Genomic DNA, 56976 nt, shown 5'->3' with positions numbered 1-56976 from the left:
AAAATAAAAAAGATAATTTTACTGCTTATGCTACTCCAGAGCATAATTATCAATTTGGTGGTGCTATGATAGAAAGTGAAAAATTAAGCGAGTTACTAAAGCCAGCCAATCAGTTAAAATCACCAGAAAAAATCAAAGAAGAATTAGATAAAAAAGAAGGACACTAGAGCCTTCTTTATTTTGATGTAACCTTCCAATAATCCATTTCATCGCTATCGAAAGTACTTCGCAATTAATATAAATTACTTCATATTCACAAGTATTTGCCTATTTTTCCAGTACATTAACACACCTGAACCACGTTAATTTAAATGAAATAATAGTGTGGTCAGTATAAGAAAATCATATACCGAATAACAATGCCGAAGTGATTGTTTCAACGGCATTTATTTTTTTGCACAAAAGTGTGTGAGGATTTATAAAAAAGGGTATAGTAAGCTCCAACATTTTTTATCTTTTTACATCTTAAATTCATTTTTTATATTCAATAAAATAAAATGTTTTGGAGATAATAAAAGTCATATGTTGGTAAATTTGGATCCTTGCAACAATTCAAAAATTTAAAAGGAGAGATTGCAAATGCCCTATAACTTTACGACGCAGAATAAAGGTTTAATGTCTGTGATGAATCAAGGTGAGACATTTATTCATCAGTCACCCGTTAATGATGAACTAAGTGCTTTGATTAAGTTACTTATTTCGAAAATTAATGGCTGTGACTATTGTGTTGATCTTCATAAGAAAGAACTGAAAGATTTAGGTGTAACGCAAATGAAAATCGATGAAGTGATGAGTTATAATCATCTAGATTTATTTTCAGAGGAAGAAAGAGTGACCTTAGAATTTGCTGAAAAATTAAATGCGATTAAAGATTTTAAAAAATTCGATATTATCGAAAGGCTAAAAATATTTTATGATGAAGAGCAAATTACAGATTTAGTATTCGTGGTAAATCAAATCAATAGTTGGAATCGATTGAACATTATTAGTGAAAATTTATAGTTTTATGTCTTAAATATTTATATTATGAAAGCCACTGAACGATTAGAATCCTCGTTTAGTGGCTTAAAAAAACTGCTATTTAACGAATATCGGTCCTCCTGGTCCAACAGGGATGCCTAATAAGAACCAAATGATGACAAATGCTGTCCACACAATACTTAGCGCGATTGAATACGGCATTAAACTAGAAAGTAAAGCACCTAACTTCATGCGTTTATCGTATTTTTGCGCATAAGTTAATAATAAAGGTAAGTACGGCATCATTGGTGTAATTGGATTGGTAATCGAGTCGCCTACACGGTAAATGACTTGTGTAAATGCGGGATGAAATCCTACAATAATGAGCATTGGAACGAAAATGGGTGCTAAAATTCCCCATTTAGCAGATGCACTACCAATTAATAAATTTACTAATGCACTTAGAATAATAATTCCTAAAATTAGAACAATACCATTTTGATGTTCTAACAATTTAGCGCCTTTAACAGCAGCAATAATGCCTAAATTACTCCATTTTAAAAACGCGAGTAGCTGTGCTGCAAAAAACACAATAACGATAAATGTTCCCATTGATCCTACAGCATCGCCGAACATTTTACCTAAGTCTTTTGTATTTTTAATTTCTTTGCTTAAAATACCATAAACTAATCCAGGTACTAAAAATACGACGAGAATAATTAAACCGACACCATTTATTAATGGCGCATCGTCTAATAAGCTGCCTGTCTTAGCATTTCTTAAAAAGCTATGTTCAGGAATTGCAGTGATAATCAATAAAATGATTGTGACAACAAAACTAAAATTTGCCCATTTTAAAGCATGTGCTTCTTTGTCAGTAATATGTGAAGATGTTTCTTCATGGTCATCATGCATTAAACTATCATCATATTTTCCTAGTCTAGGAATAATGAGCTTAGTTGTAACTAACAATATCGTAGGAAGCAATACAACGACGCTCGCTGCGATAAAGTACCAGTTCATAGCAACGTTTGTTTTAATAGACTCTGAAACGATACGTGTTGCTGGATCTGTAAATGAATAGACTAAAGCATCTTGCATACCTACAACTATATTCGCTGCAAATCCTCCAACAGCGGAAGCATATGCCATCGTTAAACCAGCAATAGGGTGATAGCCAATTTTAATAAAAAGCATTGCTGCAAGCGGTGGCAAGATAATTGTCGCAGCATCACCAGCTGTACTTCCTAAAATGCCAATTAATATAATAGTCGGTAAAATTAAGAAACGTGGTGCGCGATTCACAACAGAAATCATTAACTTGTCGAAGTATCCTGTTTTCTCTGCAACACCAATGCCAATCATAACAGCAAGTACTAAACCCAATGCAGGAAATTCTGAGAAATTTTTTATGGCATCATTCATAATCATCGTAAAACCATCATGGCTTAAAATATTTTTAACATGGATAGTTTGATGTGTACCTGGATGCTTAACGGATACATTAAATAGTGAGACAAGCCATGTCAAAATTGCTAGACCTACACACATTAAAAAGAATAATATACTTGGATCTGGTAATTTATTTCCAATTTTTTCAACACTATTTAAGAAACTATTGACGATAGAACCTTTTTGTCTTTCTTTAGATGTCATCAATTATTCCTCCCCCTTTGTTAAATATTTAAAGTGTAACAAAAAATACTTTTAAAAGTAACAATTTTCAGAAAATAAAAAACTAATATTGTTAAATATTTTGAGTTATTCAATAGAAATTGTATAGCAGAGAGTAGTTAAGACTGCCTAAAGACTTATCTATTAGGTTTATGAAGCATTGAACAGTGGAAAATAAGGACTGTAAGTTTAAGATATGTTGTATAGGAGTGACTGGATGAAACGTTTGGAAAATAAAGTTGCAGTCGTAACAGGAGCAAGTACAGGTATAGGACAAGCTTCAGCAATCGCTTTAGCTCAAGAAGGTGCGTATGTATTGGCGGTAGACATAGCTGAAGCGGTATCGGAGACTGTCGATAAGGTTAAAAGTAATGGTGACAATGCGAAGGCGTATAATGTGGATATTTCAGATGAACAACAAGTGGTAGACTTTGTATCTGACATAAAGGAACAGTTTGGAAGAATCGATGTGTTGTTTAATAATGCAGGCGTTGACAATGCTGCAGGTAGAATTCATGAATACCCGTTAGATGTGTATGACAAGATTATGAATGTAGACATGCGTGGGACATTTTTAATGACGAAAATGATGTTACCTTTAATGATGGCTCAAGGTGGCTCTATTGTTAATACGTCTTCATTTTCAGGACAAGCAGCAGACTTGTATCGCTCTGGATATAATGCTGCGAAAGGCGCAGTGATTAATTTTACAAAATCAATCGCAATTGAGTATGGCCGCGATGGCATTCGAGCCAATGCAATTGCACCAGGTACAATTGAAACCCCGTTAGTAGATAAACTGACAGGTACGAGTGAAGATGATGCAGGTAAAACATTTAGAGAAAATCAAAAATGGATGACTCCGCTGGGACGTTTAGGTAAACCAGAAGAAGTTGCTAAATTAGTAGTCTTCTTAGCATCTGACGACAGTTCATTTATTACTGGTGAAACAATTCGCATTGATGGTGGTGTGATGGCTTACACATGGCCTGGCGAGATGTTAAGTGATGATTCATGGAAGCAGACATTGGAATAATTATTTAAAATCGATATCCAGTGGAAAAGAATTTGGCATGAAGTAAGCAATGTATACATATTGTTGCAATGAAAGACATATGAAATAGGGGGATATAACATGAATATTAGACATATAAGAAATGCCACGGCTGTTATTGAATATGGGGGGAAACATATTTTACTTGATCCAATGTTAAGTGATAAAGGTTCATTTGACCCATTTCCAAATTCACCGAGACAAGATCAAAAAAATCCACTTGTAGAACTACCTATGGCAATTGAAGACATTATAAATGACATCGATTTAGTAATTTTAACGCATTTGCATATTGATCATTTTGATCCGAAAGCAATTGAAGTATTGCCGAAAGATATTAAAATTTACGCACAAAATGAAGAAGATGCTAGTGAAGTAGAGAGTTATGGGTTTACAAACGTTTCTGTATTTAATGATGTGACACACATTGGAGAAATTGAGTTGATTAAAACAGATGCTCAACATGGTCATGGTGAAATTTTGAAAATGACAGGACATGTTCACGGCATGATTTTAAAACATTCTGAAGAGCCGACATTATACTTAGCAGCAGATACAGTTTGGTTTGAAGGGGTTGAAAAAGCATTAAAAACATATCAACCAGATGTTGTTGTTCTTAATGGTGGTGCAAATCAATTCTTTGAAGGTGGTCCATTAGTTATGGATGAACATGATGTGTTAAAAGTTGCTAATACATTGCCACTTGCGCAAATTGTTGTTGTGCATATGGAAGCGGTCAATCATTGGCATTTATCTCGTAAAGACTTGCATGCATTTTTAGAATCACATGAATTAACTAACAGAGTAGTTGCGCCAAATGATGGTGAATTATTAACTTTTGAAAAATAAATTATTGATATTTTAAATCTTATGGATTGAGGCTAGTTTTAACGTATTGTAGGTCGTGCATCTAATTTATCAGAATCTCGAGTTCAAACTTTAGGAGTATCTATAGAATAAGCTGTATATTGTCTATTTTAATAAGTTAAGGAGAATTTTATGTTAAATGAAAAAGAAAGTTTTAGATTATTATATCAAGCTATACGAGAGCTTGCAGATAAAATTGGAGATAATCAGCTAGAAACTAATTCCATTAGTTTATTATTATTGGACTTTGATTTTGAACATGAAGTATTTGATAAATTGTATCTAGCGATTTTAAAATATTTAAATACAGTAAGTATAGAGAATATAAATCATATTGATCTTTTGAATTTAATAGACAATACGATTCCAGAAGATCGAGAGATTAATACGTTTGTAAAAAATAAAATAATAATTGGCTTTGCTAATAATTATTTTCCTGAATTACAAATATTAGCAAATGAAATAAAATCTGATATGGCTAGTTCATTAAAACAATGATGTGTTTATATCAATTTTTAGGGCTTTGTACGAAATTGTACAAAGCTTTTTTGGTGCGCCTGACATGGGCAACAACTTGACGGTGAAAGTCCGTTACAGGCTTGGTAGTAGGAATGTCTATTGTGCATTTACAACAAAGAGTTTCTACAAGTGTGGGTTATTCTCACTAACCCAATACGTAGAGACAACATACGTAAAATATTGAACTGACGAGAACGGAATTTCTACTCAATTATTGGTAAAAATTTTCAAAATGTCTCTAAAGTCTTGAATAGGCGATGTTTAAGGAAGAAACTCGTTTGGATATATGAATTTTCATTTACAACCTTTATTGACAATGATTCTCAACTAATATAGTATATAATCAAATCGTAATAATTACGATTTGTTTTCTGCAACTTTTTTGAAGTTTTAGTTGAGGTGAAAACAGTATACGCATTTGAGTAGGTGTAGTTATACGGACAATTGCATTTACTTAATAGAGCCACATGAAGCACTTTTAAATAAGTTTGGAGTTGCATGTTGATGCAACAACCGAGTACTAAGTCATACTTTTCGTTCTGCGAATGAGTATGACTTACCTAATAGATGGGAAAATATTAGGTTCTTTTTATAAAAATTACAAGGTTTAGAGGAATACAGTTGTTTGCATTCGCACCAACTGCATATAAAGCCATGCTTTTCGCTTTTGCGGAATTAGCATGACTTACCTAATAGATAGCTATTAGGTTCATCTTCTATTAAAAATTACAAGTTTAGGGGAATACAGTTGTTTGCTTCGCAACAACTGCATAAGAGCCTCTAGTAATTAAAAATTACAGAGGCTCTAAAAATACATCTAAAGGAGTGTCGTATGAATCGGCAGGTTATAGAATTTTCTAAGTATAATCCTTCGGGGAATATGACGATACTTGTTCATTCAAAACATGATGCTAGTGAATATGCATCTATCGCCAATCAGTTAATGGCCGCAACACATGTATGTTGTGAACAGGTAGGCTTTATAGAATCAACACAAAATGATGATGGCAATAATTTTCATCTAGTTATGAGTGGTAATGAATTTTGCGGTAATGCGACGATGTCATATATACATCATTTACAGGAAAGTCATTTGCTTAAAGACCAACAGTTTAAGGTGAAGGTATCGGGATGTTCAAGTTTGGTACAATGTTCCATTCATGATCATCAATACTATGAAGTTCAAATGCCACAAGCCCATCGTGTTGTGCCAACAACAATTAACATGGGTAATCATTCATGGAAAGCAATAGAAATTATTTATGAAACATATGTACATTATGTGATTCCAGTTAATCAAGTAACAACAGAAATTCAACATTTAGTTGAAACATTTGTACGTGAACAACAATGGAATAACAAATATAAAACAGTAGGTATAATGCTTTTTGATGAACAACGTCAATTTTTACAGCCATTAATCTATATACCAGAAATCCAAAGTTTAATTTGGGAAAATAGCTGTGGTTCTGGTACAGCATCAATTGGGGTTTTTAATAATTATCAACGTAATGACGCATGCAAAGATTTTACAGTACATCAGCCAGGGGGCAGCATTTTAGTGACATCAAAGCAATGTCATCAATTGGGATATCAAACTTCAATTAAAGGACAGGTTACAACTGTAGCTACAGGAAAAGCATATATAGAATAAGGAGCCTACAATGAATAACTTTAATAATGAAATCAAATTGATATTACAACAATATTTGGAAAAATTTGAAGCGCATTACGAGCGTGTATTACAAGACGATCAATACATCGAAGCATTAGAAACATTGATGGATGACTATAGTGAATTTATTTTAAATCCTATTTATGAACAACAATTTAATGCTTGGCTTGACGTTGAAGAAAAAGAACAATTAATAAAATCACTTCAACACATTACAGCTCAATGTGTAAAACAAGTCGAGATAATTAGAGCAAGACGTCTATTAGACGGACAGGCGTCTACCACAGGTTACTTTGACAACATAGAACATTGTATTGATGAAGAGTTTGGACAATGTAGTATAGCTAGCAATGACAAATTATTGTTAGTTGGTTCAGGTGCATATCCAATGACGTTAATTCAAGTAGCAAAAGAAACAGGTGCTTCAGTTATCGGCATTGATATTGATCCACAAGCCGTTGACTTAGGACGCAGAATCGTTAATGTCTTAGCACCAAATGAAGATATAACAATTACGGATCAAAAGGTATCTGAGCTTAAAGATATCAAAGATGTGACGCATATTATTTTTAGCTCTACAATTCCGTTAAAGTATAGCATTTTAGAGGAATTATATGATTTAACTAATGAAAATGTTGTAGTAGCAATGCGTTTTGGTGATGGCATCAAAGCACTATTTAATTATCCGTCACAAGAAACAGCGGAAGATAAGTGGCAATGTGTGAATAAACACATGAGACCACAGCAAATTTTTGATATAGCACTTTATAAAAAAGCAGCTATAAAGGTAGGTATTACGGATGTCTAAATTATTAATGATAGGCACTGGTCCGGTCGCAATCCAATTAGCGAATATTTGCTATTTAAAATCAGATTATGAGATTGATATGGTTGGACGTGCCTCAACATCAGAAAAATCAAAACGCTTATATAGAGCGTATAAAAAAGAAAAGCGATTTGAAGTTAAAGTACAAAACGAGGCGCATAGACACCTAGAAGGTAAATTTGATATTAATCGCTTATATAAAGATGTAATAAATGTAAAAGGTGAATACGACACGATTGTAATGGCATGCACAGCAGATGCATACTATGACACTTTACAACAATTATCATTAGAAACATTGCAGAGTGTGAAACATGTCATTCTAATATCACCGACATTTGGCTCGCAAATGATTGTCGAACAATTTATGTCTAAATTTAATAAAGATATCGAGGTTATTTCATTTTCAACGTATCTTGGCGATACACGTATTCTCGATAAAGAAGTGCCAAACCACGTTTTGACAACTGGTGTGAAAAAGAAATTGTACATGGGATCAACACATTCAAATTCAACGATGTGTCAACATATCAATGCCCTGTCTGAGCAATTGAATATTCAATTAGAAGTCGTTGAATCGCCACTGCATGCAGAAACACGAAACAGTTCTCTATATGTACATCCTCCATTATTTATGAATGACTTTTCATTGAAAGCCATTTTCGAAGGAACGGATGTACCGGTTTATGTGTATAAGTTATTTCCTGAAGGACCGATAACGATGACACTAATCCGTGAAATGCGTTTAATGTGGAAGGAAATGATGGCTATTTTACAAGCATTTAGAGTGCCGTCAGTCAACCTGCTTCAATTTATGGTGAAAGAGAATTATCCAGTACGTCCTGAAACTTTGGATGAAGGTGATATTGAGCATTTCGAAATCTTGCCAGATATTTTACAAGAGTATCTGCTTTATGTAAGATATACCGCAATCCTCATTGATCCATTTTCACAGCCGGATGAACAAGGACACTACTTTGATTTTTCAGCGGTACCATTTAAGCAAGTCTATAAAAATGAACAGGATGTTGTTCAAATTCCAAGAATGCCAAGTGAAGACTACTACAGAACAGCGATGATTCAGCATATTGGGAAAATGCTAGGTATCAAAACGCCAATGATTGATCAGTTCCTAACACGCTATGAAGCAAGTTGTCAGGCATACAAAGATATGCATCAAGATCAACAATTATCTTCTCAATTTAATACAAACTTATTTGAAGAGGATAAGGCGCTCGTCACAAAATTTTTGGAAATCAATAGAACGCTTTCATACTAAGGGTTTGAAGTTTTATAAAAGAAAAAAATTATTGAATTATGTTTGACATTTACATAAAAATAAGCGAATAATTGAGAAAAATAATCATTACGATTTGATTAAGTAATGCAACTTATCAATTTAGAAAGAGGAAAAACGAATGAGAAAACTAACTAAAATGAGTGCGATGTTACTTGCATCAGGGATAATTTTAACTGGCTGTGGTGGTAATAAAGGCTTAGAAGAAAAGAAAGAGAATAAGCAATTAACGTATACAACAGTTAAAGATATCGGGGATATGAATCCGCATGTTTATGGTGGATCTATGTCTGCTGAAAGTATGATTTATGAACCACTTGTACGTAACACGAAAGATGGTATCAAACCGTTACTAGCTAAAAAATGGGATATTTCTGAAGATGGGAAGACATATACATTCCATTTAAGAGATGATGTGAAATTCCATGATGGAACACCATTTGATGCTGATGCAGTTAAGAAAAATATTGATGCGGTTCAACAAAATAAAAAATTGCATTCTTGGTTAAAGATTTCAACATTGATTGACAATGTAAAAGTTAAAGATAAGTACACGGTTGAATTGAGTTTGAAAGAAGCATATCAACCAGCATTAGCTGAACTAGCGATGCCTCGTCCTTATGTATTTGTGTCTCCAAAAGACTTTAAAAACGGTACAACGAAAGATGGCGTTAAAAAGTTCGATGGTACAGGTCCATTTAAATTAGGTGAACATAAAAAAGACGAGTCTGCAGACTTTAACAAAAACGATCAATATTGGGGCGAAAAATCTAAGCTTAATAAAGTACAAGCTAAAGTGATGCCTGCGGGTGAAACAGCATTCCTATCTATGAAAAAAGGTGAAACAAACTTTGCCTTTACTGACGATAGAGGTACAGATAGCTTAGACAAAGACTCTTTAAAACAATTGAAAGATACAGGTGACTATCAAGTTAAGCGTAGTCAACCAATGAATACGAAAATGTTAGTTGTCAATTCTGGTAAAAAAGATAACGCTGTCAGTGACAAAACAGTCAGACAAGCGATTGGTCATATGGTAAACAGAGATAAAATTGCCAAAGAAATTTTAGATGGCCAAGAAAAACCAGCAACTCAATTATTTGCGAAAAATGTAACAGATATTAATTTTGATATGCCAACACGTAAGTATGACCTTAAAAAAGCAGAATCATTATTAGATGAAGCTGGTTGGAAGAAAGGTAAAGACAGCGATGTTCGTCAAAAAGATGGTAAAAACCTTGAAATGGCAATGTACTATGACAAAGGTTCTTCAAGTCAAAAAGAACAAGCTGAATACTTACAAGCAGAATTTAAGAAAATGGGTATTAAACTAAACATCAATGGCGAAACATCAGATAAAATTGCTGAACGTCGTACTTCTGGAGATTATGACTTAATGTTCAACCAAACTTGGGGATTATTGTACGATCCACAAAGTACGATTGCAGCATTTAAAGCGAAAAACGGTTATGAAAGTGCAACATCAGGAATTGAGAACAAAGATAAAATATACAACAGCATTGATGACGCATTTAAAATCCAAAATGGTAAAGAACGTTCAGACGCTTATAAAAACATCTTGAAACAAATTGATGATGAAGGTATCTTTATCCCTATTTCTCACGGTAGCATGACAGTTGTTGCACCGAAAGATTTAGAAAAAGTATCATTCACACAATCACAGTATGAATTACCATTCAATGAAATGCAGTATAAATAAAGGAGCAATTAGATGTTCAAATTTATCTTAAAACGTATTGCGCTCATGTTTCCATTAGTGATTGTAGTAAGTTTTATGACATTTCTATTGACGTATATTACAAATGAAAATCCAGCTGTGACAATTTTACATGCACAAGGGACACCAAATGTAACACCAGAGTTGATTGCCGAAACGAATGAAAAGTATGGTTTCAATGACCCATTATTAATTCAATATAAAAACTGGTTAATTGAAGCGATGCAGTTTAACTTTGGCACTAGCTACATTACAGGTGACCCTGTTGCTGAACGCATTGGCCCAGCATTTATGAATACATTGAAATTAACAATAATTTCAAGTGTTATGGTAATGATTACATCGATTATATTAGGTGTAGTTAGTGCATTAAAAAGAGGAAAGTTCACTGATCGTGCGATACGTTCAGTGGCTTTCTTTCTAACTGCATTACCATCATATTGGATAGCTTCAATACTTATAATTTACGTATCAGTGAAGTTAAACATATTGCCGACTTCTGGATTAACAGGTTCAGAAAGTTACATATTGCCAGTGATTGTTATTACGATTGCTTATGCTGGTATTTACTTTAGAAATGTTAGACGTTCAATGGTGGAACAATTAAATGAAGACTATGTACTTTATTTAAGAGCTAGTGGTGTGAAATCAATCACATTAATGCTACATGTATTGCGTAATGCTTTACAAGTTGCGGTATCAATCTTTTGTATGTCTATACCAATGATTATGGGTGGACTTGTAGTTATCGAGTATATATTTGCTTGGCCTGGTCTAGGTCAATTAAGTTTAAAAGCTATACTAGAACACGACTTCCCAGTTATTCAAGCATATGTATTAATTGTAGCGGTATTATTTATCGTATTTAATACATTGGCAGATATCATTAATGCGCTATTAAATCCAAGATTAAGGGAGGGCGCACGATGATTATATTAAAACGTTTATTACAAGATAAGGGTGCAGTAATCGCATTAGGCATTATTGTATTATATGTATTTTTAGGATTAGCAGCACCACTTGTGACATTTTATGATCCTAACCATATCGATACGGCAAACAAATTTGCTGGCATGAGTTTTCAACATTTATTAGGCACAGACCATTTAGGTAGAGATATTTTAACAAGACTTATTTATGCGATTAGACCAAGTTTGTTATATGTTTTTGTAGCATTATTTGTTTCTGTGTTTATCGGATCTATTTTAGGATTCTTATCAGGATATTTCCAAGGGTTTGTTGATGCAATCATTATGCGTGCGTGTGATGTTATGTTAGCATTCCCAAGTTATGTTGTAACGTTAGCATTAATTGCATTGTTTGGTATGGGTGCTGAAAATATTATTATGGCATTTATATTGACGCGTTGGGCATGGTTCTGCCGTGTTATTCGTACAAGTGTTATGCAATATACGGCTTCAGACCACGTGAAATTTGCTAAAACAATTGGCATGAATGATATGAAAATTATACATAAACATATTATGCCGTTAACGTTAGCGGATATTGCTATTATCTCTAGTAGCTCGATGTGTTCAATGATCTTGCAAATATCTGGCTTTTCATTTTTAGGATTAGGTGTCAAAGCGCCTACTGCAGAGTGGGGCATGATGCTTAATGAAGCCAGAAAAGTAATGTTTACGCATCCTGAAATGATGTTTGCACCTGGTATTGCCATAGTCATTATCGTGATGGCATTTAATTTCTTATCGGATTCATTACAAGTTGCCATTGATCCCCGCATCTCTTCTAAAGAGAAACTTCGTTCTGTGAAGAAAGGAGTGGTGCAATAATGACTTTGTTAACAGTTAAACATTTGACGATTACAGACACATGGACAGATCAACCGCTAGTTAAAGATGTTCATTTTACAGTAACTAAAGGTGAAACACTTGGTGTTATAGGTGAAAGTGGTAGCGGTAAATCAATCACTTGTAAGTCGATTATTGGTTTGAATCCCGAACGACTCGGGGTGACAGGTGAAATTATCTTTGATGGTACACCAATGTTGTCACTATCCGAATCGCAACTGAAAAAGTACCGTGGTAAAGATATTGCGATGGTGATGCAGCAAGGTAGTCGTGCATTTGATCCATCGACAACAGTAGGTAAACAAATGTTTGAGACTATGAAAGTACATACGTCGTTGTCTACTCAAGAGATTGAAAAGACATTAATTGAATATATGGATTATTTAAGTTTGAAAGATCCTAAACGTATTTTAAAATCATATCCTTATATGTTGTCTGGTGGTATGTTACAGCGATTAATGATTGCTTTAGCGTTAGCTTTGAAACCAAAGTTAATCATTGCTGATGAACCAACAACTGCATTAGATACAATTACACAATATGACGTTTTAGAAGCATTTATAGATATAAAGAAACATTTTGACTGTGCAATGATTTTCATTTCGCATGATTTAACAGTTATTAACAAAATTGCAGACCGTGTCGTTGTGATGAAAAATGGTCAGCTTATTGAACAAGGGACACGTGAATCAGTCTTACACCATCCAGAACATGTTTATACGAAGTATTTACTATCAACGAAGAAGAAAATTAATGATCATTTTAAACATGTGATGAGGGGTGATGTATGTGATTAAAGTTACAGATGTTGAAAAATCATATCAAAGTGCACATGTATTTAAGCGCCGTCGAACACCAATCGTCAAAGGTGTATCATTCGAATGTCCAATAGGGGCAACGATAGCAATCATCGGAGAAAGTGGTAGTGGTAAATCGACTTTAAGCCGTATGATATTAGGTATTGAAAAACCAGACAAAGGTCGCGTGACATTAAATGATCAACCTATGTATAAGAAGAAAGTGAGACGTCATCAAATTGGTGCAGTGTTTCAAGATTATACATCATCATTACATCCATTTCAGACAGTTAGAGAAATCTTATTTGAAGTGATGTGTCAATGTGATGGTCAGCCTAAAGATGTAATGGAAGTTCAAGCTATCACATTGTTAGAAGAAGTCGGGCTATCGAAAGCATATATGGATAAATATCCTAATATGTTATCAGGTGGTGAGGCGCAACGTGTTGCGATTGCACGTGCTATTTGTATTAATCCTAAATATATTTTGTTTGATGAAGCTATTAGTTCGCTCGACATGTCTATTCAAACACAAATACTAGATTTATTGATTCATTTACGAGAAACGCGCCAGCTGAGCTATATTTTTATTACACATGATATTCAAGCTGCAACGTATTTATGTGATCAGTTAATTATTTTTAAAAATGGAAAAATCGAAGAGCGAATTTCAACAAGTGCATTGCATAAAAGTGACAATGCTTATACAAGAGAATTAATAGAAAAACAACTATCATTCTAAGGAGTGAGATAATGAAAGGTGCAATGGCTTGGCCTTTTTTGAGATTATATATATTAACATTGATGTTCTTTAGTGCCAATGCAATCTTAAACGTATTTATACCGTTACGAGGGCATGATTTAGGTGCAACGAATACTGTTATTGGTATCGTTATGGGTGCATATATGTTAACAGCAATGGTGTTTCGACCATGGGCAGGACAAATTATTGCTCGCGTCGGTCCCATTAAAGTATTACGAATTATATTAATAATTAATGCTATTGCTTTAATTATTTATGGCTTTACAGGGTTGGAAGGTTACTTCGTAGCTCGTGTGATGCAAGGTGTATGTACGGCATTCTTCTCAATGTCGTTGCAGTTAGGTATTATTGATGCGTTACCAGAAGAACATCGTTCAGAAGGTGTATCATTGTACTCACTATTTTCAACGATTCCAAACTTGATTGGTCCATTAGTTGCCGTAGGTATTTGGAATGCGAATAATATTTCATTATTCGCGATTGTGATTATCTTTATTGCGTTAACAACAACATTTTTTGGATATCGTGTTACCTTTGCTGAACAAGAACCGGATACTTCCGATAAAATTGAAAAAATGCCGTTCAATGCTGTTACAGTATTCGCGCAATTTTTCAAAAACAAAGAGTTGTTGAACAGCGGTATTATTATGATTGTTGCATCGATTGTATTTGGTGCAGTTAGTACATTTGTACCGTTATATACAGTGAGTTTAGGATTTGCGAATGCAGGTATCTTTTTAACAATACAAGCAATTGCAGTTGTTGCAGCAAGATTTTACTTGAGAAAATATATTCCATCTGATGGTATGTGGCATCCTAAATATATGGTATCAGTCTTATCACTACTAGTTATCGCGTCATTTGTAGTGGCATTTGGTCCGCAAGTTGGTGCAATCATTTTTTATAGTAGTGCGATACTAATAGGAATGACACAAGCAATGGTATATCCAACATTAACATCTTATTTGAGTTTCGTCTTACCAAAAGTAGGTCGCAATATGTTGCTAGGTTTATTTATTGCTTGCGCAGATTTAGGGATTTCACTAGGTGGCGCATTGATGGGACCTATTTCAGACTTAGTAGGATTTAAATGGATGTATTTAATCTGTGGTATGTTAGTCATTGTGATTATGATTATGAGTTTCTTGAAAAAGCCAACACCACGTCCAGCGAGTAGTCTTTAATGAAAAAGTTTAAAGCATATTAAGTTAATGAATATTTTATTTTAAAAAGATATATTGGGTATGATGCTTCGTGTGCTTCATGCTAGGACACGAAACATTTTATATGGCTCGTTTATAGAACGACAATATATCTAAAGAAAGCACACTTAGAAGTTAGTTATGACACTGACTTTTAAGTGTGCTTTTTGATGTGTATGGATAATGGATAATACTCTGGAAAATTTTACATGAAAATATGCAAAACGAGAATGACTGCTAATTGATAAAAGTAGCTCACCATAAAGTTACGGTTGGATTTTAAATACAATAAAGTCGTACTACTTGCTAGTATCAATGCTGGAATGAATTCCCACCATGTATTAATGTATGGATAATAGTACAGTGTTTCAAGGATAACGGATAATACTATTGTAATCTTTAAAGGTATTAATCTGCTTAATTCTTGAATTAAAATATGACGGAAAATAAGTTGGCAAATCAAAATATTTAATATAATGATTAAAGAAAATATAGCTATTAAACTGATGGAACCATACCCTTTAATTAGCGAATAAATGTCAAAGGCAGTAAAGGAATCTACATTTAGTGCGAAAATATCGAAATGATTTAAAAGTGAAAATAGTACGACACTTAGTGTAAATGATATAAGAATATGCCATTTATATTTAGCGCTGGCAACGATTTGCGAACGTATCATTGGAATAAACGCATCTTCATGCATCAGACGAAAAATAGCTAATGAAAGAATAACTGCGAGTAAATAGCTAATGTTCATTGAAATAGGAAAAGAGAAACCCCATGGGGCTTGTTGAGTGAATACAGCTACTAACCCAAAAGTTAAAAAGACGATAATGATTGGCAAGATGTTAACCAAAAATATATAAAGAAAAATAAATCCAATATCACGTTTGAAAAAACGCGATTGTTCGGTAGCGTATTCTTCTTCTATGTAATGTTTTTTTGTATGTGACATAGTATACCTCATAAAGAATTTTATTATATTGATACTTTAGCACATATTACTTTGTATTGTATGTTCTATACATTAAAATTTAAAGGAAATATATGATAATTTCATTCAAAATAATGAAGCGCTTCCATTGTAATTTGTTTTGTAAGGTGTATCATTATGATGAATTGAAATTTTGGGGGAGGTATTGTAATGACGTTTCTTACAGTCATGCAATTTATAGTTAATATTATTGTTGTAGGATTTTTACTTACAGTCATTGTAATCGGGCTTATTTGGTTGATAAAAGATAAAAGGCAATCGCAACATAGTGTTTTAAGAAATTATCCGTTATTAGCACGTATAAGATATATATCAGAAAAAATAGGACCAGAATTACGACAGTATTTATTTTCTGGTGATAACGAAGGGAAGCCTTTTTCACGTAACGATTATAAAAATATCGTTTTAGCTGGGAAATATAATTCACGTATGACAAGTTTTGGTACTACAAGAGATTATCAGGACGGCTTTTACATACAAAACACGATGTTTCCAATACAACGTAACGAAATATCTGTGGATAACACAACATTGATATCTACATTTATTTATAAAATTGCGAATGAGCGTCTGTTTAGTCGCGAAGAATATCGAGCACCGACTAAGATTGATCCCTATTATTTAAGTGATGAACATGCGATAAAACTAGGTGAGAATTTGGCACATCCTTTTATTTTAAAACGTATTGTAGGCCAATCTGGTATGAGTTATGGTGCTTTAGGTAAAAATGCAATTACGGCTTTATCAAAAGGTTTGGCTAAAGCGGGTACATGGATGAATACAGGTGAAGGTGGTTTATCGGAATATCATTTAAAAGGTAATGGTGATATCATTTTCCAAATTGGACCTGGCTTGTTTGGTGTTCGTGATAAAGAAGGTAATTTTAGTGAAGATTTATTTAGTAAAGTAGCACAGTCCTCTAATGTTCGAGCATTTGAATTAAAATTGGCACAAGGCGCAAAAACTCGTGGCGGTCATATGGAAGCAGAAAAAGTGAATGAAGAAATTGCTGCAATACGTAATGTCGAACCATATAAAACAATTAATTCACCGAACCGTTATGAGTTCATTCACAATGCTGAAGATTTAATTCGCTTTGTTGATAAAATACAAGAATTAGGTCAAAAACCTGTAGGATTCAAAATTGTTGTTAGTAAAGTATCAGAAATAGAAACGCTTGTACGCACAATGGTTGAATTAGATAAGTATCCAAGCTTTATTACAATTGATGGCGGTGAAGGTGGTACAGGGGCAACGTTCCAAGAACTACAAGATGGTGTTGGATTACCATTATTTACAGCGTTACCAATTGTGTCAGGCATGCTAGAGAAATATGGTATTCGAGATAAAGTGAAATTGGCCGCATCAGGTAAGCTAGTGACGCCAGATAAAATTGCGATTGCACTAGGTTTAGGTGCAGATTTTGTAAATATCGCACGTGGGATGATGATTAGTGTCGGTTGTATAATGAGTCAACAATGTCACATGAATACGTGTCCAGTTGGTGTTGCAACAACAGATGCTAAAAAAGAAAAAGCATTAATTGTAGGTGAAAAACAATATCGTGTAACTAATTATGTGACAAGTTTGCATGAAGGCTTATTCAATATTGCAGCGGCAGTTGGTGTATCAAGTCCAACAGAAATTACAGCAGACCATATTATTTATCGAAAAGTTGACGGTCAGTTGCAAACAATACATGATTATAAATTAAAATTGATTAGTTAAATTGTATATCCAGAATCATCAGAAGAAACGGATGCTAGATTTATTGAAAACCTAACTCCGAGTACGTTGAGTTTTTTAATATTAATACCCTCAGAATGAGATTAAGGTTTGTAGCCTTAGTCTTTTCTGAGGGTATTTTATGTTATAAACTATTTGTCATCCATTTTGTCTTTTTCTTTTAAACCGCTATGCTTTAACTGTTTTTCAACTTTTTCAAAGCTAAGATATTTATTATCTTTACTATCTTTAGATGATACACCAAAACGTTTGTTTAATTCTTTCATATCAACTTCTTTATAATTAATGTCTAAATGTTCAATTGCTTTTTTGTCTTTATAGTCGACTTTATATTTAGCACCTTTAAGGTCTTTGAAGATATCTTCAGTTTTTGCGAATAACTTTTTAGCTTCATCTTTGCTTATGCCAAGATCATCGTACTTAATTGTGTTTATTGTAGACTGTTTTAAAACTTTATCGTCTTTATAAGTGATTGACGTAAGTACGTGTTTACCATTTACGTCACCTTCATAGGTCTTTGTTTGTTCCTTACTACAAGCTGATAATGCAATGATACATATTAATACTACTACAATTAATGAACTTAATTTTTTCAAAGTCAGTCGCCTTCTTTCAGTATTTGATTATAAATGAATTATAACATTTAGAAAAAAATGATGTTATTCAAAAATTTAAATTTTGCAATTTTTTTTGGAAATACGAGAGTTTTCAAGCGGATTTCTCACAAATTTTTTAAAATTATTAAGCCTGAAATCGTTAAAGAGGTAGGGAACGTAGTATAGACCACTGTTGATTTCATCCTTAGCATTATTGCCAGTATACTAAAAGAAAAGGACAAATGATTTTTTACAATTGCATCTAGAGGTTAAGATTACGACGAATGTGTCGGTGATATTGACGTACTTAAGTACGTACGCTACAATTAGATTAACAGAAGACAAAGGAGGGTTTATATGATTATCACTAGCCCTACAGAAGCGAGAAAAGATTTTTATCAATTACTAAAAAATGTTAATAATAATCACGAACCAATTTATATTAGTGGCAATAATGCCGAAAATAATGCTGTGATTATAGGTTTAGATGATTGGAAAAGTATACAAGAAACAATATATCTTGAATCTACTGGTACAATGGACAAAGTAAGAGATAGAGAAAAAGATAATAGTGGTACAACAAATATAGATGATATTGATTGGGATAATCTTTAATGAGCAATTATACGGTTAAGATTAAAAATTCGGCGAAATCAGATTTAAAGAAAATAAAACATTCTTATTTAAAAAAGCCATTTTTAGAAATTGTTGAGACTTTAAAAAATGATCCGTATAAAATAACACAATCCTTTGAAAAATTAGAGCCTAAATATTTAGAGCGATATTCAAGAAGAATTAACCATCAGCACAGGGTCGTCTATACTGTAGATGATCGAAATAAAGAAGTATTAATATTATCGGCGTGGTCACATTATGATTAATGTATATTCAACATCTGAATAAGTTTAATGGTAAGTTAAATAAAGAAACTAGTATTTAAGTGTAGAGAAAATAGCGGCATTAATGCGTTGTTATCTCTACACTTTTTAGTTTTTTAATAGCGCAGGACTCAACAGATTGAAATTAATAACAATAAAAGAATAACGTATTATAATAAACTACTTTAAACTGTGACTTTTTCTGAATATTAATTTTTAAAATATAGCGCATGAAAACGTTAAAGCGGTAGGCAGTATTTTTCAGAAAGTTAGTGATACAATGTTTATAAGAAGAAATACAGGAGGATGAATAACATGAATCAGTCAGTCAAATTACTTAAACATTTAACAGATGTTAACGGCATTGCTGGATATGAAATGCAAGTTAAAGAAGCAATGCATAATTATATAGAACCGATTAGTGATCAAATTATTGAAGATAATTTAGGAGGCATTTTTGGAAAGAAAATTGCTGAGAATGGCCAATATTCAATTATGATTTCTGGTCATATGGATGAAGTTGGTTTTATAGTAACTAAAATTGATAAACATGGTTTCATTTCATTTACGCCAGTTGGTGGATGGTGGAACCAAGTTATGTTATCGCAAAAAGTAACCATTACAACAGATTCAGGTAAAGAAATTAGAGGTATTATCGGTTCTAAACCGCCACATGTTTTATCACCAGAAGAGCGTAAAAAGCCAATGGAAATTAAAAAAATGTTTATTGATATTGGTGTGAGTAGTAAAGAAGAAGCAGCAGAAGCTGGTGTTGAAGTAGGAAATATGGTGACGCCGTACAGTGAATTTGAAGTGCTAGCAAATGATAAATATTTGACTGCAAAAGCATTTGATAATCGTTATGGTTGTGCCTTAGCAGTTGATGTATTAAAACGTTTAAAAGATGAAGCGATTGGAATTAATTTATACAGTGGTGCAACAGTGCAAGAAGAGGTTGGTCTACGTGGTGCGAAAGTTGCAGCGAATACTATCAAGCCTGATCTGGCGATAGCTGTAGATGTAGGTATAGCATATGATACGCCAGGTATGTCTGGGCAAACAAGTGAAAGTAAACTAGGCGGTGGTCCAGTCGTTATTATGATGGATGCTATGAGCATTGCACATCAAGGTTTTCGTAAACATATTAAAGATGTAGCTAAAAAGCATAATATCGAAGTACAATGGGATACTACACCGGGTGGAGGTACAGATGCGGGAAGTATTCATGTCGCAAATGAAGGTATTCCAACAATAACAATAGGTGTTGCGTTGCGATACATGCATTCTAATGTATCAGTACTCAATCTAGATGATTATGAAAATTCTGTTCGTCTTGTAACTGAAATTGTTCGTTCTTTAAACGATGAAGCCTATAAAAAATTGATGTGGTAATCTAATCCACAAATTATAAAGAATCCTTTTAATATGGTAGGTTGTTAAACAATTGTCTAACTTTAATTCTTAGTCATTAGACAGTATCCATGTTAATAGGATTTTTTGTTTTTAATTTAAATGCTGAAAATCAATTATGCCTAAATTTTGATATAACAAGAAAATGATTTTTTCTTAAATTTAATTGCACTAAAAACCAAAAAAACGGGAATACTATACCTGATATGTTACATGAGGAGCGGTGCAAATGTTGTTAGAAATTAAAGATTTAGTGTATAAAGCGAGCGATAGAATCATACTAGATCATATCAGTCTAAAAGTAGATAAAGGTGAGAGTATTGCCATTATCGGTCCATCAGGTAGTGGTAAAAGTACATTTCAAAAGCAAATATGTAATTTGATTAGTCCAACTAGTGGAAAACTATATTTTAAAGGTAAACCCTATAATGATTATGACCCGGAAGAATTGCGTCAACAAATCAGTTATCTGATGCAGCAAAGTGACTTGTTTGGTGAAACGATTGAAGATAACATGATATTCCCATCTCTTGCACGTAATGATAAATTTGATAGAAAACGCGCGAAGCAATTAATTAAAGATGTCGGTTTGGGACATTATCAATTAAGTTCGGAAGTGGAAAATATGTCGGGTGGTGAGCGACAAAGAATTGCTATAGCGCGCCAATTGATGTATACACCGGATATTCTTTTATTAGATGAATCGACCAGTGCATTAGACGTTCATAATAAAGAAAAAATAGAAAATATCATTTTTAAGTTAGTGGAACAAGGTGTTGCTATCATGTGGATTACCCATAGTGATGATCAAAGTATGAGACATTTTCAAAAACGCATAACGATTGTTGATGGCAAAATTTCTAAGATTGAGGAGTTGAATCAACATGAGTAATACGGCACTTGGCTTGACGGCATTGCTTTTAGTCATTCCGATTATCATTTCATATAAAGAAGGTTTACATATTATTAAAGATTTAATTGTTGCGACACTACGGGCAGTTGTGCAATTAATCATTTTGGGGTTTTTGCTGCATTATATTTTTAAAATAAACGATAAATGGCTGCTTATTTTATGTGTATTGGTCATTATTATTAATGCATCATGGAATACGATTAGTCGAGCATCACCAGTGATGCATCATGTGTTTTGGATATCATTTCTAGCTATCTTCATTGGAACAGCATTACCACTTGCAGGTACTGTAGCTACAGGGGCAATTCATTTTACCGCAAATGAGGTTATACCGATTGGAGGTATGCTAGCAAATAATGGTCTAATTGCGATTAATCTGGCGTATCAAAATTTAGACCGCGCATTCGTGCAAGATGGAACTAACATTGAATCTAAATTATCACTTGCAGCAGCGCCGAAATTAGCATCTAAAGGTGCTATTCGAGAAAGTATACGTTTAGCGATTGTACCAACCATTGATTCAGTCAAAACATATGGGCTTGTGTCGATTCCGGGTATGATGACTGGTTTAATTATTGGTGGCGTACCGCCATTACAAGCTATAAAATTTCAATTATTAGTTGTGTTTATTCATACAACAGCGACAATTATGTCAGCTTTAATTGCGACATATTTAAGTTACGGTCAATTTTTCAATGCTAGACATCAATTAATTGCGCGAACTACCGATGTTAAAAGCGAATAATTTAAGATAGTCACTATGGTTACTTAGTTTATAGTTACGCATATAAAAAAGTGGAATTACGCATACATCTTAAGTTGGCATATTAACGTGCTAATTTAAGATACATGCGTTTTTTATTGTTCTATTTGTTAGGAAATTAAAAACTGTGTCTTAACACTTTGAGATGTTTGTTTTAATTTTGCAAATACTGAAAAATAATTTCATTCTTTTTTCAATATATCACAGAAAATAGTTGCCAAATATTATATAATAGAACGGTTATAAGTAAATTTGTGTTGTACACATTTATTAATAAATCGTTATTCTATGGGAAATGAATATCGTGAAATTTGTTCGAAAGGAGTTTTATAAATGTCTGTTATGCGATTATTCACATTCATTTTAAGTATTTTTATAGTAGGAATGGTTGAAATGATGGTTGCAGGAATCATGAACTTAATGAGTCATGACCTACATGTATCAGAAGCGGTCATTGGTCAATTAGTGACGATGTATGCTTTGACATTTGCGATATGTGGACCAATCTTAGTTAAATTAACAAATCGCTTTTCTACAAGACCGGTATTGTTATGGACGTTACTTATATTTATTATCGGAAACGGTATTATTGCTGTTGCACCTAATTTCTCAATATTAGTTATCGGTAGAATCATTTCGTCTGCAGCGGCTGCATTGATTATTGTTAAGGTACTAGCTATTACTGCGATGCTAACCGCGCCTAAAAATCGTGGCAAAATGATTGGACTTGTTTATACAGGTTTTAGTGGTGCAAATGTCTTTGGTGTACCTATTGGAACTGTCATTGGTGATTTAGTAGGTTGGAGATATACATTTTTATTCTTAATTATTGTCAGTATCATCGTAGGTTTATTGATGATGATTTATTTACCGAAAGATCAAGAATTAAATCGTGGTCCTGTGAATCATGAAGCACCATCTCATGAAAATCATGTCACTTCAAAAATATTAAGACCTGCAGAAGTAGCAAAATATTTAATCATTACGTTCTTAGTCTTGATTGCTAATTCAGTCACATTTGTCTTTATTAATCCCCTTATTTTATCTAATGGTCATGATATGTCATTTGTGTCTTTAGCACTTCTTGTAAACGGAATTGCTGGTGTCATTGGAACATCGTTAGGTGGAATATTCTCTGACAAAATTACAAGTAAACGTTGGTTGATGATATCAGTATCAATTTTTATTGTCATGATGTTAGTGATGAATATTATTCTTCCAGGAACGGGCTTATTGTTAGTAGGACTGTTTATTTGGAATATTATGCAATGGAGTACAAATCCAGCTGTTCAAAGTGGTGTAATTCAACATGTTGAAGGTGATACAAGCCAAGTCATGAGTTGGAACATGTCGAGTTTAAATGCCGGTATAGGTGTTGGTGGTATTATTGGTGGTTTAGTTATGGCGCACGTTTCGGTTCAAGCTATCACGTATACGAGCGCGATTATTGGCGCATTAGGTTTAATTGTTGTTTTCACATTAAAAAATAATCATTATGCTAAAACATATAAATCATAATAATAAAACATAATTAAAAGCACGCCTGCTATCAAATTCAGGTGTGCTTTTTTAAATGCGATAAAGTTATTGATATGTGCGATAGTAGCGACGTTCATTATGATATTTTGGCCAAGGCATTTTACCTGTTTTAGCAAAATTGGCTAAATCGTTTTGCATTTGTCGACTTAAAAATTTAAGATGATCAGTGATTGGATATTGATGTGCTGATAAAATTTGTAAGTTTCCGAACCAAAATATCATATCAAGAATATGGTACGCACTGCGATAGTGTTCGCTTGAAGTATCATGCCAGGCAAATTCTGCAAACCATGATTGTACATTTGAATCTTGAATATTGAGTTGTTGCAAAAATTGTTCCATCGGCTGTTTGAAATAGCAATGTGTAATCGCTAAAGATTGTTGCTTAGCCGTCTGAACATCTTCGTATTTTAAAGGAATATCATTTAATTCCATAATATCGATAAAGCGTTGCGGCGATAATTTCTTTTGTTCACTAGTAATATAAATATCGCCTTCATCCTTCGTATAGCATGCCAATATAGGTTTGGATGTTGGAAAATGATGTTTCATATGATCCGTTTTGATAGGTGCATATATTAAATCTAGGCCTTTAGAAGGTCCGCGAGATTGCTTGAGTTTAGACATTAACATCAAAATATCATCTGTAGTTAGCGTTGTTACGTCATCTGTATCTAAATAATCGACCATCATTTTTTGAAAATGCTTAGCTTTGTTGCGTGCATTTTCTAAGGTGTCTAAACGTAATGCACCACTTAGTAGAATAACTTTATGGAAATAAGGTTCAATGTCAGGTAGTTTCATTAAAGTTAAAATGCTCATACTACCCGCAGACTGACCCATCAAAGTAACATTATTAGGGTTTCCGCCAAAGGATTCGATAAATAGATGAACCCACTTTATAACATTTATTTGATCTGAAATGCCATTGTTCGAATTGAATTCACTATTAAAATAGGACCAATCTAAGTAACCTAACGCACCTAAACGATAGTTGCATGTGATAACGATGACATCATTATTTTTTACTAAATGCGCTGGTTGATAGAGTTCAGCAGAACCATGCCCATTTTCAAAACTTCCGCCATAAAAATAAATGATGACCGGCTTATTATTTTTATCATTATGTTGCTTCCAAATATTAAGATATAGACAATCTTCATTTTCAGTAAAGTTTGTTTGTTGCGAGGAGAAAAAATCTTCTAATTTATTATCAGGTTGAGGTGGGATAGGCTTAATAGTTTTAGCATCGATTGGCTCATGCCACTGTGTTTTTAACGTAGAATGTTTAAAGCGATGGTTATTAATTGGTGGCTCAGCATATGGAATGCCTAAGAAGATATCTAGGCCATCTTGTGTGATACCATGAATCTGACCACCTGCAGTACTTATCTTCATATTTATTAACCTCCTTATCATCCCCAAATTAATCATACCACGGTAAAGAAGTGATGGGTGACACCTCTAACAAGACAATTTTGTGACTGAATCAGATAAGCATGCTATCCGTATTAAATCAAACTATCTTGAGCATTATATGATGCTCTTCGATAGTGCCATTTCATGACAATACCAGTCTCACTATCTTGTTATGTTATTTATATCCCATTTTCAAAATAAAAAACCAACCAAGATTATTGAAATCAATGGTTGGTGAATATTTGTGCGAGCTTTGAAATCATATTTGAAAATTTAATTAGATGAATTGGCTTCTTTATCTAGTGCTTCGGTCATCTTCGTGTTGATCCGTTTTGCGCGACGGAAATAAACACTTTCAAATGAACTTGTTGTACCAATGTAATAGAAAATAAGTGCCACGATTATGATAACGATAAAGTCATAAGGATAATGAATAAAGTTCAATCCTTTAAATTCTTTACTACCTATAAATGACAGTAATGAGAGAACGATTAAATATACAATAATCCATAAACTACCGCCAATTTGCTTCTTCGTATTACGCCAATTCATTCGATATTCATAGAAAAAGTAGATTGGTAAGCCGAGTATAATGATTAAAATAACTTCTGCTGTCGTTGGCCACATTGCCCAATATATAGCTAAAGATGCTAATACAAAAGATAATGGTGCCATTACTTTTAATATTTTGGCTCTGAATGGACGTGTCATAGTTGGACCCATTTTACGTAAAGCAATTACTGTCGTTGGTCCAGTTAAATAGGCAACTAAGGTCGCAGTAGAAATAACGGCTGCTAATGTACCCCAATCTCTAAATAATGTAACCATAACCATGCTAATAATGGCATTGAAGATAATTGCTACACGAGGAATATGATATTTTTCGTTCATTTTTCCAAGAAATTTAGGTATATGTCCATTTTTCTCCATTGCGCGTAAAACACGTCCTGTAACTGCAACAAATGATACGCCAGTTCCAAAAGGTGAAACAACTGCTTCAATATATAATAAAATTGCTAACCAATTAATGCCTAATAATATAGCTAAGTCAGCAAACGGTGAGTTGAAATTGATACCACTCCATCCGCTATGTTGTAACATTGATTGAGGCATAGAAGTAATAAATGTACTTTGGAGAATAATGTATAGTACTGCGCTTAGTGATAATGAAATAGCAATGCCTCGTGCGATATTCTTTTCAGGATTTTTAATTTCTGACCCCATATTGATAATCGTTTGGAATGAATTAAATGAGAAAATAATCCCTGATGCTGTTGTTGCAGCAAAAATAGGTGCGCTACCATAAGGCATAAATGTACTTGCTGAATGCCCGTAGTTAGAGGTGTCAAAACCAGACAACATCAACATAATAATCGTTAACGTTGGAACACCTAACTTAAATACGGAAATTAAACTTGTAAATGATGTTAACAGTTTAACTGACCAATAGTTTAATAATGAAAAAATAATAATGATGAGATACACAGCTAGTAAACCGTATGTGCTTATAGAGCCGTTTTCCATTAAGTGTGCCATTGGCTTTGCCCAATGCCAAGGCCATGAACTCATATATTGTACTGCTGAAACAGCTTCAATTGGTATAATTGTAACAAGTGATACCCAATTGGCCCACGCAGCAATAAAGCCTAATAATGAGCCGTGTGTATATTGTGCATAGTTACTCATACCCCCAGATTGTGGGAACATTGTACCTATTTCAATATAGTTATAAGCTATGGTTCCGATAACTAGAAATCCAATAACCCATGAAATAATTGCAGCTGGACCGGCTATTGAAGATGCTTCCCAGGCACCGAATAACCAGCCGGATCCAATTAATGAACCTAGCCCTAATAATATTAATTGGGATAGATTAATTTTGTCGTCGTGCGATTGTTTGTCTTTGTTCATAAATACTCCTTCGTTATTGCCGAAAATACAAAAAATAATATGCGACAATTATACGCTTATTACAATAATAGTCAAATTTATTTTTTGTAAAAGTGCAAAATCATTGGCTAAATTAGTTTTTTTGAAATTTTGGATATATAATACAATATATATTGAATAATAGACTGGAAGTGATCGTTATGACCGTTAAACAACCGAATGAACAAGTTGAAGCATTTTTAAATAAAGAGAGTCAATGGCAAGAAGAATATCAATATTTGAGAGACTTAATTTTCAATGAAACTGAACTTGAGGAAGCATATAAATGGATGCATCCTTGTTACACTTTAAAGAATAAAAATGTTGTGCTGATTCATGGTTTCAAAAACTATGTTGCACTATTATTCCATAAAGGTGCTATTTTAGAAGATAAGTATCATACACTCATTCAACAGACTGAAAAAGTACAAGCAGCACGCCAGTTAAGATTTGAAAATCTAGAAGAGATTAAAGCGCGTACAGAAGAAATTAAATACTATTTAGAAGAAGCTATTAAAGTTGAAAAAGCTGGCAAAAAGGTTGAAATGAAGAAAACTGAGGACTATGTTATTCCTAAAGAGTTAGAAGCTAAGTTCGAAGAAATGCCACAATTAGAGTCGTCATTTTATAAATTAACGCCAGGCAGACAGCATCAATACATTTATCATATTGAACAAGCTAAACGTAGTGAAACAAGACAAAAGCGCGTTGAAAAGTATATTAATCAAATACTTGAAGGTAAAGGGATGCATGATAAGTAATTCATGAGTATAGGGATACACACTATACAACAATATACAGGATGACATGAAACAATCAGTGGTTAATGCCATTGGTTGTTTTTTCGTATGTGGTATTAATTTGAGTGCCCCCATGATTTATATCGAGTATATTTGATGGAATCACGCAAATATTTAATGAGATGGGCAATGTCCATGATTTTTACAAAATAACGACATTTATAATATTTTTTCACATTTTTGACATTTTTTTGTCGCAAACCAACCAATTGTGCGGTAATAAATTCGCTTTTGAAAAATGTGAGTTATCAATTTAGTTGCTAATTATAAAATAATGCTGTTTAATAACAACATATAGAGTATGTTAGTTTTAAATGTCGAATATACGAATGTGCAAACAAAGAGTAATCGGTAGAAATTCAACATACATAGCGCCGTTTATTTTTTGATGATTCACATTACAGATGATAAATATACAATTCTACATAATCAAGACCATGATGTGTACTTGTTTAACTTATGACTCTATTTGTTTAACAATTACCATGATGGTCTTTTAATTTTATGCGTATCATTCGTCATATGTTGTTATGAGGAAGGAGAAATGATTATGTTAAGTATTAAACATTTAACGAAAATTTATTCTGGCAGTAAAAAGGCTGTAGATGACATCTCTTTAGATATTCAATCAGGGGAATTTATTGCATTTATAGGAACGAGTGGGAGCGGTAAGACAACCGCTTTAAGAATGATAAATCGCATGATTGAAGCAACAGAAGGACAAATTGAAATTGATGGTAAAGATGTTCGAAGTATGAACCCTGTCGAATTGCGTCGAAGCATTGGTTATGTTATTCAACAAATCGGGTTAATGCCTCATATGACTATAAGAGAAAATATAGTACTTGTACCGAAGTTACTTAAATGGTCAAAAGAGAAAAAAGATGAACGTGCAAAAGCACTAATTAAGCTTGTAGATTTACCAGAATCATATTTAGATCGATATCCTGCAGAATTATCTGGTGGACAACAACAACGTATCGGTGTCGTTAGAGCACTTGCGGCCGAACAAGACATTATTTTAATGGATGAACCTTTTGGCGCATTAGATCCTATTACGAGAGATACACTGCAAGATTTAGTGAAAACTTTACAACGAAAATTAGGTAAGACGTTTATCTTTGTAACGCATGATATGGATGAAGCGATTAAATTAGCAGATAAAATTTGTATTATGTCAGAAGGTAAATTGGTGCAATTTGATACACCAGATAATATTTTAAGGCATCCTGCAAATGATTTTGTGCGTGATTTTATCGGTCAAAATAGACTGATTCAAGACCGTCCGAATGACAAGACTGTTGAAGGCGTTATGATTAAGCCAATCACGATACAAGCAGATGCAACGCTTAATGATGCTGTTCATATTATGAGACAAAAGCGTGTAGATACGATTTTTGTCGTTGATAGTGACAACCATTTACTTGGATTCTTAGACATTGAGGATATTAACCAAGGTATACGAGGACACAAAACTTTACGTGATATGATGCAACAAAATATTTATACCGTTCAAATTGATTCGAAATTGCAAGATTCTGTTCGCACGATTTTAAAAAGAAATATCAGAAATGTTCCTGTTGTAGACCAATATAATCGCTTAGTTGGACTAATTACACGTACCAATGTTGTGGATATAGTTTATGACACGATTTGGGGTGACAGCGAGGCTACATCTCATACGGAACATAATGGAAAAGACACCATTCCCTCTGTATCAGGTGAACCACATAATGAGAATGTTGAAACACATGGTATTGGAGTGGATAAATCATGATAGCATTTCTTCAAGAGAATGGTGGACAACTCATATCGAAAACATTGGAGCACTTTTACATTTCTATGGTGGCATTATTACTTGCTATCGTCGTTGCTGTTCCTTTAGGTATATTACTATCTAAAACGAAGCGAACTGCCAATATTATTTTAACTGTGGCGGGAGTCTTACAAACGATTCCTACATTAGCCGTACTTGCCATTATGATACCGATTTTTGGTGTTGGAAAAACACCAGCAATTGTAGCGCTATTTATTTATGTATTATTACCTATTTTAAATAACACAGTGCTAGGTGTTAAAAATATTGATAGTAATATTAAAGAAGCTGGAAAAAGTATGGGCATGACGCAACTCCAACTTATGAAAGACATTGAATTACCGTTAGCCTTACCGCTTATAATTGGTGGCATTCGCTTATCATCTGTATATGTTATTAGCTGGGCAACGCTCGCAAGCTATGTTGGTGCGGGAGGTTTAGGTGATTTTATATTCAATGGTTTAAATTTATATGACCCAATGATGATAATAACTGCGACTGTACTTGTAACTGCTTTAGCATTACTTGTTGATGCATTATTATCACTAGTTGAAAAATGGGTAGTTCCAAAAGGATTAAAGATATCTGGATAATTAGGAGGAAAAGATAATGAAGAAACTAAAACGTATTGTAGTCGTGCTTGTATTATCTCTTACTGTATTATCTGGATGTAGTCTACCCGGACTAGGTAGTAAAAGCACGAAAAATGATGTCAAAATTACTGCATTGTCGACAAGTGAATCGCAAATTATTTCGCATATGTTGCGACTATTAATCGAACATGATACGAATGGCAAGATTAAGCCAACATTAATTAATAATTTAGGGTCAAGTACGATTCAGCATAACGCATTGATTAATGGAGATGCCAATATTTCAGGAGTAAGATATAATGGCACAGATTTAACAGGTGTTTTAAAAGAAGAGCCAATCAAAGATCCTAAGAAAGCTATGATGGCGACACAACAAGGATTCCAAAAGAAATTTGATCAAACATTTTTCAATTCATATGGTTTTGCGAATACGTATGCATTTATGGTAACGAAAGAAACAGCTAAAAAATATCATTTGGAGAAAGTTTCAGATTTAGAAAAATATAGCAAAGATTTACGTTTAGGCATGGATAGTTCATGGATGAATCGTAAGGGTGATGGCTACCAAGGATTTAAAAAAGAATATGGTTTTGATTTTGGTACAGTAAGACCGATGCAAATCGGATTAGTATATGATGCATTAAGTTCAGGAAATTTAGACGTTGCATTAGGATATTCTACAGATGGGCGAATAGCTGCATATGATTTGAAAGTACTTAAAGATGACAAACATTTCTTTCCTCCTTATGCTGCCAGCGCTGTCGCTACAAACGAATTGTTGCGTCAACATCCAGAGCTTAAAACGATAATTAATAAATTAGATGGCAAAATTTCAACTTCAGAGATGCAACGATTGAATTATGAAGCGGATGGAAAAGGCAAAGAACCAGCAGTAGTTGCTGAGGAATTTCTGAAAAAACATCACTACTTTGAAAATCAGAAAGGTGGTCATAAATGATGGAAGGAAATTTATTACAGCAATTGTTTCACTATTATGCCATGAACTATGGCTATCTCTGGGATTTATTTTTCAAACATTTATTAATGTCAGTATATGGTGTGCTGTTTGCATCGTTAATCGGCATCCCATTAGGTATCTTACTTGCAAGGTATACTAAATTATCTGGATTTGTAATTACAATCGCGAATATCATTCAAACGGTGCCAGTTATCGCAATGCTTGCTATTTTAATGTTAGTTATGGGATTAGGTGCAGAAACAGTAGTATTAACAGTATTTTTATATGCTTTATTACCAATTATTAAAAATACTTATACAGGAATAGCTAGTGTTGATGTGAATATTAAAGATGCTGGTAAAGGCATGGGCATGACACGAAACCAAGTATTACGAATGATTGAATTACCATTATCGGTTTCAGTCATTATTGGTGGTATTAGAATTGCATTAGTTGTGGCTATAGGTGTTGTTGCTGTAGGTTCATTTATCGGGGCGCCAACTCTTGGTGATATTGTGATACGTGGTACAAATGCGACTGACGGCACAACATTTATACTAGCAGGAGCAATTCCCATTGCAGTCATTGCTATTTTAATAGATGTATTATTGAGAATGTTAGAAAGACGTTTAGATCCGACGACACGTCACCAAAAACATAGATCAAAGCACCGTCCCCAAGGAATAAACTTATAGAGGACCTTGGTATATTGTAATTTATTATTATGTAAATATTTGAAATGCATTAATAGGCTGTCCAATATCTTGAATGGTATTTGGATGGCCTATTTGCCGTGGATAAATGTATGCGTTTACACTAAAATAGCAATAATTATCCCGAAATAATTTGTATAAATAATCTCTAATAATGTAAAAATACTAAAAATTGAAATGTTTTATTTATAATTATCTGCAAATTTATGATATTGTTTCTTAATATATCATATTAAAAATTTGTTTTTTATAACTTAGGAGGCTTTTCTATTTCATGGACACTTCGAAACAATTTAGAGGTGACAATCGTTTGTTATTAGGTATTGTCTTAGGTGTCATTACCTTTTGGCTATTCGCACAGTCACTTGTTAATCTTGTTGTCCCGTTGCAAGCAACATACAGTAGTGACGTCGGTACGATAAATATTGCTGTTAGTTTATCAGCGCTGTTTGCTGGATTATTTATCGTGGGTGCTGGAGATGTAGCTGATAAGCTTGGCCGCGTTAAAATTACATATGTGGGTCTTATTTTAAATGTCATCGGTTCATTACTCATCATTATCACACCGTTACCAGCATTTTTAATTATAGGTAGAATAATTCAAGGTTTGTCTGCAGCCTGCATTATGCCTGCGACACTTGCCATTATAAATGAGTATTATATTGGAACGCGCAGACAACGTGCCTTAAGTTACTGGTCAATTGGTTCTTGGGGCGGTAGTGGTATTTGTACGTTGTTTGGTGGCTTAATGGCTACTTATATAGGCTGGCGTTCAATATTTATAGTTTCAATTTTATTAACATTATTATCGATGTATTTAATTAAACATACACCTGAAACTAAAGCTGAACCGGTAAAAAGCTTAAAAGGTGAAACGAAAAAGTTTGATGTTATTGGATTAATCATTTTAGTGGTGACAATGTTAAGTCTTAACGTGATTATTACGCAGACATCTCATTTCGGTTTAGTTTCACCAATGATACTAAGTTTAATTGTTATTTTTATCTTGTCATTAATAGGTTTTGTCTACTATGAAAATAAGATTAAATATCCGCTTGTAGATTTTTCTATTTTTAAAAATAGAGGATACAGTGGGGCGACGATATCTAACTTTCTATTAAATGGTGTTGCTGGTGGTGCATTAATCGTCATTAACACTTATTACCAACAACAATTAGGTTTTAATTCATCTCAAACAGGATATATCTCATTAACGTATTTAATTGCAGTATTGTTAATGATCCGTGTAGGTGAAAAGATTTTAACTCAGTTTGGTCCGAAGCGTCCACTATTATTAGGTAGTGGATTTACAGTAATTGGACTTATCTTATTGTCATTAACATTTTTGCCTGAAATGTGGTATATCGTGTCTAGCATTGTCGGCTACTTACTGTTTGGTACGGGTTTAGGACTGTATGCTACCCCTTCTACAGATACAGCAGTTGCGAGTGCGCCAGATGACAAATCAGGTGTAGCTTCAGGTGTTTATAAAATGGCTTCGTCATTAGGAAATGCATTTGGTGTGGCAGTATCTGGTACGATTTATACAGTTTTAGCAGCAAATTTAAATTTACATTTAGGCGGCTTCTCTGGCATGATGTTTAATGTCATTTTAGCAGTGATTGCATTTTTAGTTATTCTATTTTTAGTTCCGAAAAATCAAACGAATTTGTAAAACTGAAATGAAAGCAAGTTATTATGTAGGAAATTTAAAGTGAATTTTGTGAAAGTAAGTGAAGTGTTTATGGATTCACACCTAATATTGAGCGACAATGTTCAGTATTAGGTGTATTTTTATAAGTTATAAATAATTATTAAATTAACGGTGGCGTAAGTGAGTAATTTTCGAATTGACGCTTATATACGAAAGTAGTATTTTAAAATTGAACAACAACGATGAAGAGGGGTTTACAGTATGAAAATTGCAATTGCGGGGTCTGGTGCACTAGGCAGTGGCTTTGGTGCTAAATTATTTCAAGCAGGTTATGATGTAACGCTTATTGATGGTTATAGTTCTCATGTTGAAGCGGTCAAAGAGCATGGGTTAAATATAACGATTAATGGCGAAAAATTCGTATTAGATATCCCAATGTGTCATTTAAATGAACAACCACAAGATAGTATTTATGATATTGTTTTTCTATTTCCAAAATCTATGCAATTAAAATCTGTGATGGATGCTATGAAATCAAATATTAATGACGACACAATCGTCGTGTGTACAATGAATGGTTTGAAACATGAAGAAATCATCTCGCAATATGTTGCTGAATCACAAATTGTTAGAGGTGTCACAACTTGGACTGCAGGTCTGGAAAGTCCAGGGCATAGTCACTTGCTTGGTAGCGGTCCGGTTGAAATTGGTGCGTTAGTTGACGAAGGTAAAGAAAACGTTAAGAAAGTGGCTGAAATTCTTAACAAAGCAGGATTAAATGGCGTTATTAGTCAAGATTTACATCAATCAATTTGGAAGAAGATTTGCGTTAATGGTACAGCCAATGCCTTAAGTACAGTGTTAGAATGCAATATGGCAGCACTTAATGAAAGCAGTTATGCGAAGTGTTTAATTTATAAATTGACACAAGAAATAGTGCATGTCGCAACTATAGATGACGTTCATTTAAATGTTGATGAAGTATTTGAATATTTAATCGGCTTAAATGACAAAGTAGGTGCACACTATCCGTCTATGTATCAAGACCTAATCGTCAACAATAGAAAGACTGAAATTGATTATATTAATGGTGCAGTTGCAACTCTAGGAAAGAAACGTCATATAGAAGCACCTGTGAATCGATTTATTACGGATTTAATACATGCTAAAGAAAGTCAGCGACAAGCCCAAGATTAATTGATGCTTTTAGGTATGGCTGCGAGTTAATGACGACAATGTGAAAATCAAGGTCATTATTAAAAGTGAAATGAAGTAAATATAGAACAGCAGTAAGGTACGTTCCAATTGAAATGATCTTAGTGCTGTTCTTCTTGATTTATCTTCGGCTTAATTTAGGTTTGATGTAGGTCTATGACATACTTATAGCATTTGCAAGACAGATTTTATGATGATACTGTTAACAAATTTTGAGGCAAATTATTTGGAAGTCTGGCATGAATTTTGTACACTCATCAAGCAAGTTACTATAAGACAAAATAGAGAAAAGGTGTTTATAATGAGTAAAATTTTTGTGACTGGTGCAACAGGCTTAATCGGCATTAAATTAGTTCAAAGACTAAAAGAAGAAGGGCATGAGGTTGCTGGTTTTACTACTTCTGAGAATGGTCAACATAAGTTAGAATATGTTGGCATTAAAGCATATATTGGTGATATTTTAAAAGCCGATACAATTGAGCAAGCTTTAGCTGACTTTAAACCAGAAATTATTATCAATCAAATTACTGATTTGAAAAATGTCGATATGGCAGCGAATACTAAAGTACGTATTGAAGGCTCTAAAAACTTAATTGACGCAGCTAAAAAGCATGACGTGAAAAAAGTTATTGCACAAAGTATTGCCTTTATGTATGAACCTGGCGAAGGTTTAGCAACTGAAGAAACATCACTTGATTTTAATTCAACTGGAGATAGAAAAGTAACAGTTGATGGTGTCGTGGGTCTTGAAAAAGAAACAGCACGTATGGATGAATATGTTGTCTTACGCTTTGGTTGGTTATACGGCCCAGGTACTTGGTACGGTAAAGATGGTATGATTTATAATCAATTTATAGATGGACAAGTGACATTATCAGACGGTGTAACATCATTTATCCATCTTGATGATGCAGTAGAAACATCTATTCAAGCTATCAATTTTGAAAATGGTATTTACAATGTTGCTGATGATGAACCTGTAAAAGGCTCTGAATTTGCAGAGTGGTATAAAGCACAACTAGGTGTGGAACCAAATATTGATATTCAACCTGCACAACCATTTGAACGTGGTGTGAGTAATGAGAAGTTCAAAGAACAAGGTGGCTCTTTAATTTATAAAACATGGAAAGACGGCATGAATCCAATTAAATAATAATTTATCCGTTTAATATGAAGAAAATAAAGACTTGATCGAATCGTGGATGATATGTTATCAAACGCACGGCTCGAACAAGTCTTTTTATTATGTCTTCGTTATCTTTGTATGAAGGAATAACAGAATTACAATTAATGTACTGAATAATGCAATTAATGTTGTAATTAGTGCTAATTTAATTTCTATTGGTAACCAAGTCAGTACAAAAGACCAATTATTGCTACCGAGAATTAAATATGGTAATGCATAGAGCGCAAGCGCTAAAGCAATACATATACATAATGATAACCAACTCAATACAGCAATCCTTTTTGACCTACGCAAAAGAATTTGACCATGGCGCATTTGCCAACCACGATAAGTCGTAAATAAAAATGCTAACAATATAAATGTTGTCATGACAGCCGTCACAATATTGAATTGTCCTTTATAATGATTCAGCGTTGAAGCAACAGTAGTATAGTGTGTGTTGTTAACTATTTGTGTATTAAGATGTTCAACTAACTTAGGCACATAGTCAGAATTTAAATTTGCTAGCACGACAATACCATAGGATTTTTTTGGATTGAGTAAAATAAATGATGAAAAGTTATCTAACGTACCGGAATGGAAGACTAAATGTTCATCAGTATTTGTAAACCAACCAGATGCATAAGCATTAGCATTTGGTTCACCAATAGTTGATGATAAATTTTTGTGTGATTGCTGAACTAACTGCTTATATTTATTAGATGGATTAAGTTGAAATTTGATCCAATGTTCTAAATCTTCTGTTGAAGTCATCATATATGCAGAAGGTGTATCCCAATGATTAAACTCAGGCTTTGAGACGACAGGGCTTGAACCTTGTAATTCATATCCTATAGCATCATGCTTAGATTTATCATTTGTTTGTTTAAATGTCGTATGTGTCATATGAAGTGGTTTAAGCCAATGGTCTGTTATATATTGCGTATATGATTGCTTTGTGACATTTTGGATGATTAAACCTAATAGATCATAATTCATATTTGAGTATTCAAATTCCTCGCCTGGCTTATGGTGAAGCTCATCTCCCATAATAGCACTTGCCACATCTGTTAATTGATTCCGCTTGCTTGTCACAGAATCTTCGCTTGTTATATTACTAGGAATACCACTTGTTTGAGCTAAAAGTTGTTTGATAGTGATATCTTTATTTTGACCATCATATTTCATTTTAAAATGAGGGACATATTTTGAAACGGGATCATCTAGGTTTAATCTGTGTTGTTGAGCTAATTTCAAAATTGCTATACCTGTAAATGCTTTTGTATTAGAAGCAATTTCATACTTTGTTGATGGTGTTGCATTTATTTTTTTATCAATGTTTTGATAACCGTATCCCTTATTTAAAAAGACTTTACCATTTTTTATAATCAACACAGACGCACCTGGTATATGACCTTGCTGCAAATCATGACGAATAATAGTATCAATTTGTTTCTGTGAATCATTTGTCAGTTGCGTCTTTGTATTACTGTGTATTGCTAAGAAAATGATAACGGATATCGCGACTAGAATAATGAATGAGATAGATAGAAAATAGAGTTTTTTTATAGTCATAAATGTATCCTCATTTGATAATGATTTTCCTGATATGTAATGAATTATATTTTATTATAACAGTTCAGAGCAAATTGTTGACTTAGGATGTATATTTACAATATATTTTGATACAATACACCCTAATAAGTGTATAATTACATACGAAATATCAATAAACGTACTATACTTTTTGACAAGATAAGCGTATAGTGATATCCATCAAAAAGTATAAAAAGGATTAGGAGATTATGTTCAATCAATTTAAAAGACTTATAATAGGGCAACCTAAAAAAAACAGAGAATTAAAAGACGAAAAAATCTCAAAGTTTAAAGGGTTAGCGATTCTTTCGTCAGATGCATTATCTTCAGTTGCATATGGACCTGAACAAATACTGATTACATTGTCTGTAGTAGGTGCAGTAGCGACTTGGTATACATTACCAATTGCCGGTGCAGTTCTTATATTATTGGCTGCATTAATTATGTCATATCGACAGGTAATTTATGCTTATCCTAAAGGTGGCGGCGCTTATATGGTGTCGAAGACCAATTTAGGAGAAAAATGGGGCTTACTTGCAGGTGGATCATTATTAGTAGATTATATATTGACTGTAGCAGTTAGTATATCGTCTGGGGCAGATGCATTTGTAGCTGCATTTCCAAGTTTATATGACCATAAAGTTTTAATTGCATGTTTACTTGTACTGTTTATTTTAGTATTAAATTTACGTGGATTAACTGAATCTGCAACGGTACTTTCTTATCCGGTTTATTTATTTATCATTGGTTTAGTGGTACTTATATTAATCGGAACAATTCGCGTAGCAACAGGTAATATCCAACCGCATATGCATGCGTCTGTTGGAACAGCTGTACCTGGTGTTACATTATTTCTATTATTAAAAGCATTTTCTTCAGGGGCTTCATCGTTAACGGGTGTTGAAGCTATTTCAAATGCGGTAACGAATTTTAGAGAGCCAAGTGCTAAAAATGCTGTGAAAACGTTAATTGCTATGGGTTCAATTTTAGCGTTTTTATTAGTAGGTATTGTAGGATTAGCTTATGTATACGGAATTATGCCACAAACTGAAACAACAGTTTTATCACAATTAGCAATGCAAATATTTGGTGATAATGCGGCTTTCTATTTTGTACAAGCTACAACTGTAATGATTTTAGTGTTAGCTGCAAATACTGGATTCACTGCATTTCCAATGTTAGCTGCGTCAATGTCTAAAGATAAATATATGCCTAGAATGTTTACTGTTCGAGGAGATCGCTTAGGTTACTCTAACTCAATTATTATTTTAGGTGTATTAGCTATTATTTTAATTATTGTGTTTGATGGTATGACTGAAGATTTAATTCCATTGTACGCTGTAGGTGTATTTATTCCATTTACATTAGCGCAATTCGGAATGGTTATTAAGTGGATACATGAACGTCCGAAGAATTGGATGAGTAAGTTGTCAGTGAATTTACTCGGTGGTATTGTAACATTTATTGTTTTTATGATTTTGCTCATAACTAAATTCAGTCAAGTTTGGCCGATACTTATATTCTTGCCATTTGTTGTGATTTTCTTCTTGAAAATTAACAAACATTATCGTGACATTGCAGAGCAACTTCGTTCAGATATAGATGTTCATAATGTTGAAGTAGTAGATCGTAACTTAGCGATTGTGCCAATTACGAGTATTACTACAGCAGTAGACAAATCGATTTATTATGCACAAATGCTCGCTAATAATGATGTGATTGCTGTACATGTATCATTTGGCGATGAGGATGAAAAGGCATTCCAAGAAAAGTGGAAGCGACATTTCCCAGATGTAAGATTAGTTATTTTACATTCAGAATATCGTAGTATTATACGTCCGATTTCTCGCTTTATAGATAAGATTAACCGTAAAGCTAACGATCAAAACTATATGATCACAGTAGTGATTCCGGAATTTATTACGAAGAAGCGTTGGCACAATTTATTACACAATCAAACAAGTTTACGTATGAAATTGTATTTGATTTACCAAAAGAATGTTAACGTATGTACAATTCCATTTAAACTTAAAAAATAGATTCTATAATCAAATCGGATTGATGAAAGGTTATTTACTTTTCATCAATCTGATTTTTTGATGTTGAATATAAAAACCCCGTACATATGAGATGATAATGACTTTGTCTCATATGTACGGGGGTGTTGTTATGTCTTACTTAATGTTTGGACTGTAAAGACAAGACAATTTCGTTGTAATTGATATTTTCTCGAATTTGAGCTGCAACGATATTGTTGATTTTATTTTTGCGAATTAATTCATCTAAAAGATGACGTTGTAAGTACAATGCTTCCAATTTGTGGTTATGGAACATAGCTTGCGGTATGATTTGATTGCTGTTTTCTTGACGTTCTTTTCGACGTTGTGCACGCCACTTTAATGAGCGACTCATATCATAGTAATGATTAATGACTAAGCTAACCTCAAGTACATTTGTACTATTTTGTTCTTCTTTTAAGCGTAAAATAATATTGTGATTCACAATACGCATAATTTTTTGAACATCTTTGAATGAATTTTCAAATTCTTGCTTCTTAGATTCTTTGTTTAAGGCTTTGTAGTGCTTCATCGCTTTAAGTCTAAGCCATAACATCTTGAAGAAGTTTGCAAATTTTTCAACAAATGAAGCAGTACGGTGTGTCTCTGTTAATTCGACAATATTGCGGTAATTATTAATATCCTGATATGTTGCCTTACCTTTATCAATTAAACGCTCAAGTGTAGATGTTTCGATTACTTTTGCAATATCTTCTAAACGTTTGAGTTCTTTTGTATTTTGATTATCAGGTTCTGAATTTAATAAAAATAACAATTCTCCATAGTATTGGTTTAATACTGGGCGATAATTTGTATCGCTTTTGTCTTTTTTACTTTCGTTTTTAAAATGCTGGATCACTTTTTGAACAATGAAAATTTTGGCAGATTGATAAGTCATACCTTTAAAAGTAGTATCTTCGGCAGATGGTGTAATTAAAGGTAAAACAATTTGCGCTAAGATTAAACTAATTAATACCATGAAAGATGCAATAAACAATAAATCATTACGGTATTCGAATGCTTGTCCTTTTGTAATGATAAATGGTAATGTAAGTGCCATTGAAAGTGAAATTGTACCGTGAATACCACACATGGTCATAATAAATGCGTAACGCACACGAGAAGGTGGTGTTTCATGTGAATCATGTTCCTCGTCTAGATAAGATTGTATATTTTTCGGGAAATAAAAATCTTTGTACCAGAAATAAACCCAAACAAATCGACATGCATAAATTGCAATAGCGATTAATATAGTGATCACTATTAAAAATGAAAAGTTGTCAGGCTCTGTTTGGAAAATATCTATGACTACAGTAGGAATCATAAAACCTAATACAACAAATACAAAACCATTTAAGGCATAACTAAATGTGTTCCAAATTTGATGGTAATTCATTTGTAGTTCCGTTTGTGCTCTAATTAAACGGTCGCGTTCTAAACCATGGATTAGACCTGCGATTACAACTGCAATGATACCTGAAGCATGAACTTCTTCTGCTAAAAAGTATACGACAAAAGGAGTTAATAATTGAATAAAGGTTAAGGTATTGTTATCTTTTAAACCTTTATTAGCGGTTAAGTCTATACGTATTCTAACGACAACGAATCCAATAATTGCACCAATAAGTACACCTAGTATTGTTGAAATGATAAATTGTTCAACAGCTTGGAATAATGAAAAGGTACCAGTTACTAATGCAGTAACAGCAATTTTAAATGAAATGATACCTGCTGCATCATTGAGTAAAGATTCACCTTCTAAAATCGTCATAGAACCTTTAGGTAATAATTTTCCGCGTGTAATAGCAGATACTGCTACTGCATCAGTAGGACATAAAATTGCTGCTATTGCAAAAGCGGCTGGCATTGGTAAGGCAGGCCAAATCCAATGTATAAAATAGCCAACACCGACTACAGTTGCAAACACTAGTGCCATTGACATTAATAGTATAGGTTTACGATATTCTAATAATTTTGTTCGAGAGACGTGGGTACCTTCCACAAAAAGTAGTGGCGCGATAACGGCAAACATAAATACTTCAGAATTGAATTGGAAATCAACTTGTATTGGAATAATGAAAATAACGACACCTAATGCAATTTGAATAAAGGCAGTAGGAATTTGTGGGAATCGATTATTGATAACCGAACTAATAATCACAGCAAAGATAAAAATTAAAAATGCTTCTAATAGTGCCATACAATACTCCTCAAAATTTTAATAGTTAATATTTTATCACTTTTAAGGCATAATGACATAGATATATTGATAAAATGAAGTTATTTTCAAAAAAACTCTAGTATCGGTTGAACTGATACTAGAGCGAGATGTTTAAATTATTGATTGTCATATCTGAAATGACCGCTGTCATTTTGTCGTTGTTCATACGCGAGTTTTTCAGCATTCGTTTTGTATTTTTTATAAAAGAAAAATAAAAATATAAACCAGAATGGCGAAATATAAATAGCTGCTCTTGTTTCGTCACTAAAGAATAATAAAATGAATACAAAGAAGAAGAACGCTAGAATAATGTAAGCAATAGGCTTACCACCAATCAACTTAAATTTACTGTTTTTATGTGCCTCAGGATGCTTTTTCAAATACATTAGATAAGCGACAATAATCATTGTCCAAACAACTAAAAACAACACAGTTGATAACGTTGTAACGTATATGAATAGTTGAATTGCATTAGGGAAAATGTAGTTTAACAAGGCTGCTATAAGTAATGCAATTGATGAAACTAACATTGATAAATAAGGCACGCCATGACTATTCGTTTTATTTAAAACTTTAGGACCTAACCCTTGTTGTGACAGTCCGAATAAGATACGACTATTCGAATAGATACCACTATTTGTAGCAGAGGCCGCGGCAGTTAGCACGACAAAGTTAACGACACCTGCTGCAAATGGCACGCCGATTAATGTAAAGAGTTTAACGAAAGGGCTACTATTTGGATCGATATCATTCCAAGGTATGACTGACATAATTACTAATAGACCACCGATATAGAATAATAAAATACGGATAGGTACATTATTAATTGCTTTCGGTAAGGTTTTTTCAGGATCTTTCGTTTCACCAGCAGTTACACCTATAAGTTCAATACCAATGAATGAATATACAGCAATTTGGAATGACATTAAGAAACCAAATGTTCCACCAGGGAACATGCCACCGTGACTGATTAAGTTTGTGAATGATGCATGTCCATAATGTGTTTTAAATGAGAAAAAGATTAATACAAGACCAACGATAACCATCGCAATAATTGTGACAACTTTAATAATAGAGAACCAAAACTCCAGTTCACCAAATAATCTGGCACCTAATAAGTTGAAGCTAATCAAGATTAAAACAATAAATAGCACGGTAATCCAATTTGGGACTTGTGGATACCAAAATGCAAAGTATTGTCCCATCGCAGTTAGGTCTGACATACTTGATACAATCCAACATAACCAGTAAGTCCAGCCAATGACAAAGCCACCAAAAGGGCCTAAATATTCATTTGCAATATCAACAAATGAATTAAATCTTGTATTGCTCAACAACAATTCGCTTAATGCGCGCATAAAAGCGAATAGTACAACCCCAATAATCATGTATGTGAATAACAGTGATGGACCAGTTAAAGATATTGTTTGACCTGATCCTAGGAATAACCCAGTTCCAATTGCGCCCCCAATTGCTATCAATTGGATGTGTCTGTTATTCAACTCTCTATGCAATTTTCTTGCCATAATTTTCCTCCTCAGGATAAAGCAAATAAAAAAGTTGTGTGTAAGCGTTTTCTTAATTATAAATACTAAAGAAATCCATTTAATAAAGCAATTATTTTTTTAAATATAAGAAAAAACATTTGATAGGTAAGGGTATGATAACTAAAACTTATCGATTTTTCGAAAAGATATAAGTTTTTATGCAAAAATATAAAATAATCATCTAAATGAAGCAGTTAACTATATATATTAGATAAGCTATGGCATAATAAATAACATTTTAATTTGAGTAAAGAAGGTATGGGTATGAAGATAGGGACAATCGCCGATTTACATATTGATCGTCATAATAAAAAAACATCCGAAGATTACTTAGAGGCATTGGTTGAAATAGTTAAGTATAAGAAATTGGATATATTGTTGATTGCGGGAGATATCTCAAATCATTATCAATTGACGCACCAATTTATAACGCAATTGACAAAACAATTAGATATACCTGTGAAATTTGTTCCTGGAAACCATGATTTATGGGAAGTTGAAAGTATGACTACGCAAGACATTTGGAATAATTATAAGAGCATGTCACAGTGCTTGGTAGGAAAACCATTTATAGTAAATGAAGAATGGGCAATAATAGGACATACAGGTTGGTATGATTATAGCTTTGCAGCACAACGATTTTCATTAGAACATTTACAAAAAGGAAAACATTATGGTGCGACTTGGCAAGATAAAGAACGAATATCTTGGGGCATATCAGATCAAAATTTATCTAAAATAGCGGCTGAACAAGTGAAGAAAGATATATTAGAAGTAGGAAATAGACGAGTGATTTTAGTCACACATGTTGTGACGCACCCTGATTTCATTGTTCCTATGCCACATCGTATATTCGATTTTTATAATGCATTTATTGGGACAAGTGATTTCAATCCTTTGTATGCGATGTTCGATATACCATATAGTATTATGGGCCATGTTCATTTTCGTAAAAGTGTGATAGATGATGGCAGATGTTATCTCTGTCCGTGTCTAGGCTATCCAAGACAATGGCGTTCAGAAGATATTTACCAGGAAATAAATGAGACGATACAAATAATAGAAATTTAAAATGCGCAAACCTGACCCAGTTTGCGCATTTTATGTTTTACACACGCGAGTAATGTGTTTACTTACGTGTGTTTATTTTGTTGTTGATTTTCAATTGTATATGAATGTGGTTGCACATAAATGCACTTTCTTCCTGGTGAATTAAAGCTGTATTCCATTTTCTCTTTACGAATTTTAATAATTTGTTTGCGATTTGGAATGATGGCAGGTAAAACTAGGCCACGACGAATATGACTCCAAAGTGGATCGATATAATAGTAATAGTAATCATCGTACCCAATGAGTAACGTTACGTGAATATTTGAAACTTGTTTTGCTGGCTTGTTATCAAAGCGGAAAACACGTAGTAATGGTTTAGAGCCAAGATTAGTATGGTATATTAACACAGGTTGACCTTGATCGATAATACCTTTAAGATCTTCTAAGGATTTACCAGTGCCGTCTACGATATTAGGATTGTATTTTTGTAAAAATGGTACATATGCTTCTGGAAATATCGTTTGATGATAATTGCCAAGCTTAATGAATAAGTGATGTCCAACATAACCTTTATGTGGATTGTTCGGATGTGTCGGCCAATGTCTCATAATTTCTGTAGCAGGGATATGTTGGTTATTGTATTGCAACATCATGGCTGCGGAAACACCTTCACACCCCATGACCATAGGGATAGGAAATAGCTGACTGATAGGTTTAACTGGTAATATTTTTCGGTTCATAATATAGTCCTCGCATTGATTCAATAAATATTTAATATAATTATATAGCGTCAATGCAAAATGTCCTAAACATATGTTTTACATGAGTGAATAAAATTAATGGAGTGATAAAATGGAATATCAATTACAACAACTTGCGTCGTTAACGTTAGTAGGTATTAAAGAAACGTATGAAAATGGACGACAGGCTCAGCAACATATAGCAGGGTTTTGGCAAAGATGTTATCAAGAGGGAGTAATTGCGGATTTACAGTTAAAAAATAATGGTGATTTAGCCGGGATACTTGGCTTATGTATACCTGAATTAGACGGTAAGATGTCATATATGATTGCAGTTACCGGAGATAATAGTGCTGATATTGAAAAATATGATGTCATAACATTAGCAAGTTCAAAGTATATGGTATTTGAAGCACAGGGCGCAGTACCTAAAGCAGTTCAACAAAAAATGGAAGAGGTTCATCACTACATACATCAATATCAAGCAGATACGGTAAAATCAGCACCATTTTTTGAGTTGTATCAGGATGGTGATACTACAAGTGAAAAATATATTACAGAAATTTGGATGCCTGTTAAAGGGTGATTGAATAGAAATGTCCTTGATATGAAGGCGTAATTTTAGTTGAAGATTCGATCTCATAATTCATAAAGAAGAACCCTGACAAAGATAGATATCTTTGCTAGGGTTCTAATTATGTTGAAGTGTTATGCGACATGTTGCTTTTTAATCATTTTAAAGTAAATGATTTGTAGACTGACTAATAGAATGGCTGTAATGAAGATAATAATCATATATGGTGATGTATTAAATTCGCCTTTTAAGCCAACTAATGGTGCAACAGCGCCACCTAAGATAAATTGGAATAAGCCAAGTAAACTTGATGCGTTACCACTGCCACCTGTTCGTTCTTCCATAGCCATTGTGAAACCAAGCGGTCCAATTGACGTCACAGGACACACATTTAAGAAGAATGCGATGAGTAAGACCCAAAGTGGTAAATGGAATGTAAGTGTCAGGATAATTAAAGCAACACCTACCACTTGTATAATAGTTAAAATGATTAATAATATGTGGCGATGTAATTTTTCTACTAATAAAGCAACGACTTGACTGACAATGATTAAACCTACACCGTTAACAGCAAACATGATACTAAATTGTTGGGGTGTCATATTATACAATTTTTGAGTAATAAATGGCGATGCAGATGAATAACTAAATAGCATTACATAAGTTAAACCTTGTAATAGCATTGGAATAATAAACGCTGGTTTTTTCAATAGACTTCCAAAGTCTTTAATGACGCTACTAAAATTCACCTGCTTTAATTCATCTTTAGATGTTTTAGGTAATTGAGAAGCGACGCCAATTAAAATGATGAGTGCCACAATAGTTAAAATTGTGAAAATAGAACGCCATGTTGCTACGGATAAAGCTAATCCACCAGCTAATGGTGCAAGAATAGTGATGATGCCATTAACTACCATTAAAGATGCTAAAAATTTAGCGAGTGCGTTGCCACTAAATTTATCACCAGCAGAGGCTTTGGCAATCACGATGACGCCACCACCAGTTAAACCTTGAATAAATCGTAAAGTTAAGAATAATGGCAATTGATCAACAAACATAGACAAACCTGATACCAAAATGAAAATGATCAAAATGGATACAGCAATCCGTTTGCGACCAAAAGCATCGGATAAAGGTCCAAAGATAAATTGGCCTAGTGCAAGACCAATCATTGTGAATGATAATGTTAATTGAATTTCTGATGTAGTAGAACCAAAATCACCTTGCACTTTAGGTAACGATGGTACGTACATATCTATAGTTAGTGGGCCAAAAGCGGTCATGACGCCTAACGTAATTAGCAATAAAAATGAAAAATGCTTCGTTTTGGTTTTCGTTGATTGCATGATCAGACTCCTTTAAATGATATAATTATATAAATTATATACGTTTTGTGTGTATTTGTATGTAGTTAGAATACAAGTTTATATAAAAAATCCCTATACTCTTAATGCATCATCACTAATAACGTAGTGATACAGATAAAGTATAGGGAATTAATGTTTATCATCAAAGCAGGTGTAATAATTAATTAGCGCCACCATTGTCATCTTTAAATAAGCTTTCTAATTTAGATTTAATACTGTCGAATTTTGTATTAATATCATTTAACATGCTTTCAATTTTACCTTGGCTTGCATTGTTTTTAAGTGCATTATTTGCCTCTGTCAATTTGTTGATTTGGTCTTGATAAAATTGAGTTAGCTTAGAATCAGCTTTGTTTTGTTCTTGCTGCTTCAAGTTGTCGATTTGATTTTGTAAATTTTTAATAATGTCATCAGTTTTTTGGTTGTTTTTAATATTTTCTTTAGCATTATCGACTTGCTGGTTAATTTGGCCGTCTTGATTTTCAACTTGTTTTTTATAATTTTGAGAGACTTTAGGGTCATTACTAACTTTATCGCTATCATTGTTAAGTAAGGCGCGTGTGACAAAAATAGCGACAATAATTAAGAGAATGGCAATAATGATATATAACCATTTTTTTGAACGGCGGGATTTCTCGTTTTCTTCTTCAAGAATTTGTTCTCTTCGATAATCTCTACCATTATAGTATCGTTCCGGGTGTTCTTCAGGATCGCCTTTAGCATATTGTTGTCTATACGATGCGTCTTCAGATTGACGACGATGATTTTGGTTTTGATTGTCGTATTGATATGAATCACGGTATTTATCAGTTCTTTTCATGTGTTTCACCTCATTCAAGTTTTAACTGCAAATAATAAAGCTGATGATTTACTTTGACATTATTGTAATTTCAGAATACGAGCAATGTCAGTTGCAGTGTTTAATAAATTTTGTTCGCTATTTTGTAGGACATCTTCTAAAGTGCTAGGTGAAGAGATTATAGAATAGGCACTATCAATACCGAAATCGTAAACATGTTGATAATTTTCGCCTAGACTGCCACAAATCGCGATGACAGGAATATGATATTGTTTTGCAGCTAACGCAACGCCTACGGGTGTTTTACCAAAGATGGTCTGATAATCCATGCGTCCTTCTCCAGTAATAACGAGGTCTGCATCTTTAATTCTTTGATGAAAATTTGTAATGTCAAAGACGATATCAATACCTTTTGTTAATGTTGTGTCGAAGAAAGCTAATAAAGCAGCACCCATACCACCAGCTGCACCAGAACCTGGTACTTGATTAACGGATTTTCCTGTACATATTTTTATCTTATCATGATAATGCGACATTGCGAAATCCAACTTTTGTATCATCTTCATATCCGCGCCTTTTTGAGGACCATAAATATAGGTAGCGCCGTGTTCACCTAGTAATGGATTATTAACATCACATGCAACTTTAAATGTAACTTCTTTTAGCCTTGTATCAAGATTTGTTGTATCGATTTGTGCAATATGAGCAAGATTATCACCATGCATATGTAATAATTTCCCGTTTGCATCAGTAAACTGAACGCCCAGTGCACTTAGCATGCCTGTACCACCGTCATTGGTCGCACTGCCACCAATACCTAAAATAATCGTCTTAGCACCGTGATCTAAAGCATCTTTAATTAGTTCACCAGTACCATATGATGATGTATATAAAGGATTACGTTCTTCTTTTTTTAATAAATCCAAACCTGACGCTGCAGCCATTTCAATAATTGCAATTTGATGTTCGTCAGCGCGTGCATAACTCGCTTCAATAGGTCGCATTAAAGGATCATTAACGATGACTGTATATTTCGTTGCACCGGTTGCGTGCATTAAAGCATCAGTTGTTCCTTCACCACCATCTGCCATTGGAATGATGTCATAATTAATAGTGTTACCATAAATGTTAGTAAATGCCTTCTTAATTGTATTGCCAACTTGCTGTGCGGTCATACTTTCCTTAAATGAGTCAGGAGCGATGACAATTTTTTGTAATTGCATAATAGACATCCTCTCATTACTGTTGTCGCTCTTATTGTATATAAAATCACTTGCGAACTAAAGTAATGTCTATAGCGCTAATGAGTCGCACGATAAATCAGTTAAATTATAATGGCGTATAAGGATTAGGGGAAGGGACTAAATTTGCTGTGAAAGGGTATAAAGATTGAAATAAGCATATTTGAAGTGAAGAGGATTGGCACGCAATTTAGAGAACGTAGTTATGCATATATTTTGATGTTGAGGAGTTACACATATGAAACTAACACAAACGCATGCTGAAATTTTAAAATTTATCATTGTTGGCGGTATTAATACGTTGAATTATTATGTTGTCTATTTATTGCTGTTAAAATTATTTCACATTGAATATATGATTAGTCATATTACCGGATTTATAGTCGCTTTTGTGATTTCTTATTATTTGAATTGTTATTTTGTTTACAGAGTAAAACCTACTTGGAGAAAATTTATTAGTTTTCCAATTACGCAGCTTGTCAACGTAAGCTTACAAACAGTTTTATTATATGTTTTTGTATCCTGGCTAAATTTGCCAGCAGAAATTGCGCCATTTGCTGGTTTAATTATTACGATACCCATCACATTTGTATTATCTAAATGGATTTTAAAAGATAGTAATTAAAGTAGCGTAAATCATTAAAAAGCGCTTTACTCGAGCATTAATATTTCGTGAAATATAATAAATAAATGATATAATATAATGGTCGCCTAACATCTCGGGCGTTACTTTAACGCAGAGAGGAGGTGTATGACGGATCTTCAATTTATTAATTGACATCATGACTTCAGCTATAAGCGGCTGTCTTGTTGCGTTTTTTGCAAATTGGTTACGAACGCGCAGCAATAAAAAAGGTGACAAATAACCAACACCTAAATAAATCCCCTCACTACTGCCATAGTGAGGGGATTTGGTGTATTTAGATGTTCAATTTATTATGTAACTCATTATAACATTGATGAACAAGGTGTGCAATGTATTTTTGCAATATTACAATAAATGAATTTAATTATATTAGAATAAAGTGTTTCGAAAAATGATTTAATAGTTGAGTCATAGGATCATTAGATAAAGCGAATAAACAATTATAGGGACATTGGGATACAAATCAATGTACTAGACTCTACAAGGCTATACTGAGGGGCCCAACATAGAGTTTTACTCATGTATTCCTATTTTTAAGTACATATTAGCTGTGGCTAAGGATAAAGAATCACTACATAATAAATCGTTAGTGGTTCTTTATCATTTATGTCCAACTCCTTGTAACGTTTTAAAATAAATGTGTCATAAGCTTAAATGACATTGATAATCGTTATCAACTGGTATATGATGTACTTGTAATAAGTATTAAATTTTAACAAATAACAAATTTATATTTTATCATCATTCAATGAAATAAATAATATAAGTGGCTTAATTTAGTTTATAAATTGAAAGGAGTTACATATACGATGAACAATCAGACAAATTGGATAAAGATACTCAGCGGATTTGCTTCGGATAGTAAATGGAAAATTATGTTATCAATTTTGTTGTCTATCATCAGTGTCTTTTCTGGATTAGTTCCTTATTGGGCAGTATTTAAAATTATTTTAATGATGATTAACAATACATATACGATTAATTCGATTATGGTTTGTATCTTTATTGCTTTAATCGCTTATATTTCACAAGTGTGTTGTTTTGGAGCGTCAACGATGCTATCACATATTACGGCATATGAAATTTTATCTGAAATTCGTAAAAGATTAGCTCAAAAATTAATGCGTCTCCCTTTAGGTGTAGTGGAATCTAAGAAAATAGGTGAATTAAAAAATATATTTGTCGATAAGGTTGAAACAATAGAATTACCTTTAGCACATATGATTCCTGAAGTTATAGGAAACTTACTTTTGTCAGCTGCTATCTTTTTATACATAATGCTCATTGATTGGCGTATGGCTAGTGCCTTATTAGTAACGATACCAATTTCAATTTTCGCTTTTAAAAAAGTTATGTCTGGATTTAATGAGACATATGCTGAACAAATGAAATCGAATCATTATATGAATAGTGCGATTGTAGAGTTTATCGAAGGCATTGAAGTGATTAAAACATTTAATCAATCTCAAAGTTCATATAAAAAATATAAAGATGCAGTAGATAATTATAAAATTCACACTTTGAATTGGTTTAAAAATACATGGGGGTATATGAATTTAGGAGCTAGTGTATTACCTTCAACATTTTTAGGTATTTTACCGGTCGGCATGTATTTGATATCTATCAACCAATTAAACTATGCAGAATTTTTCCTATGTATCGTATTATCTTTAGGTGTAGTAGCACCGATTAAGAATTTTACTAATTATGTAAATCATTTAAAGTCCATACAATACGCATTGACTGAAGTGAATCAAATATTAAGTATAGAAGAGTTAGTATTGTCAACAAAATTTAAGAAGCCTCAACATTATGAAATTGCTTTTAATAAAGTTGGATTTTCATATAACAAGAATAAGGACGATCTGGTCTTTAAGCATTTATCATTTACAGTACCAGAAAATAATTTCACAGCAATCGTCGGGGCATCTGGTAGCGGTAAGTCAACCATTGCCAAGCTTATATCACGATACTGGGATGTGACTTCAGGTGAAATTACGATTGGCGGTATAAATATAAAAGATATTGAATCGAAACAACTTAACGATTTAGTTGGTTTTGTTGGACAAGATAATTTTTTATTAAATCTTACTTTTAAAGAAAATATTAAACTTGGCAATCCAGAAGCTAGTGATGAGGCGGTTGAAAAAGCTGCCAAGTTAGCACAATGTCATGAATTTATTGAAAAGTTGCCGGATGGATATGATACGAATGTTGGTACAGTGGGAGATAAATTGTCTGGTGGTGAAAAACAACGTGTCACTATTGCAAGAATGATATTAAAAGATGCGCCAATCATTGTATTAGATGAAGCGACTGCTTACGTTGATCCAGACAACGAACAAAAAATTCAAGAAGCATTAAATGTGTTGACGCAGGATAAAACATTGATTGTTATTGCACATCGGTTATCTACGATTCAACATGCAGATCAAATTATTGTTTTAGGTAAACAGCAAATTTTAGAAAAAGGGTCACATCACTTATTGCTAAAATTAAACGGTAATTATAAGAAAATGTGGGATACGCACATGCATACAAAAGATTGGGGAATCAATACTGGACATAATTAAACTAATGAGAAAAGGAGGTCAAATATGTTTCAAATTACATTTAAAATTTTAAACTGGATAAGACCATATAAAGCAAGAATGATTTTAGGATTTAGCATGTCATTTTTAAATGCTATTTTTATTGCGTTACCAATCTTTTTAGCTGCAAAAATATTTAATAATGTGCTATCTCATAAACCTATTTATATGAAAGATATATTGAATGTTGTAATTATCATGGTTTTATTAGTGATTGGACGATTTATTACAGCATATTTCAAAAGCAGAAGCCATGAGAGTATTGCTTATGAAATGAGTGCGAAAGAACGCTTAGATATAGGGGATAAATTGAAAAATGTAAGGCTAGGTTACTTTAATTCGCATCATTCAAATGAGTTAACAACAATAGTAACAACTGATTTAACCTTTTTAGAAAACTTTGCTATGAAAATGGTGGACGTTGTTGTTAATGGATACATATTAATTACAGTACTCATATTGTCTCTACTTGTAGTTTCGTGGCAAGTATCATTATTAGCATGCATTGGCGTATTACTATCATTTTTTGCGATTCAATTATTAGAAAGAAAAAGCCGACAAAATGCGCCAGCGTATCATAATGTACAAAACCAATTAGTGGAAAAGGTACTGGAAGTTATTCGTGGTATTCAAGTAATAAAATCATTCGCGAAAGAAAATACGAGTCTTAAAAGTTTTAACCAAGCAGTCAATGAAAGTAAACGTATAAATACAAAAATAGAAATGCAATATATCCCATTCAATTTATTGCATTTACTTAGTTTAAAAGTTGTTTCGATATTGATTGTATTAGTTGCATGCTTATTATATATGAATCATAGTATTGATTTACCTACCCTTATTATGATTTCAATTTTTTCATTTGTGATATTTGATAGTGTTGAAAACATTAATAGTGCAGCACACGTACTTGAAATGATAGATATGACGATAGATGATATTGAAAAGATAAAAAATGCTCCAGAACTAGATGAGAATGGAAAAAATTTGACGATTAAAAATGAAAATATCGCTTTTCAAAACGTGAATTTTTCATATGATGATAAACAAGTGATAAAGAATGTGAATTTTGAGATACCTACACAAACATCAACAGCGATAATTGGACCTTCAGGAAGTGGGAAATCTACATTGTGTCACTTACTCTTACGCTTTTATGATATCGATGATGGAAATATTCGCATCGATGGTGTTGATATTAAAGATATGACATTAAGTACGTTAATGTCGAAAATTAGTGCAGTATTTCAAAAGGTGTATTTATTTAATGATACGATTGAAAATAACATATTATTTGGCAATCCAGATGCAACGAAAGAAGGAATTATTCGTGCAGCGAAGCAAGCATGTTGCCACGACTTCATCATGTCATTACCTGAGGGATATCAAACAATGCTAAATGAAAAAGGCAGTAATTTATCTGGAGGAGAAAAGCAGAGGATATCTATTGCTAGGGCGATATTAAAAGATGCACCAATAATTATTTTAGATGAAGCAACTGCAAGTATTGACCCTGAAAATGAACAGCTGATTCAAACGGCAATTAATGAATTAAGTAAAGGCAAAACAGTAATTACAATTGCACATAAACTTGAAACTATTAAAAATGCAGATCAGATTATAGTGCTCAATGAAGGTGAAATAATTCAAAAAGGTAGTCATGACGAATTAATTCGAAAACCAGGAATGTATCAAGACTTTATAAGAATAAAAAGTAAGTCAGCAGGATGGAAATTATAAATAATAGTTTAATATGGAATCAGAATATAGAAATAACAAAGGTGACAAATAACCAACACCTAAATAAATCCCCTCACTACTGCCATAGTGAGGGGATTTGGTGTATTTAGATGTTCAATTTATTATGTAAGTAATTATAGCATTGATGAACAAGGTGCTCAATGTAATATTGCAATTAAAGGAATTTTTAACAACATAGTAAAGCTAGGATGCCTTTCTATAATGAAATAATGCAATTATTAATTTTAACTGACATATTTTATCGAATCGCTGTTTATATCTGCCCTAATTCCGTAAGAAATCTTAGACATTTCAATAGCAAGGTCAAAATTTTGCCAAAATTTATAGTTATACGGAGAAGTTTAAATTCATGTTTTCTTGAAAAACATGCGCCTTAAATGTAAACTTATTAATTATAAAAGTTTACATTTGGATTGAGGTGCTTATTTTTTATGAGGATTTTTATTACAAGTACGAATACTGATGTAGGCAAAACCTATGTTACAAAGCATTTATACCATGCTATGAAAACACGTGGTCATCGTGTTTGTATTTTCAAACCTTTTCAAACTGAAGAGTTGCCGGATGGGACGTTTCCAGATTTAGAAGTGTTTAAAAATGAATGTGATTTGAGCTATGACATAACGTCACTCTATACTTTTAAGCAACCTGTATCACCACACCTTGCATTTAAAATGGCAGATCAAATTTTTCTAAATAAGCAGCGTGTATTAGATAAGGTGAAAGTTTTAGATAAGGAATTTGATATTGTCTTAATCGAAGGTGCAGGAGGTATAGGCGTTCCACTATACGAAGGCAAAGAAAACATCTATATGACCAAAGATTTAATTAATGATTGTGCAGATTGTGTCATCAGTGTGTTGCCATCAAAATTAGGTGCTATTAGCGATGCCATTGTTCACCAAGATTATGTTAATCATTATGTATCGGCGAGTAACTTTTTAATTATGAATCGCTATACAGACAGCTATATTGAAAAAGACAATCAAATTACGATTGGAAAATTAACAAAGAAAACAGTCTATACATTTGAAGAACATGCCACGTATGAAAATTTCTCAGAAGCATTTTTACAACAATTAATAGGAGTTAAAAATGAATTACACACAACAACTTAAACAAAAAGACTCAGAATATGTTTGGCATCCATTTACACAAATGGGTGTATATAGCAAAGAAGAAGCAATCATCATTGAAAAAGGAAAGGGTAGTTATCTTTACGATACGAATGGCAATAAATATTTAGATGGTTATGCATCGTTGTGGGTCAATGTGCATGGTCATAATAACAAATACTTGAATAAGGTAATTAAAAAGCAACTCAATAAAATTGCCCATTCTACGCTGCTAGGATCATCAAATATTCCGTCAATAGAACTTGCGGAAAAATTAATCGAAATCACACCAAGCAAACTAAGAAAAGTTTTTTATTCCGATACAGGTAGTGCGTCTGTTGAAATCGCAATAAAGATGGCATATCAGTATTGGAAAAATATTGATAGAGAAAAATATGCCAAGAAAAACAAGTTTATAACGCTAAATCACGGTTATCATGGCGATACGATTGGTGCGGTAAGTGTTGGTGGTATCAAGACTTTTCATAAAATATTTAAAGACTTAATATTTGAAAATATTCAAGTAGAAAGCCCGTCATTATATCGAAGTAATTATGAAATAGAAGATGAAATGATGGCAGCTATTTTACAGAATATCGAGCAAATATTAATTGAAAGAAATGATGAAATAGCAGGGTTTATTTTAGAACCATTAATTCAAGGTGCGACAGGCTTATTTGTCCATCCAAAAGGTTTTTTGAAAGAAGTTGAAAAATTGTGCAACAAATATAATATCTTATTAATTTGTGACGAGGTAGCTGTTGGCTTTGGCAGAACCGGGGAGATGTTTGCTTGTAATCATGAAGATGTACAGCCGGATATTATGTGCTTAGGCAAAGCGATTACAGGTGGATACTTACCACTTGCGGCAACACTAACATCTCAAAAAATATATGATGCATTTTTAAGTGATTCGCACGGTGTGAATACCTTTTTCCATGGTCATACATATACGGGAAATCAAATTGTATGTACGGTAGCTTTAGAAAATATAAATCTGTATGAAAAAGGTAAGTTATTGTCACATATTGAAACGACATCATCAACACTTGAGAAGCAGTTACATGCGCTGAAGCGTCATCCAAATATCGGTGATGTCAGAGGACGGGGCTTAATGTTTGGTGTTGAGCTCGTTGCAGATAAAGATAGTAAGGCGCCATTAGAAATTGAAAAAGTTGAACGTATTGTACGTAATTGTAAAGAAAACGGGCTAATGATTAGAAATTTAGAAAATGTCATTACGTTTGTGCCAGTGTTAAGTATGTCAAATAAAGAAGTGAAAACGATGGTACGTATATTTAAAAAGGCAGTACATAACATATTAGATAGGAAGTGTTAATATGAATTTGGCTAAACGCATATTACAAGGGGAACGATTAACAAAAGA

General features: G+C 33.2%; 52 protein-coding genes (1 of these 52 running past the window's edge). 40 read left to right on the top strand and 12 right to left on the bottom strand.

Features of this window, described 5'->3' with window-relative positions; genetic code table 11:
* Both HMPREF3247_RS04695 and HMPREF3247_RS04690 read left to right on the top strand, forming a co-directional pair.
* A partial coding sequence (locus HMPREF3247_RS04695; RefSeq protein ID WP_083324627.1) for a DUF1433 domain-containing protein occupies positions 1-167 on the top strand: 167 nt, incomplete at its 5' end.
* A gap of 412 nt (positions 168-579) precedes the next feature.
* Positions 580-1002: a carboxymuconolactone decarboxylase family protein gene (locus HMPREF3247_RS04690; protein ID WP_001146734.1), complete on the top strand. Its 423-nt coding sequence runs from the start codon at positions 580-582 to the stop codon at positions 1000-1002.
* 75 nt (positions 1003-1077) lie between these two features.
* Here HMPREF3247_RS04690 and HMPREF3247_RS04685 read toward each other — a convergent pair whose 3' ends face one another.
* Positions 1078-2616 carry an AbgT family transporter gene (locus HMPREF3247_RS04685; protein ID WP_000200986.1) on the bottom strand — a complete coding sequence of 513 codons (1539 nt, stop codon included), beginning with the start codon at positions 2614-2616 and terminating at the stop codon, positions 1078-1080.
* A gap of 235 nt (positions 2617-2851) precedes the next feature.
* On the opposite strand from HMPREF3247_RS04685, the gene HMPREF3247_RS04680 reads away from it, so the two are divergent.
* From HMPREF3247_RS04680 to HMPREF3247_RS04625, 12 genes are all read left to right on the top strand, one after another.
* Positions 2852-3670, top strand: a complete 819-nt coding sequence (locus HMPREF3247_RS04680; protein WP_000824953.1) for an SDR family oxidoreductase — start codon at positions 2852-2854, stop codon at positions 3668-3670.
* Positions 3671-3769: 99 nt separating this feature from the next.
* The gene (locus tag HMPREF3247_RS04675) at positions 3770-4537 is read left to right on the top strand and encodes an MBL fold metallo-hydrolase (protein ID WP_001026114.1); all 768 of its coding nucleotides are present in this window, start codon (positions 3770-3772) and stop codon (positions 4535-4537) included.
* A 150-nt stretch (positions 4538-4687) separates the two neighbouring features.
* Positions 4688-5053: a hypothetical protein gene (locus HMPREF3247_RS04670; RefSeq protein WP_000931252.1), complete on the top strand. Its 366-nt coding sequence runs from the start codon at positions 4688-4690 to the stop codon at positions 5051-5053.
* Between the two features lie 853 nt (positions 5054-5906).
* Positions 5907-6728, top strand: a complete 822-nt coding sequence (gene cntK, locus HMPREF3247_RS04665; protein ID WP_001081696.1) for a histidine racemase CntK — start codon at positions 5907-5909, stop codon at positions 6726-6728.
* A gap of 10 nt (positions 6729-6738) precedes the next feature.
* Complete coding sequence (cntL, locus tag HMPREF3247_RS04660; protein WP_001058839.1) at positions 6739-7557, top strand: D-histidine (S)-2-aminobutanoyltransferase CntL; 819 nt, start codon at positions 6739-6741, stop codon at positions 7555-7557.
* Entirely contained in the window at positions 7550-8854 is a 1305-nt protein-coding gene (gene cntM, locus HMPREF3247_RS04655; protein ID WP_001566806.1) for a staphylopine dehydrogenase CntM, read from the top strand. The genes cntL and cntM overlap by 8 nt, the downstream gene beginning before the upstream one ends.
* 139 nt (positions 8855-8993) lie before the next feature.
* Positions 8994-10592, top strand: a complete 1599-nt coding sequence (gene cntA, locus HMPREF3247_RS04650; RefSeq protein ID WP_001229070.1) for a staphylopine-dependent metal ABC transporter substrate-binding lipoprotein CntA — start codon at positions 8994-8996, stop codon at positions 10590-10592.
* Positions 10593-10604: 12 nt separating this feature from the next.
* Positions 10605-11540, top strand: a complete 936-nt coding sequence (gene opp1B / locus HMPREF3247_RS04645; protein WP_000472240.1) for a nickel/cobalt ABC transporter permease — start codon at positions 10605-10607, stop codon at positions 11538-11540.
* Complete coding sequence (gene opp1C / locus HMPREF3247_RS04640; protein ID WP_000584761.1) at positions 11537-12403, top strand: staphylopine uptake ABC transporter permease subunit CntC; 867 nt, start codon at positions 11537-11539, stop codon at positions 12401-12403. Before opp1B ends, opp1C begins: the two co-directional genes overlap by 4 nt.
* The gene (locus HMPREF3247_RS04635; RefSeq protein ID WP_000173858.1) at positions 12403-13218 is read left to right on the top strand and encodes a staphylopine uptake ABC transporter ATP-binding protein CntD; all 816 of its coding nucleotides are present in this window, start codon (positions 12403-12405) and stop codon (positions 13216-13218) included. Before opp1C ends, HMPREF3247_RS04635 begins: the two co-directional genes overlap by 1 nt.
* A complete protein-coding gene (locus tag HMPREF3247_RS04630; protein WP_000598774.1) occupies positions 13211-13960 on the top strand; it encodes an ABC transporter ATP-binding protein in 750 nt (249 codons plus the stop codon). The genes HMPREF3247_RS04635 and HMPREF3247_RS04630 overlap by 8 nt, the downstream gene beginning before the upstream one ends.
* Before the next feature lie 11 nt (positions 13961-13971).
* Positions 13972-15165: a staphylopine family metallophore export MFS transporter CntE gene (locus tag HMPREF3247_RS04625; protein ID WP_000675403.1), complete on the top strand. Its 1194-nt coding sequence runs from the start codon at positions 13972-13974 to the stop codon at positions 15163-15165.
* Between the two features lie 223 nt (positions 15166-15388).
* On the opposite strand, the gene lnsB is transcribed toward HMPREF3247_RS04625, so the two are convergent.
* Positions 15389-16138, bottom strand: coding sequence for a CPBP family lipoprotein N-acylation protein LnsB (gene lnsB, locus HMPREF3247_RS04620; protein ID WP_000019956.1), 750 nt, complete (start codon positions 16136-16138; stop codon positions 15389-15391).
* Positions 16139-16327: 189 nt separating this feature from the next.
* On the opposite strand from lnsB, the gene HMPREF3247_RS04615 reads away from it, so the two are divergent.
* Positions 16328-17905, top strand: coding sequence for an FMN-binding glutamate synthase family protein (locus HMPREF3247_RS04615; RefSeq protein ID WP_000143490.1), 1578 nt, complete (start codon positions 16328-16330; stop codon positions 17903-17905).
* A gap of 149 nt (positions 17906-18054) precedes the next feature.
* Here HMPREF3247_RS04615 and HMPREF3247_RS04610 read toward each other — a convergent pair whose 3' ends face one another.
* Positions 18055-18519, bottom strand: coding sequence for a YehR family lipoprotein (locus HMPREF3247_RS04610; protein WP_000736689.1), 465 nt, complete (start codon positions 18517-18519; stop codon positions 18055-18057).
* A gap of 357 nt (positions 18520-18876) precedes the next feature.
* Between HMPREF3247_RS04610 and HMPREF3247_RS04605 the strand changes: the two genes are divergently transcribed.
* From HMPREF3247_RS04605 to HMPREF3247_RS04580, 6 genes are all read left to right on the top strand, one after another.
* Positions 18877-19134, top strand: a complete 258-nt coding sequence (locus tag HMPREF3247_RS04605) for a type II toxin-antitoxin system Phd/YefM family antitoxin (RefSeq protein WP_000587615.1) — start codon at positions 18877-18879, stop codon at positions 19132-19134.
* Positions 19134-19400 carry a Txe/YoeB family addiction module toxin gene (locus HMPREF3247_RS04600; RefSeq protein ID WP_000074046.1) on the top strand — a complete coding sequence of 89 codons (267 nt, stop codon included), beginning with the start codon at positions 19134-19136 and terminating at the stop codon, positions 19398-19400. Before HMPREF3247_RS04605 ends, HMPREF3247_RS04600 begins: the two co-directional genes overlap by 1 nt.
* Before the next feature lie 312 nt (positions 19401-19712).
* Positions 19713-20789, top strand: a complete 1077-nt coding sequence (locus HMPREF3247_RS04595) for a M42 family metallopeptidase (protein ID WP_001076667.1) — start codon at positions 19713-19715, stop codon at positions 20787-20789.
* Between the two features lie 247 nt (positions 20790-21036).
* Positions 21037-21699 (top strand): ABC transporter ATP-binding protein, encoded by a 663-nt coding sequence (locus tag HMPREF3247_RS04590; RefSeq protein ID WP_000923528.1) that lies wholly within the window; start codon positions 21037-21039, stop codon positions 21697-21699.
* On the top strand, positions 21692-22465 hold the full coding sequence (gene fetB / locus HMPREF3247_RS04585; protein ID WP_000072148.1) for an ABC transporter permease: 774 nt from the start codon (positions 21692-21694) through the stop codon (positions 22463-22465). Before HMPREF3247_RS04590 ends, fetB begins: the two co-directional genes overlap by 8 nt.
* A 351-nt stretch (positions 22466-22816) precedes the next feature.
* Positions 22817-24001 carry an MFS transporter gene (locus HMPREF3247_RS04580; protein WP_000115415.1) on the top strand — a complete coding sequence of 395 codons (1185 nt, stop codon included), beginning with the start codon at positions 22817-22819 and terminating at the stop codon, positions 23999-24001.
* Between the two features lie 66 nt (positions 24002-24067).
* On the opposite strand, the gene HMPREF3247_RS04575 is transcribed toward HMPREF3247_RS04580, so the two are convergent.
* Together HMPREF3247_RS04575 and HMPREF3247_RS04570 are read right to left on the bottom strand one after the other, a co-directional pair.
* The gene (locus tag HMPREF3247_RS04575; protein WP_000704098.1) at positions 24068-25420 is read right to left on the bottom strand and encodes a carboxylesterase family protein; all 1353 of its coding nucleotides are present in this window, start codon (positions 25418-25420) and stop codon (positions 24068-24070) included.
* Positions 25421-25714: 294 nt separating this feature from the next.
* Positions 25715-27352 carry an APC family permease gene (locus HMPREF3247_RS04570; RefSeq protein WP_001030723.1) on the bottom strand — a complete coding sequence of 546 codons (1638 nt, stop codon included), beginning with the start codon at positions 27350-27352 and terminating at the stop codon, positions 25715-25717.
* A 179-nt stretch (positions 27353-27531) separates the two neighbouring features.
* On the opposite strand from HMPREF3247_RS04570, the gene HMPREF3247_RS04565 reads away from it, so the two are divergent.
* The 8 genes from HMPREF3247_RS04565 (at position 27532) to HMPREF3247_RS04530 (ending at position 36272) form a co-directional block, all read left to right on the top strand.
* Positions 27532-28131 carry a YdeI/OmpD-associated family protein gene (locus tag HMPREF3247_RS04565; protein ID WP_000216787.1) on the top strand — a complete coding sequence of 200 codons (600 nt, stop codon included), beginning with the start codon at positions 27532-27534 and terminating at the stop codon, positions 28129-28131.
* A 589-nt stretch (positions 28132-28720) separates the two neighbouring features.
* Positions 28721-29947 (top strand): betaine/proline/choline family ABC transporter ATP-binding protein, encoded by a 1227-nt coding sequence (locus HMPREF3247_RS04560; RefSeq protein ID WP_000948995.1) that lies wholly within the window; start codon positions 28721-28723, stop codon positions 29945-29947.
* A complete protein-coding gene (locus HMPREF3247_RS04555; protein ID WP_000560003.1) occupies positions 29944-30579 on the top strand; it encodes an ABC transporter permease in 636 nt (211 codons plus the stop codon). The genes HMPREF3247_RS04560 and HMPREF3247_RS04555 overlap by 4 nt, the downstream gene beginning before the upstream one ends.
* 16 nt (positions 30580-30595) lie before the next feature.
* Complete coding sequence (locus HMPREF3247_RS04550) at positions 30596-31537, top strand: osmoprotectant ABC transporter substrate-binding protein (RefSeq protein ID WP_000734363.1); 942 nt, start codon at positions 30596-30598, stop codon at positions 31535-31537.
* Positions 31537-32232: an ABC transporter permease gene (locus HMPREF3247_RS04545; protein ID WP_000398939.1), complete on the top strand. Its 696-nt coding sequence runs from the start codon at positions 31537-31539 to the stop codon at positions 32230-32232. The genes HMPREF3247_RS04550 and HMPREF3247_RS04545 overlap by 1 nt, the downstream gene beginning before the upstream one ends.
* 292 nt (positions 32233-32524) lie before the next feature.
* The gene (locus HMPREF3247_RS04540; RefSeq protein WP_000381258.1) at positions 32525-33925 is read left to right on the top strand and encodes an MFS transporter; all 1401 of its coding nucleotides are present in this window, start codon (positions 32525-32527) and stop codon (positions 33923-33925) included.
* A gap of 240 nt (positions 33926-34165) precedes the next feature.
* Positions 34166-35101: a 2-dehydropantoate 2-reductase gene (locus tag HMPREF3247_RS04535; protein ID WP_000684042.1), complete on the top strand. Its 936-nt coding sequence runs from the start codon at positions 34166-34168 to the stop codon at positions 35099-35101.
* A gap of 319 nt (positions 35102-35420) precedes the next feature.
* On the top strand, positions 35421-36272 hold the full coding sequence (locus tag HMPREF3247_RS04530) for an NAD-dependent epimerase/dehydratase family protein (RefSeq protein WP_000034495.1): 852 nt from the start codon (positions 35421-35423) through the stop codon (positions 36270-36272).
* Between the two features lie 90 nt (positions 36273-36362).
* Here the strand turns inward: HMPREF3247_RS04530 and HMPREF3247_RS04525 are convergent, their stop codons facing one another.
* On the bottom strand, positions 36363-37859 hold the full coding sequence (locus HMPREF3247_RS04525; protein WP_000152893.1) for a serine hydrolase domain-containing protein: 1497 nt from the start codon (positions 37857-37859) through the stop codon (positions 36363-36365).
* 230 nt (positions 37860-38089) lie between these two features.
* On the opposite strand from HMPREF3247_RS04525, the gene HMPREF3247_RS04520 reads away from it, so the two are divergent.
* A complete protein-coding gene (locus tag HMPREF3247_RS04520; RefSeq protein WP_000483058.1) occupies positions 38090-39919 on the top strand; it encodes an APC family permease in 1830 nt (609 codons plus the stop codon).
* Between the two features lie 139 nt (positions 39920-40058).
* Here HMPREF3247_RS04520 and HMPREF3247_RS04510 read toward each other — a convergent pair whose 3' ends face one another.
* Complete coding sequence (locus HMPREF3247_RS04510) at positions 40059-42137, bottom strand: cation:proton antiporter (protein WP_001185696.1); 2079 nt, start codon at positions 42135-42137, stop codon at positions 40059-40061.
* A gap of 137 nt (positions 42138-42274) precedes the next feature.
* The gene (locus HMPREF3247_RS04505) at positions 42275-43684 is read right to left on the bottom strand and encodes an amino acid permease (RefSeq protein ID WP_070866193.1); all 1410 of its coding nucleotides are present in this window, start codon (positions 43682-43684) and stop codon (positions 42275-42277) included.
* 285 nt (positions 43685-43969) lie between these two features.
* Between HMPREF3247_RS04505 and HMPREF3247_RS04500 the strand changes: the two genes are divergently transcribed.
* On the top strand, positions 43970-44776 hold the full coding sequence (locus HMPREF3247_RS04500; protein WP_000690199.1) for a metallophosphoesterase: 807 nt from the start codon (positions 43970-43972) through the stop codon (positions 44774-44776).
* A 62-nt stretch (positions 44777-44838) separates the two neighbouring features.
* Here the strand turns inward: HMPREF3247_RS04500 and HMPREF3247_RS04495 are convergent, their stop codons facing one another.
* Positions 44839-45495, bottom strand: a complete 657-nt coding sequence (locus HMPREF3247_RS04495; RefSeq protein WP_001080281.1) for a C39 family peptidase — start codon at positions 45493-45495, stop codon at positions 44839-44841.
* A gap of 112 nt (positions 45496-45607) precedes the next feature.
* Between HMPREF3247_RS04495 and HMPREF3247_RS04490 the strand changes: the two genes are divergently transcribed.
* Entirely contained in the window at positions 45608-46081 is a 474-nt protein-coding gene (locus HMPREF3247_RS04490) for a GyrI-like domain-containing protein (RefSeq protein ID WP_000456489.1), read from the top strand.
* Positions 46082-46203: 122 nt separating this feature from the next.
* Here HMPREF3247_RS04490 and HMPREF3247_RS04485 read toward each other — a convergent pair whose 3' ends face one another.
* The 3 genes from HMPREF3247_RS04485 to HMPREF3247_RS04475 all read right to left on the bottom strand — a co-directional run bounded on the left by HMPREF3247_RS04485 (position 46204) and on the right by HMPREF3247_RS04475 (position 49458).
* Positions 46204-47415, bottom strand: coding sequence for a putative multidrug effflux MFS transporter TcaB (locus HMPREF3247_RS04485; RefSeq protein ID WP_001192075.1), 1212 nt, complete (start codon positions 47413-47415; stop codon positions 46204-46206).
* A gap of 181 nt (positions 47416-47596) precedes the next feature.
* On the bottom strand, positions 47597-48256 hold the full coding sequence (locus HMPREF3247_RS04480; protein ID WP_000831298.1) for a membrane protein: 660 nt from the start codon (positions 48254-48256) through the stop codon (positions 47597-47599).
* A gap of 59 nt (positions 48257-48315) precedes the next feature.
* Positions 48316-49458, bottom strand: coding sequence for a glycerate kinase (locus HMPREF3247_RS04475; RefSeq protein ID WP_001176873.1), 1143 nt, complete (start codon positions 49456-49458; stop codon positions 48316-48318).
* A gap of 256 nt (positions 49459-49714) precedes the next feature.
* Here HMPREF3247_RS04475 and gtxA point away from each other — a divergent pair, with 256 nt between their 5' ends.
* From gtxA to bioB, 8 genes are all read left to right on the top strand, one after another.
* Positions 49715-50101 carry a flippase GtxA gene (gene gtxA, locus HMPREF3247_RS04470; RefSeq protein ID WP_000779348.1) on the top strand — a complete coding sequence of 129 codons (387 nt, stop codon included), beginning with the start codon at positions 49715-49717 and terminating at the stop codon, positions 50099-50101.
* A gap of 133 nt (positions 50102-50234) precedes the next feature.
* Complete coding sequence (locus HMPREF3247_RS14270) at positions 50235-50342, top strand: type I toxin-antitoxin system Fst family toxin (protein ID WP_072467491.1); 108 nt, start codon at positions 50235-50237, stop codon at positions 50340-50342.
* 589 nt (positions 50343-50931) lie between these two features.
* Positions 50932-52695, top strand: coding sequence for an ABC transporter ATP-binding protein (locus HMPREF3247_RS04455; RefSeq protein ID WP_001064834.1), 1764 nt, complete (start codon positions 50932-50934; stop codon positions 52693-52695).
* A gap of 24 nt (positions 52696-52719) precedes the next feature.
* Positions 52720-54453, top strand: a complete 1734-nt coding sequence (locus HMPREF3247_RS04450) for an ABC transporter ATP-binding protein (RefSeq protein ID WP_000486502.1) — start codon at positions 52720-52722, stop codon at positions 54451-54453.
* Positions 54454-54683: 230 nt separating this feature from the next.
* Positions 54684-54851, top strand: coding sequence for a hypothetical protein (locus HMPREF3247_RS04445; protein ID WP_031866196.1), 168 nt, complete (start codon positions 54684-54686; stop codon positions 54849-54851).
* A gap of 54 nt (positions 54852-54905) precedes the next feature.
* On the top strand, positions 54906-55592 hold the full coding sequence (gene bioD / locus HMPREF3247_RS04440; protein WP_001217927.1) for a dethiobiotin synthase: 687 nt from the start codon (positions 54906-54908) through the stop codon (positions 55590-55592).
* Positions 55570-56928: an adenosylmethionine--8-amino-7-oxononanoate transaminase gene (bioA, locus tag HMPREF3247_RS04435; protein WP_001566800.1), complete on the top strand. Its 1359-nt coding sequence runs from the start codon at positions 55570-55572 to the stop codon at positions 56926-56928. The genes bioD and bioA overlap by 23 nt, the downstream gene beginning before the upstream one ends.
* A gap of 1 nt (position 56929) precedes the next feature.
* A protein-coding gene (gene bioB, locus HMPREF3247_RS04430; RefSeq protein WP_001046652.1) for a biotin synthase BioB crosses the window boundary here: on the top strand, positions 56930-56976 show its 5' end (the start). Its footprint extends 961 nt past the window's final position; only the first 47 of its 1008 coding nucleotides appear in the window; the start codon lies at positions 56930-56932; the stop codon falls past the right edge of the window.

This window comes from Staphylococcus sp. HMSC36A10, assembly GCF_001838845.1.
In the GTDB taxonomy this organism is placed as follows: domain Bacteria; phylum Bacillota; class Bacilli; order Staphylococcales; family Staphylococcaceae; genus Staphylococcus; species Staphylococcus aureus.
Note: the sequence above shows the minus strand (reverse complement) of the source record. Positions and strands in the feature narration are given on the sequence as shown.

What these genes read in the sequence shown, in the direction of transcription:
- HMPREF3247_RS04690 (WP_001146734.1), top strand. Translation starts at nt 580, where the DNA reads ATGCCCTATAACTTTACGACGCAGAATAAAGGTTTAATGTCTGTGATG.
- HMPREF3247_RS04685 (WP_000200986.1), bottom strand. Translation starts at nt 2,616, where the DNA reads ATGACATCTAAAGAAAGACAAAAAGGTTCTATCGTCAATAGTTTCTTA.
- HMPREF3247_RS04680 (WP_000824953.1), top strand. Translation starts at nt 2,852, where the DNA reads ATGAAACGTTTGGAAAATAAAGTTGCAGTCGTAACAGGAGCAAGTACA.
- HMPREF3247_RS04675 (WP_001026114.1), top strand. Translation starts at nt 3,770, where the DNA reads ATGAATATTAGACATATAAGAAATGCCACGGCTGTTATTGAATATGGG.
- HMPREF3247_RS04670 (WP_000931252.1), top strand. Translation starts at nt 4,688, where the DNA reads ATGTTAAATGAAAAAGAAAGTTTTAGATTATTATATCAAGCTATACGA.
- cntK (WP_001081696.1), top strand. Translation starts at nt 5,907, where the DNA reads ATGAATCGGCAGGTTATAGAATTTTCTAAGTATAATCCTTCGGGGAAT.
- cntL (WP_001058839.1), top strand. Translation starts at nt 6,739, where the DNA reads ATGAATAACTTTAATAATGAAATCAAATTGATATTACAACAATATTTG.
- cntM (WP_001566806.1), top strand. Translation starts at nt 7,550, where the DNA reads ATGTCTAAATTATTAATGATAGGCACTGGTCCGGTCGCAATCCAATTA.
- cntA (WP_001229070.1), top strand. Translation starts at nt 8,994, where the DNA reads ATGAGAAAACTAACTAAAATGAGTGCGATGTTACTTGCATCAGGGATA.
- opp1B (WP_000472240.1), top strand. Translation starts at nt 10,605, where the DNA reads ATGTTCAAATTTATCTTAAAACGTATTGCGCTCATGTTTCCATTAGTG.
- opp1C (WP_000584761.1), top strand. Translation starts at nt 11,537, where the DNA reads ATGATTATATTAAAACGTTTATTACAAGATAAGGGTGCAGTAATCGCA.
- HMPREF3247_RS04635 (WP_000173858.1), top strand. Translation starts at nt 12,403, where the DNA reads ATGACTTTGTTAACAGTTAAACATTTGACGATTACAGACACATGGACA.
- HMPREF3247_RS04625 (WP_000675403.1), top strand. Translation starts at nt 13,972, where the DNA reads ATGAAAGGTGCAATGGCTTGGCCTTTTTTGAGATTATATATATTAACA.
- lnsB (WP_000019956.1), bottom strand. Translation starts at nt 16,138, where the DNA reads ATGTCACATACAAAAAAACATTACATAGAAGAAGAATACGCTACCGAA.
- HMPREF3247_RS04615 (WP_000143490.1), top strand. Translation starts at nt 16,328, where the DNA reads ATGACGTTTCTTACAGTCATGCAATTTATAGTTAATATTATTGTTGTA.
- HMPREF3247_RS04605 (WP_000587615.1), top strand. Translation starts at nt 18,877, where the DNA reads ATGATTATCACTAGCCCTACAGAAGCGAGAAAAGATTTTTATCAATTA.
- HMPREF3247_RS04600 (WP_000074046.1), top strand. Translation starts at nt 19,134, where the DNA reads ATGAGCAATTATACGGTTAAGATTAAAAATTCGGCGAAATCAGATTTA.
- HMPREF3247_RS04595 (WP_001076667.1), top strand. Translation starts at nt 19,713, where the DNA reads ATGAATCAGTCAGTCAAATTACTTAAACATTTAACAGATGTTAACGGC.
- HMPREF3247_RS04590 (WP_000923528.1), top strand. Translation starts at nt 21,037, where the DNA reads ATGTTGTTAGAAATTAAAGATTTAGTGTATAAAGCGAGCGATAGAATC.
- fetB (WP_000072148.1), top strand. Translation starts at nt 21,692, where the DNA reads ATGAGTAATACGGCACTTGGCTTGACGGCATTGCTTTTAGTCATTCCG.
- HMPREF3247_RS04580 (WP_000115415.1), top strand. Translation starts at nt 22,817, where the DNA reads ATGTCTGTTATGCGATTATTCACATTCATTTTAAGTATTTTTATAGTA.
- HMPREF3247_RS04575 (WP_000704098.1), bottom strand. Translation starts at nt 25,420, where the DNA reads ATGAAGATAAGTACTGCAGGTGGTCAGATTCATGGTATCACACAAGAT.
- HMPREF3247_RS04570 (WP_001030723.1), bottom strand. Translation starts at nt 27,352, where the DNA reads ATGAACAAAGACAAACAATCGCACGACGACAAAATTAATCTATCCCAA.
- HMPREF3247_RS04565 (WP_000216787.1), top strand. Translation starts at nt 27,532, where the DNA reads ATGACCGTTAAACAACCGAATGAACAAGTTGAAGCATTTTTAAATAAA.
- HMPREF3247_RS04560 (WP_000948995.1), top strand. Translation starts at nt 28,721, where the DNA reads ATGTTAAGTATTAAACATTTAACGAAAATTTATTCTGGCAGTAAAAAG.
- HMPREF3247_RS04555 (WP_000560003.1), top strand. Translation starts at nt 29,944, where the DNA reads ATGATAGCATTTCTTCAAGAGAATGGTGGACAACTCATATCGAAAACA.
- HMPREF3247_RS04550 (WP_000734363.1), top strand. Translation starts at nt 30,596, where the DNA reads ATGAAGAAACTAAAACGTATTGTAGTCGTGCTTGTATTATCTCTTACT.
- HMPREF3247_RS04545 (WP_000398939.1), top strand. Translation starts at nt 31,537, where the DNA reads ATGGAAGGAAATTTATTACAGCAATTGTTTCACTATTATGCCATGAAC.
- HMPREF3247_RS04540 (WP_000381258.1), top strand. Translation starts at nt 32,525, where the DNA reads ATGGACACTTCGAAACAATTTAGAGGTGACAATCGTTTGTTATTAGGT.
- HMPREF3247_RS04535 (WP_000684042.1), top strand. Translation starts at nt 34,166, where the DNA reads ATGAAAATTGCAATTGCGGGGTCTGGTGCACTAGGCAGTGGCTTTGGT.
- HMPREF3247_RS04530 (WP_000034495.1), top strand. Translation starts at nt 35,421, where the DNA reads ATGAGTAAAATTTTTGTGACTGGTGCAACAGGCTTAATCGGCATTAAA.
- HMPREF3247_RS04525 (WP_000152893.1), bottom strand. Translation starts at nt 37,859, where the DNA reads ATGACTATAAAAAAACTCTATTTTCTATCTATCTCATTCATTATTCTA.
- HMPREF3247_RS04520 (WP_000483058.1), top strand. Translation starts at nt 38,090, where the DNA reads ATGTTCAATCAATTTAAAAGACTTATAATAGGGCAACCTAAAAAAAAC.
- HMPREF3247_RS04510 (WP_001185696.1), bottom strand. Translation starts at nt 42,137, where the DNA reads ATGGCACTATTAGAAGCATTTTTAATTTTTATCTTTGCTGTGATTATT.
- HMPREF3247_RS04505 (WP_070866193.1), bottom strand. Translation starts at nt 43,684, where the DNA reads ATGGCAAGAAAATTGCATAGAGAGTTGAATAACAGACACATCCAATTG.
- HMPREF3247_RS04500 (WP_000690199.1), top strand. Translation starts at nt 43,970, where the DNA reads ATGAAGATAGGGACAATCGCCGATTTACATATTGATCGTCATAATAAA.
- HMPREF3247_RS04495 (WP_001080281.1), bottom strand. Translation starts at nt 45,495, where the DNA reads ATGAACCGAAAAATATTACCAGTTAAACCTATCAGTCAGCTATTTCCT.
- HMPREF3247_RS04490 (WP_000456489.1), top strand. Translation starts at nt 45,608, where the DNA reads ATGGAATATCAATTACAACAACTTGCGTCGTTAACGTTAGTAGGTATT.
- HMPREF3247_RS04485 (WP_001192075.1), bottom strand. Translation starts at nt 47,415, where the DNA reads ATGCAATCAACGAAAACCAAAACGAAGCATTTTTCATTTTTATTGCTA.
- HMPREF3247_RS04480 (WP_000831298.1), bottom strand. Translation starts at nt 48,256, where the DNA reads ATGAAAAGAACTGATAAATACCGTGATTCATATCAATACGACAATCAA.
- HMPREF3247_RS04475 (WP_001176873.1), bottom strand. Translation starts at nt 49,458, where the DNA reads ATGCAATTACAAAAAATTGTCATCGCTCCTGACTCATTTAAGGAAAGT.
- gtxA (WP_000779348.1), top strand. Translation starts at nt 49,715, where the DNA reads ATGAAACTAACACAAACGCATGCTGAAATTTTAAAATTTATCATTGTT.
- HMPREF3247_RS04455 (WP_001064834.1), top strand. Translation starts at nt 50,932, where the DNA reads ATGAACAATCAGACAAATTGGATAAAGATACTCAGCGGATTTGCTTCG.
- HMPREF3247_RS04450 (WP_000486502.1), top strand. Translation starts at nt 52,720, where the DNA reads ATGTTTCAAATTACATTTAAAATTTTAAACTGGATAAGACCATATAAA.
- HMPREF3247_RS04445 (WP_031866196.1), top strand. Translation starts at nt 54,684, where the DNA reads ATGCAATTATTAATTTTAACTGACATATTTTATCGAATCGCTGTTTAT.
- bioD (WP_001217927.1), top strand. Translation starts at nt 54,906, where the DNA reads ATGAGGATTTTTATTACAAGTACGAATACTGATGTAGGCAAAACCTAT.
- bioA (WP_001566800.1), top strand. Translation starts at nt 55,570, where the DNA reads ATGAATTACACACAACAACTTAAACAAAAAGACTCAGAATATGTTTGG.